The organism is Erythrobacter sp. SCSIO 43205, from assembly GCF_019904235.1.
GTDB lineage: Bacteria > Pseudomonadota > Alphaproteobacteria > Sphingomonadales > Sphingomonadaceae > Erythrobacter.
Genome location: NZ_CP063202.1, coordinates 1,373,039 through 1,429,855 on the forward strand (window position 1 = coordinate 1,373,039; position 56,817 = coordinate 1,429,855).

The window sequence follows — 56,817 nt, forward strand, 5'->3', positions numbered from 1 at the left end:
GGTGCGAGGCGAGGCGTTGAGCGCATCTTTCGCGAAACCGGCGGCGCGTTGATAGACTTGCATGAATTCGCGGCGCTCGGCTTCAGGTACGACATCCTCGATATCATCGAATTCTCCGCCGCAGCGCTCTTCCACCAATTCAAGTAAGCCGAATGGCCCGGACCCTCGGTTGCGCATGGCGAGTTGACCGATAGGCTCACACAGAAGGTCGTCATACGCTTTGAGCGCGCCTTGATTGACGCCATGTTCCAGGAACGGTTTGCCCAGCGTGCGCGCGTCGATGATTGCTTGTGACGCACCGTTCGACCCAGAGGGATACATCGGGTGCGCTGCGTCACCGAGCAATGCCACGCCGCGATCAATCCACGTCGGGTTTGGATCGCGGTCAATCATCGGGTTCTCAGTTTATGGCCTTGCACTTCTTTTGAAGCGACGTTGCGCTTATTGCGGATTTCCAATCTACGGAAACAGTAGGCCGCCTAGTCTTTGCCTAGAAGCTGCCATCGCGCTTTGTTGCGACCGAGCGGTCAAGCTCGATAATACGCACTTGTGCGGCGCGGACCGCGACCGTGTTGTCAGCATCGGCCACGGTGCCGCGAACCTCGTCAGCGGTTGCCGCAACCGGCATAAGAACAGCCGCCAATACAGCGCTCGTGAAAAGTACAGATTTCAATTTCATCGTGGTTGCCCTCCTGTGAAGAGAGTCCACTATGATTGTAATTTCTTTGCTTCACTTCACTTTGAGGACGGTTTTATAGAGCTTTCGTCCGAAAGGTCGCAAATCTGTGTCAACCAGTAAACTTCTTTGCTTGATCAAGATGCCAAGCGCAGATCGACCTTGCTGATCGAGGCGGGAGTGCTGTTCTCGATCTTGAACTCGGCGAACGAAGCGGCGAGTTGGCGTGCCTCGTGACGAAGGTTGGTCGTCGCTGCGCTGGTCTGTTCCACCATGGCTGCGTTTTGCTGGGTCATATCGTCCATCGCGTGAATGCCTTGTCCGACCTTCTTGAGTGCATGAGATTGCTCAGTCGCCCCGTTCGCAATGTTCGTCACAGAATCGGTGACGGCTGCGACGCGGCCAATGATCGTGTCGAGCGCTCCGCCCGTTTCATTGACCAATTCGACCCCAGTGCGAACGTGCTTGGCGACTGTGTCCACCCGCTCCTTGATCGCGCCTGCTGATTCCAGAGAGCGCTGCGCGAGGGCCCGGACTTCGGAGGCGACGACGGAGAAGCCTTTGCCGGTTTCCCCTGCGCGCGCTGCTTCTACCCCTGCATTGAGGGCAAGAAGATTGGTCTGAAACGCGATTGCATCGATCATCTCGTTGATCTTCGAGATTTCCGCACTCGCAGCCTGTGCCTCGTCCATGGCAGCAATCGCCTTTGCCACGACTGCGCCGCCGTTCTCGGCTTCGCCGCGAGCCTCGACCATCGCCGCGCTCACTTGAGCTGCAATCTCGGCATATTCCTCGACCTGTGAACTGAGCCGCTTCATCGCATCGGCGGAAGATTGCAGATGAGACACCTGGATCTCACTGCGGTTCGCGAGGTCATTGGTCGCCTGCTGAATTTCGCCCGAAGCAAGGTCGATTGTCTCCACACTGCTCTGGACCCCGATCATAACCTGGCTGAGACGCTGCATGGCTTCGTTGAAGTCATCGGTCACATCAGTGAAACTGTCAGGCATATCGTGAAGGCGTACGGTAAGGTCCGCATTGGCAACAGCGGCAAGGCTCTGCCCGATTTTTGCCATCGCCTCTTCTCTTTCGCGCACTGATTTATCGCGTTCCTGAGCCGCGTTCCGGAACACCAGCATAGCCGCCGCCATTTCGCCCAGCTCATCCCGGCGATCAGTGCCCTGAATATCGACCGTTGTGTTGCCTTGGGCGAGCACAGTCATGGTCTGCGTCATCTGAGCCACCGGCCTTGCAATCGAACGTGTGAGAGAGCGGCCAAGGAAAAGCGCGATCCCGATAATCGCAGCAGCGCCCAATCCCAGAGCCAGCCAACCCATGGTGACAACGGTTTCCTGACGTTCGCTTTGCTCGGTGATGGTGGCCTGGATTGTGTCTCGCACCTCTCGCAATGGGAGTACAGCAGCGCTCACGAGCACCTTCTTGCCCGCCTCGCGGATTTCTTCCTGCGCCCTTGCGCGTTCGCCGGACCTGACAATCGCAACATATTTGTCGCCCCAATCGCGCCGCCATTTCAGGGTTTCTTCACGCGATTCGCGAACCAGTGATTTAAGAGCGGGGTCTTCGAGGAGGTTCTCCAGCAGCGGCGATACGCGATCATAATCGTCTCGGCCCTCGTAATAGGATTTGAGATACAGCTCATCACCCGTGACGAGAAACCCGCGAAGCTGACTGTTTTGCCGCAAGAGGGAAGTCTCAAGCGTCAGAACATCGGCCAGAATTTCCTGACTTGCATTGTTTCGTGACGTCACGTTTGAGATCATCATCAGGCTGACGGCGCAAAAGATCATCACGACCGCCGCAGCGCCGATGAGGATTGCGAACGACACGCCCAGCCTGCGCGGAATTCGAAGGTTGTCCAACACGCTCTACTGCTCCCGGATAGTGTTTGCGAATAAGCAGCGCTGGCTCCTGACCGATCCGTGGTCAGAAAATTGAGCCAGCGCCGCTAACTTCATCAGAATGAAAAGCCGACAGATGCGGTCACGGTGCGACCGTTCATCACTTGCACATTGGTCAGCCCGTTTGCAGGAATGACCGCTGCCTGAAGGGAGACAATCGCGGTTTCGTCGAACACGTTGAAGACGTTCAGGCCGAGGGTAAGGTTGTCAGCCGGTTCGAAGGTCGCAAACGGGCTGACGAGCACATAGCCGGGCTGGACGAGGATATTGGTGTCCTGCGCAAAGCTTTCTGCCGTAGCGTTGATGACCGCGCCAATGTTGAAGCGATCAAAATTGACTTGCGGACGGGCGAAAAATGCAAAGTCCGGAATATGGCGCGGCGTATTGCCGATCACCGCCGGGTTCAGGAAATCATCCGAAATTTCTGCATCGGTGTAGGATGCGCCGACTGCGATTGAGAACTGGCCTTTTTCGTAAGAACCTTCAAACTCGATCCCCTTGGCTTCGTAGTCGCGCTTGATCTGGACAACTTCTGCCTGACCGGATGCGTTACCAGATATTTGGAAATTGCTTTCCTCGGTCGCCGCCCAAAAGCCAGTGACATACAGGCTGAGCGCATCAGTGCGGTATTTGAATCCGACTTCGGCCTGACGCACTTCGGTGAAGACACCGATTTCTTCATCCGGCGCGCCGGTTGCCAGATTGAGGGTCGTTGGACCAACGGCGCTTGGCCCGTTTGCGCGTCCGCCGCGGCTATAGCGGCCAAACACCGAAAACGGCTCCGACACGCGATAGTTGGCGCTTACCGAGTAGGAGACGTAGTCATATTCGTAATCGACGAAAGACGGCTGGCTGAGCGGATAAATCACCACAGCGCTTTCGGGCAGGGAAAGCTGTCCGTCGCCGTTCAGATCAATCGGAGCGGAAGTGGGGCGACCGCCGCCAAATTGCGGTGATGTCACATTGCCGCTGACCGAACCATTGTCCCAGCGAACGCTGGCACCCAGAGCAAGCTTGCCAATCCTGTAATTCACTGAGCCATAGGGCGCGACAATATCGTACTCCAGATCATAGCTGTTGTGGAATGTGAACGCCGGGATGCCTGCTGCAAAACCGTAAGCAAGAACGCCGGCATCCGTTACCGGAAAGCCGGTGGCCGTTGTGAAATTCAACGGGGTAAGCGGCCCATCGGTGCCCAGATCGTTTACAGTGGTGGTAAAGCGCCAGAACATATCGACGCTCTGATTGGAGTTATACAGGCCAGCGGTGGTGGTAAGCACGCCGTCACCCACATTCCAAACGCGGCTTGCGCGAAGGTCGTTGGTCATGTTGTCCAGACCCTCAAGCTCGCCATTGGAGCGGAAGGTTGTCGCAATAAAGCGGTTATCGGTGACAAGGTTGCCTGCCTGCGGGCCGGTAGCAAAGCTTACCTGCGCGCCGGGACCAGCGATTAGGGTCGAGATGGTTGAAGCTGGTCCAAACAGGAAGGGCAGACTGTCATTGTAAGCGCCGGCTACATCCGAATATCGAAATTTGTTGGTGACCGTCCATCCGGCGACGTCGAATTTGGCCTCAAGGCCGACAGAACGCATTTCACCACGGATGCCTTCGCTTGCGTCAATGCGGCTTGGGTTGTTGTTGCGGTCAATTTCCGGATAAGCGGCGACGAGTTGCGATGACAGGGCCCGGTCAAGAATGTCGAAACCTGCGACCTGATTGATTTCAACGTCTTCATTCGTCCCGCTCAGCGCTACGGGCAGGAGGCTGTAGTTGGGCTGACGATCATCAAGATACTTGCCGTAAAGCCGGATGTAACCGCCATCAAATTCGCGCGTGACGTTTGCTTTCACCTGGCCACCGCGAAACGCATTGTAGCCAACCTCACGCGGGCCTTCGCCTTCGCGGTAAAAACCGCCAACGTGGAAGCGCCAGTTTTCGCTGATCGGGGCACCATAGCTGAAGTCGATGCGTTTGAGGTCATGGTCAAGTCCGCTTGAAAGCTGAACCATGCCGCCTTCGACCTCGCCAGTGCGCGAGATAAAGTTGACAACCCCGCCCGGTGAGTTGGAGGCGAAGGTAGAGGCAGAACCTCCACGGATGGACTGCACCTGAGCCAGACCAAGATCGGCGCGCAAGAACTGGTCAGAAGCGCCAAAACGGATGTCGCCAAATTCCAGAACGGGAAGGCCATCCTCTTGCAATTGCACCCACTTTGATCCGTCAGCGGCAAGAGGTAATCCGCGGATTGTGATGGCGGAAAAGCCGTCAATATCTGCTGTCTCGGACCTGAAACCGGGAATGTTTTGCAAGATGCCCGCGACCGAGCTTACTGACAGATTGCGCAGTTCTTCATCGCTCAAAACGCTCGCGGAAATGGCGGTGTCGAGCATATCGCGGCCCTTGGCGACGCCCGTGGTGAATGCCCGGCGCGGGGCGCTGGCTTTCTCGCCATGCTCATCGCTTGGGGCTGCTGCAGCACTTGAAGAAGAAGTCTCTGCCCCGCTTTCTTCAGCCAGAACGGCCGTGTGTGATGTAGTGGCGAGAAGGGTTGCAAAGAAAATGGTGCGCGTACGCATGAATAAAACACTCCCGTGTGGCGTTAAGCTGTGATGGGAGCAGCGAAATAGTCACGCCGAATTAACCAAGGCGCAGGCCGGATATTCGTAGGATTACGGGGGCGAAGTGTGTCGGTTGTATCCTATGGGAAACCGCGTGGTCATGGGTTTTGGATGCGTTTGGCATACTGACCTAGTGCAGCTTCATGCTAAAAGCTTGCGCATCAATCCAGCACGTCGAACTTCAGTCAGAATGGTCAGCCAGTTACACCGCTGATAGCGACAGGGTGGTGCGCCAATTCCAGCTCGAAGCGGACAAGGCGCAGTTGTTCGATCGGCCTATAACCGCGCAACTGCTTGATGCTGTGTCTACTGCGATCACGCGAGCGCCTTTAATTCATGCGCGGCTTTTGACCTGGCCGGGCGATCTTTCGTCCGATGCGGTTGCCTTTCGCCTTAACGGGGCCCTCCAGTCGCTTTACAATAGCCGCAAGGCCGACTGTCTTGAGATGATTTACGGCAAGAGGGCAGGCGCAACAGATGTGGACCGCATCGCCCTTGTCGAAAGCCTTGCAAACATCCTGCGCAGCGAGGCCGATTATATCAACGCATGGCTCGACCATCCAACGCAGACAAACGAGGTTGGGCGCTGCGTTGGTTTAGCTGCGGTTCTGTCTTCCTTGAGCTTTTCTGGCGGGGGCAGTGCAGGAATGCCATTTGAGGTTCTCGAAATAGGCTCCAGTGCTGGCTTGAACCTGAATTTTTCTCGCTATGGCATCAAGATGGGCGAAGAAGAGATTTTGCACCCTGCAAGCGCGTTAATCCTGTCCCCTAAGTGGATCGGTAAACCTGTCCCAGCTGTGCCAATCGAAGTGATGAGGGCGATTGGTGTGGATATTCATCCGTTGGATGCCTCCAAACCTTCTCATCGGGACAAATTGCAAGCTTATATCTGGCCTGACGATGATCTGCGCCGCGAACGGCTGCGACGCGCTTTGAAGATTGCCAGCGCAGCGCCGCCTATCGTTGAACAGGGGTGTGCCAGTCGATGGATTAACGAACAACTCATTGCCCCGCAGCAATGCGGCACGTGCCGTGTGGTGTTTCATTCCATGGCATTGCAGTACATCGGCGCAGACCAGCGCCATTCAATCGAACGGGCGCTCAACGATGCTGGACGCTGTGCTGAGGCATCAAGACCGCTCGTGCGCATTGGCATCGAATGGGACCGTCCGCGAAGCGTTGTCGAAGTCACATCGACAATCTGGGACGCAGGTCCAAGGTCGGGCGAAAGCAGAGTGGTTGCCCATTGCCACCCTTACGGCGAGTGGTTCCATTGGTTTGGACTGCGAGACGATTAACCGCAAAGAAGGTGGGAAAAGGCAAAATCGCACGTCACAAGAGTTAGTGACGCAGCATTGAGGCTATTCCAGCACGAGGCGTCAGCTGCGCTTTTTCCTTTGTGCGTGTTTTGGCGTTGCTTTGCGTGGCTTGCCCGGCCGTTCGCCTTGCTTGCCTTTGGCCCTGTCAAACTTCTTGAACTTCGGTTTTGCTTTCACCCGTGGCTTGTCAAACTTGCGGTCGGCGCGGCCTTGCTTGCGGTTGCCCTTGGCTGCATCGCGTGGTCCGGTTTGTGACCTTTCAATCACCACAGGGTCTTCATCACTGTCGGTTTGCACCGGGCGAGCGGCAGCGGCGGCAAACTTGTCGGCGATCTGGCTGGGGATCTGGAAGTAAGTCTCATCGGGCCCAATACGGATCGCGCCGACTTCGTTGCGGGTAATATGCCCCCGGCGGCACAGCAGCGGCAAAATCCATCGCGGATCGGCATTCTGACGCCGGCCCAGCTCCATGCGAAACCACACGGTATCCTCAAACCCGGGGCGATGCCGTTCCTTTTGCGCGGCGCGGCGTGCCTCGGGCGTGTTGGCGATCAAGTCTTCTGGTTCGGGGAGGGATGCGCGGTGAGCCTGCACCAGCATAGCAGCGATTTCAGCGGGCGTTCTTTCCGCAAGGAGTTGGTCAGCCAACTCTTTATCGCTCTCATCCACTTCAACAGGGGCGAGCAGCTTTTCCAAAAGCCGTTCCCGGTCTTTGGCCTTGATCGCGTCTCGGTCTGGCGCGTCGGTCCAATTGGCGTTGATTTTCGCATGGCGCAGCATCGATTCCACGCGCCGGCGCCGGGAGAAAGGTACGATCAGGACTGCTGTGCCCTTCTTACCGGCACGGCCAGTCCGGCCCGAACGGTGCTGCAAGGTTTCGGCATCGCGCGGTATCTCAACATGGACGACAAGGCTTAGCGTTGGCAGGTCAATCCCTCGCGCTGCAACATCGGTGGCAACGCACACGCGCGCGCGTCTGTCTCGCAGCGCCTGCAACGCCTGATTGCGTTCCGACTGCGAATGCTCACCCGACAGCGCGACAACGGCAAAGCCGCGCTCCTGCAAGGTCGCGTGCAAATGGCGCACCTTCTCGCGCGTTGCGCAGAACAGGATCGCCGTTTCCGCTTCGTGATAGCGCAGGAGATTGACGACCGCATTCTCCACCTCAGGCGGCGATATGGTCACCGCTTCATAAGAGATGTCATTATGGCCGCGCCCTTCGCTGATCGTGGCTATGCGAAGCGCGTCGCGTTGGTAACGCCGCGCAAGCGCTTCGATTGGGCGGGGCATGGTTGCAGAGAACAGCAAGGTGCGCCGCGTGTCGGGCGTTGCATCAAGGATCTCTTCAAGCTCCTCACGAAAGCCCATGTCCAGCATCTCGTCGGCTTCATCGAGCACGACCGTTTTCAACGCAGACAAGTCCAACGCGCCGCGCTCAAGATGGTCGCGCAGCCTGCCTGGAGTGCCGACCACGATGGTTGCCCCTGACCGCAGGACCTTGCGTTCTGCCTGGGGGTTCATGCCGCCAACACAAGTCGCGATCCGCGCACCGGTTTTGCCATAGAGCCATGTGAGCTCACGGCTGACCTGCAAGGCAAGCTCGCGCGTCGGCGCGATGATAAGGGCAAGCGGCCTTTCCGAAAAAGCGAGGCTGTCTCCATCTTCCAGCAATTGCTCGGCCATAGCGAGGCCAAAAGCGATTGTTTTGCCTGATCCGGTCTGCGCTGAGACGATCAGATCGCGCCCCGACGCTTCTGGCTGCATGACCTCTGCCTGCACCGGAGTGGCTGTCTCGTATCCGCGCTGCGAGAGGGCAGCCTGAAGGCTGGGGGGAAGGGTGGGGAAATTCATTGCTTCGGCCTAAAATAAGAGGGGGCGCGCCGCTTGCGTAAGAGTGCCAAGCGATCTTTGCATATTGAGTGCCGAAGCAGTCGATTGTGCGTGCGAGCCGCCCCTATAGGCCGAGAAATCGGTTATGGCTTGCGAAAAATGGGATGTGCTTGATTTGACTGGCTTTGCCGGGCGCCTATTCATTTGGCGGCTCACTTGCCGCCCCTCAAAAATGCCCGGCGAAGTCCCGGAGTTTAGTCCGAATTGCCCACTTCTTCGCCCACATCCTTGCCCAATGGCACCTTCTCCTTGAAGGTGTGGGTGATGTAGGGGAACGGAATTTCAATACCCGCATCATCAAGGCCGCGTTTGATCGCGCGAACAACCTTATCCTTGCTTTCCCAGCCATCTCGCGGAGTAGCGCCTGCCCACCATCTCACAAGGAAATCCACGCTGGACGAGTTGAATTCCTTGGCAAAAATGTCGAGCGTTTGGTCCTTATCGACCTCTTCAACACTCATCACAGCCTTGCGAATGACTTCGGCGGCCTCGTCAAGGTCGGTGTCGTAGGAAACGCCGACGACAACATCGTGGCGGCGCTGCTCTTTATCCGTGAAAATCTCTACCGGGTTTTTGAAAAGGATCGAATTAGGCACGACTGTAAGCTCGCCTGACAAACGGCGCACATGGGTTTCGCGCAAGGTCACGTGCTCAACCTTGCCTGTGATGCCTTCGCACTCGATCACATCGCCAATGCGCATTTTCTTGCGCAGCATGATGAGAACGCCGGCCATGAAGTTTTCAAAAATATCCTGAAAGGCAAAGCCAATCGCGACCGCGCCAACGCCAAGACCTGCGAGCAGGCTTGCAGGTGTGAGGCTTGGCACGACAACCATCGCTGCGACCATGACCCCGACGAGCCAGATGCCAAGGCGAGTTAGAGTAACCGCAAGATCACGCAGCGATTTGCGCAAATCCGTAGAGCCCGCCAGCTTGCCGACAATCGCGCTGGAAAAGCGTGCGATCAACGCAGTAATCAACAGTATCACGACCGCAATCGCCAGTGCGGGAAGTGTCTCAATCGCGCCTGTGGCCATTGATCGTAATTGTTCTGTGAGAGTTGCTATCATGCGGTAAACCCGGTCCTTTCTTTCCCCACTAACCCAAGCGGCCCCTCGTGGTTCCTTTATCTGCGCAAGAAGGAGCCAGATTTTACGTCTTTGGTGCATGGTGCGATGCGGCCCCGATGAAGGGGAGGACCACGCCTGCCGCGTGAACCCATCCATTGTCGCAGTTGAGCGATTTGCATAATTGCGGCTCATGGCACCCATACAAAAGCACAACGCTCGAACGGATTGGAAAGAAGTTTATCATGCGCCAAGTTGATCATTTTATCGTGGGCGACAGCCCGGCAGCCACTCGCAAGGCTCAAATCTGGAACCCTTCGACGGGGGAGGTTCAGGCTGAGGTTGCGCTGGCTGGCGCTGATTTGCTCGATCGGGTGGTGGAGACTGCCAAGCGCGTGCAGCCTGAATGGGCGGCGACCAATCCGCAAAAACGTGCGCGCGTGATGTTCAAGTTCAAAGAGCTGATTGAGGCCAATATGAAGGACCTCGCTGAGTTGCTCTCAAGCGAGCATGGCAAGACCGTGCCTGACGCCATGGGCGATGTGCAGCGCGGGCTTGAGGTGATCGAATATGCCTGTGGCATCCCGCAAGTTTTGAAGGGTGAGTACACGCAAGGAGCAGGGCCGGGCATTGATGTTTACTCCATGCGCCAACCGCTTGGCATTGGCGCTGGCATTACCCCGTTCAACTTCCCTGCGATGATCCCGATGTGGATGTTCGGCATGGCGTGCGCGGCTGGCAATGCCTTTATCCTGAAGCCTTCAGAGCGCGATCCATCGGTGCCTGTGCGCCTCGCTGAGCTGTTCGTCGAGGCGGGCGCGCCAGAGGGTCTGCTTCAGGTTGTCCACGGCGATAAAGAAATGGTCGATGCGATTATCGATCATGCCGATATCCCCGCGATCAGCTTTGTCGGGTCATCCGATATTGCGCATTACATTTACCACCGCGGCGCTGAGAAGGGTAAGCGGGTTCAGGCCTTTGGCGGGGCGAAGAACCATGGTGTGGTCATGCCTGATGCTGATCTCGATCAGGTGGTGAACGATCTGGCTGGCGCAGCCTTTGGTTCAGCTGGTGAACGCTGCATGGCGCTGCCTGTGGTGGTGCCGGTGGGCGATGACACGGCAGAGCGGCTTAAGGAAAAGCTGATCCCTGCGATCCACGCGCTGCGCGTCGGCGTATCGACCGACGCGGATGCGCATTATGGCCCGGTGGTCACGCCAGAGCACAAGGCTCGCATCGAGCAATGGATCACCACGGCTGAACAAGAGGGCGGCGAGATCGTGATCGACGGGCGCGGCTTTGAGCTTCAGGGGCATGAGAAAGGCTTCTTCGTTGGCCCGACCCTCATTGATCGTGTGACGCCCGATATGAGCTCTTACAAAGAAGAAATCTTCGGCCCTGTGCTGCAGATCGTGCGCGCCAAGGATTTTGAAGAGGCCGTGCGTCTGCCGTCCGAGCACCAATATGGCAACGGCGTTGCGATCTTCACCCGTAACGGCCACGCCGCGCGCGAATTTGCGTCCCGCGTGCAAGTGGGCATGGTCGGCGTGAACGTGCCGATCCCTGTTCCTGTCGCCTACCACTCGTTCGGCGGATGGAAGCGTTCAGGCTTTGGCGACATCGACCAATATGGCACCGAAGGCTTGGCCTTCTGGACCAAGAAGAAAAAGATCACCCAGCGCTGGCCCGACGGCGGGGGCGATGGCAGCAACGCGTTCGTAATCCCGACCATGGGGTAACGTGGATCAGCGTCAGTCCTTTTGCTGGCGCTGTCCTACACGAGGCAGGATATGCGAGTGGTGCGGCGATGATATTGCGCCAGTATCCCTCAAAAAACCGTGAGATTGGCATCGATATTGGACCGAAAGAATTTCTGCCTTTGGACAGTGCCTCAAGTGTCTCAAAACTGGAAGGTTACTAAGCAATGTCAAAAGCTTACGACGTAATTGTGCTGGGCTCTGGTCCTGGAGGCTATGTGGCGGCCATTCGTGCCTCGCAATTGGGATTGAAGACTGCGATTGTTGAGCGTGAGTTGCTTGGAGGCATTTGTCTCAACTGGGGCTGTATTCCGACCAAGGCGATGCTGCGCTCTGCAGAAGTGTTCCATCAGATGAGCCATGCAAGCGATTATGGCCTCAAAGTCGCTGGTGAGATTGAGGCTGATCTGGAAGCCATTGTGAAGCGTTCGCGCGGCGTTGCGAAACAGCTTAATCAGGGTGTCACTCACCTGATGAAGAAGAACAAGATCACCGTCCATATGGGCGAGGGTAAGCTGACGGGCCCAACCTCTCTGACGGTGAAGAGTGAGGACGGCGATGAAGAGCTTTCCGCCAAGCATATCATCGTTGCCACCGGTGCACGGGCGCGCGATCTGCCGTTTGCACCTGCGGATGGCAAGCGCGTGTGGACCTATCGCCATGCGATGACCCCGCCCGAAAAGCCGACCAAGCTTTTGGTGATTGGATCGGGCGCGATCGGGATCGAATTTGCAAGCTTCTACAACGACATTGGCGTTGATGTGACCGTCGTTGAAATGCTCGACCGGATCGTGCCGGTGGAAGATGCGGACGTATCGACCTTCCTCGAAAAGAGCCTCACCAAGCAAGGCATTGCGATTATGACCGGGGCAGGGGTGGAAGACCTGAAAGTCTCCGACAAGGGCGTGAGCGCGACGATCAAGGATAAGGATGGCAACACGGATACGACTGAGTTCAGCCACGTTATCACCGCCATCGGCATTGTGCCCAACACCGAAAATATCGGCCTTGATAACCTTGTCGAGATGGACAAGGGCTTCATCCAGATCGACGAATATGGCCGTACCAAATCCGATGGTCTTTGGGCGATTGGCGATTGCACACCTGGACCATGGCTCGCCCACAAAGCCAGCCATGAAGGCGTGACCGCAGCAGAAGCGATTGCGCAAGAGCTCGGCAACACCGAGGTCCACCCCCACGCGATGGACCGTTCAAACATTCCGGGCTGCACCTACTGCCATCCTCAAGTCGCCAGCGTGGGGCTTACCGAGGCCAAGGCGAAGGAAGAGGGCTACGAGCTTAAAGTCGGCAACTTTCCCTTTATCGGCAATGGCAAAGCGATTGCACTTGGCGAAGCGGAAGGGTTCATCAAAACCGTCTTCGATGCGAAAACCGGCGAGCTTTTAGGCGCGCATATGGTGGGCGCAGAGGTCACCGAACTGATCCAGGGCTACACCGTGGGCAAGACGCTGGAGACGACCGAAGCAGAGCTTATGCAAACGGTCTTTGCACATCCAACACTGTCAGAAATGATGCACGAAAGCGTCCTCGATGCCTACGGCAAGGCGCTGCATATTTGATGGGGGGCCTCAGGCAGCGAAGCGGTAGGCCGCAAAGACTCGTGCCTATGCGTTTGCGTCCCGCCACTCGCGCTTGATCTTCTTCGCGAGGCTCCATTTGTGAACTTCGGTCGGGCCATCGTAAATACGAAAGGCGCGAACCTCGCGGAAGAGCAATTCAACAATGGAATCGCCCGTGACACCAGTGCCGCCCATGCATTGAACGCAGCGATCCGCGATCTGGAACAGGGTTTCCGCAACAAAGGTCTTGGCCATCGAGCTTTCAGTGGTTCCAAGATCGCCCGTGTCGAGCACGCCTGCGCACCAGTCGATCATCAGCTCACACGCTTGAAGGTCGATCTTGTTCTGCGCCAGCATAAAGCCAACGCCTTCATGGTCGACCAAAGGTTTGCCGAAGGCTTGCCGGCGGCAGGCGTAATCAGTCGCGATCTCCTGTGCGCGAATGGCAAGGCCGAGCCAGCGTGAGCAGTGCGTCAAACGGGCAGGGGCAAGGCGAACCTGCGCATACTTAAACCCTTCGCCTGCATCGCCAAGCATTTGATCGGCAGGGATACGAAGGTCGTTGATGGTGATAACAGCATGGCCGCCCGGCATGGAATTATCGATCGTGTCGAGAACGCGATCAATCTGGATCGCGGGATCGGGAAGGTCGACGAGGAACATACACGCGCCGCCTTCTGAGGATGGGTCGATTGAACGGGCCATAACAATGCCAACCTTCGCACCCTCGGCCCCGGTAATGAACGCTTTGCGTCCGTTTACGACCCAGTGATTGCCGTCGAGCCGGCAGGTGGTTTGCATCATGGATGGGTCCGAACCCGCGCCACCTTCGCTGGCCGGTTCGGTCATGAAGAAAGCAGAACGCGCCTCCCCCGATACGAGCGGCGCAAGGAAACGCTCTTTGATCTGCGCATCACCAACTTTGGAAAGCAGGTACATATTGCCTTCATCGGGCGCCATGACGTTGCAGGCGAGCGTCCCAAGCGGCGACAGACCGCTTGCGCGAAGAACCTTCGCGGTTTCAACGTGGGTAAGGTGCGAGCCATCATCCAGAATATGCGGTGTGAGAACGCCTGCTTCGCGCGCAAGGCCGCGAAGCTCCTGCACCAGTTCATCGGCCGGTCCGTGGTCGCCCCAGCGCGGATCGCTTTCAAACGGGATGACCTGTTCGCGAACGAAGGTTTCGACATTGCTTGCGATAGTAGAGGCACGCTCGCTCGACATTAGCCTGCCGCCTTCGCCGCAGCGGCGTCATTGATGGATTTGGGGTCGAAGTAGTACGGCTTGATCATGCAGCACTTGCCATCGCGGAACTTGAACACCTCGCAGATTTCCGAAGGCGGGATCGAAGGGTCGGCATATTGGATTTCAAGGATTGTCACCGCATAGTCGCCGCCAGTGGTGGTAACCGTGCGCGAAAGACCGGCAGCATCAACAAGGCTAAAGACCTTAAGGTACAGCTCTTTAAGCCCGTTCTTACCTTTGAAATCACCTGCCATGGGAAGGCCGGGCGCTTCGGATGCGACGAAATCGTCGGTCAGCATTGAGGCCGCCTTTTCCCAATCGCCCGCAGCGGTTGTGGCGTAGAGTTCATCAACGAAAGCTACTTTTTCATCGTGGGTCATTGTCATATCGCATCTCCCTTTGTCCCCTGTTCTCGACTATAGCGCGTGCAATTGGACCTAGCCGATTTGCTAGCCCGTCGTCATGCGCAGAGATCGTTAGGCTAGGGGAGAGATAAAGGAGAATTACGCGTGAGCGAGAGCTGGCACCAAGTCACAAAAGAAGCCGAGTTTCCTGCAGACGGCAAACTGTCAGTCAAAGCCGGCGAATGGCAGGCGCTGATCGTGCGCGAGGGGGATGAGTATTTCGCCTATAACGATTGCTGCACCCATCAGGCGGCCGCGCTTTCGGGTGGCCGGGTCCGGCGCGGTACGATCATGTGCCCTTTGCACGGCGCGCGTTTTGAGGTGAAGACGGGCCGCTGTGTCGGCGGTGCTTACCCTGCGCTTAAATCCTTTGCAGTCCGGGTCAGTGACGGAATGATCGAGGTTGGCGTGCCAGAAACACCGCCGGGGCAGGGCGAGAAACCAACGCTTACAAGCTGACCTGCCCTTTCCCATAGCTGTCTGCGAGAAAGGCGCGCTCTATACCGTTCACCTTAGACGAGGGAGAGAGACGATGCCATTTACCGGACCTGCCGAGGACCGGCTCGCCATTCGCGAGTTGATCGATGCCTATGCCGATGCCGTAACCATGCGCGATGCAGAGGCGTGGGGGTCAACTTGGGCTGAAGACAGCCGTTGGGAAATGCCCGACTATCCCGAATTTCCGCCGCAAAACGGCCGGGAAAATATCGTTGCCTTATGGCAGGGCGCGATGGAGCAATATCCCGGCATCATGTTTGAAGCATGGCCGGGCTCCATCGAAATCGACGGCGAACGCGCCACCGTCCGCAGCTACACCGCCGAGGTTTATGACCAGGACGGCAACACCGTTCGCGATCGCGGCCAATACGAAGACGAATGCGTCAAGATCGACGGGCGCTGGTATTTTGCCAAGCGTTCTTTCCGCAACATTCACAAACAAATCCAGCCCAAGGGCTGCTGAGGGAGGACCCGAAGTAATGGCAACGCGGCAGTATTGGCGGCTTGATGCGCGCCCAATCGAACATGATTATGCAAACGCGCTTTCACTGCAGACCGAAGAGCTGGCTCCGCCCGCCGACGGTCACGTTCAGGTTGCGGCGCAGTACCTGTCGATGGACCCGGGTGTGCGTGTTTGGATGACCGCGCGCGAGGATGGGTATTCTCCTCCTATCCCCTTGGGCGAAGCAATGCAGGGACAGTTTATTGGCCGTGTGAGTGCATCGGCACATCCGGACTTTAAAGAGGGCGAGCTCGTTCGCGGATTTGGGCACTGGGCTTCACACAGCACTGTTGACCCAGCGCTTGCCGGGCTCACCAAGCTCGATGAAGACGTCGCCGATACGCGCCAACATTTCGGTGTTCTTGGCCTGAACGGCGAGACGGCGATGTGCGGGCTCACAGATGTGTTGGAATTGAAAGAAGGCGAAACCGTGCTTGTCTCTGCCGCAGCGGGCGCAACCGGAAGCGTCGCGTGTCAGATTGCGCGCAACATGGGCTGTAAAGTCATTGGCATTGCGGGCGCTGACGATAAATGCGCCTGGCTGACGCAAGAGCTGGGCGTTGACACGGCCATCAATTACAAGACCCAGAATGTCGCCGAAGAATTGGCGAAAATCGAAGGCGGGATTAACGTCTATTTCGAAAATGTCGGTGGCGATCTGCTTGATGCAGCTCTGCCCAATATGGCGCTTTATGGCCGGATCGGGATTTGCGGATTGATCACTGGTTACACCAGCGATAGCGGCAATCCGGGCCCAGCACGTTTCGATCAGATCTTGATGAAGCGTCTGACCATAAAGGGCATTTTCCTGCCGGATTACCTTGCACAGGGCAAAAACTACTACGCCCCACTTCGCAAATGGTACGATGAGGGGCGCTTGGTCGGTGAATTCGATCAGACAGACGGGCTTGAAAATACGCTCAATGCGTTCACCCGCCTGATGACCGGTAAGAACACCGGGAAGGTGATTGTCGCGCTTTGATAGGAGAAGGCCGCGCTTTATTGCGCGGTCAATCCCCCATCCACGACAAGTTCAGCGCCCGTGACATAGCGGCTTTCGTCGCTCGCAAGGAAGAGGCAGGCGTTGGCGATGTCTTCCGGTGCACCCATGCGTTGCATCGGGACGGCGCCCACCACTGATTCAAAGATGTCAGGGTTTTTCTTCGCCTCATTCTGCATATTGGTGTCGATCATACCGGGGTGAACGGAATTCACGCGAATGTTCTGAGCCGCACATTCGATGGCGACCGTTTTGGTCATAAGGCGAACGCCGCCTTTGGTTGCCGAATAAGCGGTGCACGTCGGCACGCCGACAATGCCGCCGACTGATGAGATATTGATGATTGATCCAGGTTTACCGGCTTCGCGCAAAGCCGCAACCGCGCCGCGCGTGCCGTAGAATACGCTATCGAGATTGACCCGAAGCTGTCTGTCCCAGCCTTCGTCGGTCAGGTCTTCGATTAGGTGAAGGACCGCGATCCCGGCATTGTTGACGAGGATATCGGGCGTGCCGTGATCATTCTTGACCTTGGCAAAGACTTTGTCCCAGTCTTTGGCGTCAGCCACATCATGCTTCAGCGCAACCGCAGTCCCGCCGTTTGCATTGATGCTATCGGCGACATTTTTCGCGCCAGCTTCATCCATGTCAGTGCAATAGACAACAGCGCCTTCCTCCGCGAAGCGGCGCGCGATGGAGCTGCCAAGCCCCGGCTGTGATGCAGCGCCTGTTACGATTGCGATCTTATTGGCCAGTCTCGACATAATTAGCCTTCTCCCTTTTCTTATGAAAGCCACCATCCAAGGTTTGAGGCCTTAGGCGAACTGATGTTTTATACAGGTGTCGCCGCGATACGGCTAAGCGATGGTCGAGAGCAAAGGAGAGGATCATGACTATGAACCGTAGATTTTTGCTAAAGAGGCGGCCCGAAGGCACACCTGTTCCAGAGGATTTCGAGCTGGTTTCAGAGCCCATAGCTGAGCCGGGAGAGGGTGAGATTGTCGTCCGCAATCACTATGCCTCTCTCGACCCGGCGCAGCGTGGCTGGATGGATGATGCGCCCAGCTATATGCCTCCCATCGCTCTTGGCGATCCTGTGCGGGCCACCACGGTTGGCCGCGTTCATACCAGCAATCATCCGGACTTTGCCGTGGGCGATTGGGTCATGGGGTTAAACGCGCTTGAAGACTATTCGCTCGCCGCAGCAGGTGGTTTCACAAGCGCTATCGATGTGTCTCAGGTCGAAAGCCCCACACAGTTTTTAAGCGCGATGGGAGCGGTTGGCCTCACCGCCTATTTTGGCCTTCTCGAAGTGGCCAAGCCTAAGCCGGGCGAAACGCTCATCGTGTCGGGTGCCGCTGGCGCGGTTGGTTCAGTGGTTGGGCAAATCGGAAAGATCAAAGGATGCCGCACCGTTGGTATCGCTGGCGGTTCGGAAAAGTGCCGCAAGCTAACCGAGCGCTACGGTTATGACGTCGCAATCGACTATAAGGGCAAGACGGTCGACCAATTGGCGCAGGAGATTGCGCAAGCCGCTCCCCAAGGTGTCGACATGGTCTTTGAGAATGTCGGGGGCGACGTGCTCGATGCCGAATTGCTGAACCTTGCCAAACACGCGCGTATCGTTCTGTGCGGCCTTATCAGCGAGTATAACTCGCCCGAGAAACATGGCGCGCGCAATTTGTGGCGCGTGTTGACCCAAGAGGCGACGCTTCATGGCTATCTCATTTCGGCTTATGTGGATCGCTTCGCTGAGGGTGGGGCGCAGATGGCGCAATGGATGGCGCAAGGAAAGCTCGTGATGGATGAGGATGTGCAGGAGGGGTTGGAGAATGCTTATGCGGCTTTCATGCGGCTGTTCTCGGGCGCGAACACTGGCAAGCTGATCCTGAAGATCGCCTGATCCCAAACAACAAGATTTGGCCAAACAAAAAGGGCGGCGAGTTGATTAACTCGCCGCCCTTTTTTTGTTCGTTCTACCCAGTGGTTAGAAGCGCTTGGTTACTTCGACCATGACGGTGCGTGGGAGATTGCCGAAGCCCAGCTGATCCGCAGGGATACCAGCAGCCGTCCCGGTGCCGCTACCGGTGCCCGGACCATCGACCACACCAGAGACGTAGAATTCGTTGGTCAGGTTCTTACCGATGACTGCGAGCTGCCAGTTCCGGTCGGCGGCACCAAAGGTGATACCGGCATCCAGTGTGGCGTAGCTGTCTTGCTTGGAAAGCGGGTTGCCAAAGCCCGATGCGAGATAGCTGTCGCTGTAACGGATGTTGCCGTTGAAACTGATGCGGAAGTCGTCAGACACGTCAGTTTCGTAGAACACGCCAAGGTTGCCAGTCCATTCAGGCGCCACTGAAAGCGGTGCGCCGGAGAGGTCTTGGCGAGAGTCGATCGCGGTAACGGTGATGCTGCAGCCAGCTGCTGGAGTTTGACCTGCATAGCAAGGGCCAAGCGGGAAGCTGTCGTACTTGGCATCGTTGTAGTTGATCGAGCCAGTGATGTTGAGGCCCGGCACCGCGTAAGGCGCATATTCGAAATCGAGTTCAATGCCCTGGGTATTCGCATCCGCCGTAAGGGTTTGGAATGCGAAGATTGGCGAGTTAAAGAAGTCGACCTGGAAGTCGTTGTAGTCGTAGGTGAAGATGTTGAGGCCGAGACGCAGTTGATTATCCGCCAAAGTCGCTTTGACGCCGGCTTCGAACCCTTCTGCAGTTTCCGGGTTGAAGGTCAGATCGCTCAGCGGATCAGTCGAAAGGCCTGAGTTGATGCCGCCGTTCGAGAAACCGCCAGACTTATAGGCCGTCTTGTAAGCGCCGTAGATCAGAAGATCCGGGGTTGGCTTATAGGTCAGCGTTACTTCAGGCGTAAAATCGTCGAAGTTCTGATCGGCAGTAATGGTGCCAAGCGGATCGCTGGCCGGACGGAAGATGCCGGTAAGTGCAGGGTTCACATAAGGCTGCGCGAAGAAGCTTTCTTTTGACTCATCCGTGTAACGGCCACCGACCGCAAGCTCCAGATTTTCGAGGAATTCGACACGAAGCTGAGCAAACAGCGCCAGGGTTTCACCTTTCGTGTCGCTCACCTTCTCAGACGCGGCATAGACCAGGCCAGGACGAGGTGCCGCCGTGTTGCGAACGCCGCCGTAGTAGCCGTACTGGAAGAAATCGCGCTGCGTTGTCTGATACAAGCCGCCGATCATGAAGTTGAAGATGCCGTCAAAGTCCGAGGTGAAGCGCAGCTCTTGCGAGAATGCTTCCCAAGTTGCGTCTTCTGTCGCCCAGGTTGGCGTTGCGTCACTGGTCTGGAAATCGCAAGCGCACGCCCAGCTGTTGTTGTTCCACTGATAGTTGGTGACTGAGTTGATGAGAACGTCGCCAGCAACATACTCGATCCCGCCATTGACGGCCCAGCTGCGATAGCTGTTGTAAAGCGAACCATCTTCACGCGCGAAATCGGCATTAGCGGCGATTTCGAGGGGGAAGTTGTTTTGGTGCGTGACGAAATCTTCTTCACAAGGGAAGCCGGTCAGCTGGCTGATGCCGCTTGGCAGGCCACACGCGAAAGCCACATAGTTCCAGCTGTTGTTCAGCGTGTCATTGCGGTTGTGCGTCACCTTGACCGTCATGGTGAGGTCGCTGTTCGGTTCAAACTCCAACGTACCGCGCGCAAGGAACAGTTCCTGTTGCGGCATTGGGCTTTCAACAGGGAACGAAATCAGCGTTTCGGGGTTGCCGAAGCCTGCAGCGGTGTCAACAGTGGTGTAGCTACGATTGACCGACTCGTTGCGATAATAACCGCCGTCCATGTCGGAATAACGGGCCGCCAAACGAATGCCGAGAGTGTCGCTCAGCGGGCCGCCAATGGCACCTTCAAAGACGTATTGCTCGGCTTTGAATTCATAGCCGGCTTTAACGTGGCCTTCCCAAATGTCGGTCGGACCTTTGGTCGTCAGCGAGATCACGCCAGCGGTCGCGTTCTTACCAAAGAAAAGCGCCTGCGGGCCTTTAAGAACTTCGACACGCTCCAGATCGAAGAAGCCTTCTTCGATCACGCGGCCTTGACCGTAATATGCACCGTCGACGACCACAGCCACCGATTGCTCGATGCCGATCGAGGTTGAGGATGAACCCACGCCGCGAAGAGTGATTTGGGCCGACGAACCGTTGGAGGCGCGGCCTACATTGAGGTTAGGCGTCGCAGCGGCGATTTTTTCGATGCTGGTGATGTCGCGGCGTTCGAGAACTTCGGCAGAAAGCGCGGTGACGGCGACCGGCACATCCTGAACGCTTTCTTCACGCTTACGCGCGGTGACGAGGATTTCGCCAAGTCCGCCCTGCTGTTCATTGGCACCAGTCGTATCCGACTGAGCCAGAGCAGGTGTTGCAACTGCCGCAAGTCCCATAGCGACCGTTGACAGCAAAGTGGCACGATAAAACATTTTCATTTCCCTCTCCCAAGAGCCTAACTTTTTTTTGCGACGTAAGGGAAATGGGGCGCATAGTGCACTATCCCATTGGCTAGCTGGCACTGTGCTTAGGTGTTTTCCGGTTGACTGGCGATGCGTATTCGCACCGCCAAATCCCCCGTTTTGGTGCAAAAACTAGAACTGCACCCGCTTGGTATAGCCGCCATCGACGACGATGTTGCCGCCCGTCATCGGAACGCTAGCAGGCGAGGCAACAAAGGTGATGGTCTTCGCCAGTTCTTTGCCAGTCGTCATGCGGCCAGCCGGAATTGCGGCAACAGTTGCATTGTAAAAGTCTGGCATCTGGTCCTTGATCTGAAGCCATGGCCCGTCGTCAGTCATGACAGGGCCAGGGGTGATGCAATTCACTCTGACACCGTCAGCGGCCATGTTCTGTGCGAGCGCAGAGGCATAATTGATCACAGCAGCTTTGAGCGCGTTGTAAGGCTGCGCGCCCATGAATTCTTCAACCGCGCCGGTTGAACTCATGCAGATCACGCTGGCATTGTCCGATTTGTCGAGATGCGGCTTTGCAGCGGCAAGGCCACGGCGAAGCGGAAGAATATCGGCATCCAGCACAGCCTGCCATCCAGCATCGCTGTCTTCGCCAAGGTTGGCAGAGGTAAAGCTGATGAAGATGTCGCAACCGCCAAGCGCCTCTGCCGCCTCATCCACAAATGCTGGAACTGCGTCCGCTTCAGTCACATCAAGCGACTTTGCGTGCACCTTCACACCCGAAGACCCAAGCTCGCCGACCACTTTGTCGACCTTCTCCTGACTGCGGCCACACAATGCGATGTCGCACCCTTCGCCCGCCAGCGCGAGAGCAACCTCGCGGCCGATACCGCCATTTGCGCCCACAAGAATGGCTTTCAAACCTTTAAGTCCCAGATCCATCGCACGTTCCCTTTTTGCAATTTGCCTATTGAAGCACACGGTGAAGCAGGATGGGCGGCGGCGCCACTGTAATTTCCATTAGGCTGTTTTCTCGGCTGCATTTGATAATCGGTGGGGAAGAGGGAGTGAAAAGATGGGACAGCTGGAAGGGAAAACCGCCCTGATTATCGGTGCAAGCAGTGCCGACAATATGGGCCAGCATATTGCGCGAAGGTTCATGAAAGAAGGTGCTCGCGTTCTTGTGTCAGGACGAAAATCCGAGCCGCTCGAAACCTTCGCGGCCGAGACGGGCTGCCTTTTTGCTACTGCCGACATCACCGAAGAGGCCAGCATCAACGCACTGGTCGAAAAGGCCAATCACGACCTTGGCGGGATAGACATCGCGGTCAATGCGACAGGCTGGGGGCTGCTTACGCCGTTCCTCGACAACACGCGCGATGAGCTGGAGGCGATGACGCGTTTGCAATTCATCGGGCCGTTTCAATTCTTTCAAGCATTGATCCGCGCGATGGCGAAAAGCCGGGGCGGGCGGGGTGGCTCAATCATTCAGATCAGCTCAGCGACCTCGATAATCATGCTCAATAATCACGCCGCCTATATGGGCACCAAGGCGGGGATTGATCATGTTATTCGATGTGTCGCCCACGAATTTGGCGAAGAGGGCATTCGCGCCAATACGATTTCGCCCGGCCTTACCGAAACGCCAATGACCGCCGAGGCGCAACAAGTCCCTGGGCTGATGGAGAGCTTCAGGGACAGCTATCCGCTGGGCCGGTGGGGAACGTCGGAAGATATCGCCGCGGCGGCCGTTTGGCTGGCCAAAGACGAGTGTTTCATGACTGGCGAGAATTTACAGGTGAACGGCGGCCTGACCCTGCGCCGCAATCCGACTGCGAAAGAAATGGATGCAGCCGTTGCCGCTGCGATGGAGGGACAATGAGCAATATCGATATTCCAGAGGTTCTAAACTCTGATGAGATTGGTGATTGGGATATGTCATGCGATGTTGCAGTCATCGGCCAAGGTGTCGCTGGATGCTGCGCCGCGTTGGAGGCGCATCGGGCGGGCGCGAATGTTCTGATCATTGAGCGCGCCAGCGGGGGCGGCGGGGCGAGCGCGGTATCATCTGGCATTTACTATCTCGGCGGCGGGACCGAAGTGCAAAAGGCGCTTGGTCACGAGGACAGCCCGGATGAAATGGCCGCTTACATGATGTCGAGCTGTGATCCGCTTGACCCGCTCGCTGTTCGCCAGTTCTGCGATGACAGCGCTAGTCACTTCTCATGGCTTGAGGAGCAGGGTCTGCCGTTCGAACGAACACAGCACCTCGATAAGGCGGTGTTTCTCGATACGACCGAATGTCTGATGTACACCGGCAATGAAAAACTGTGGCCTTATCGCGAAGTCGCCAAACCTGCGCCGCGTGGACACAAGGTTGCCGGTACTGGTGAAAATGCGGGGTCAGTCGGTATGGCCCCATTGCTCGAAAAGTGTGAGAAAGAGGGAATTCCGGCAATCTATGACAGCAACGTCACCAATCTGGTGCGTGATGCAAATGGCCGGGTTTGCGGGATCAGGGTCAAGCAAGCTGACGGCATCATTCACGTGAACGCCCGGCGCGGGGTCATACTTGCGGCAGGCAGCTTCAACATGAACACGCAGATGATCGCGGACAATATCCCGTTGCTCGGTGAGACATCCGAACCGCTCGGAATTCCGTCAAATGACGGGGCGGGAGTGCGCCTTGGATTGTCGGTCGGAACTGCGACAAGCGCGATGGACGGAGTTATCCCAACCGCGTCGATCTATCCGCCAGCGCAGCTGATCAAAGGAATTCTGGTCAACAAACGCGGCGAGAGATTTGTCGCTGAAGACAGCTATCACGGCCGCACTGGCAATTTCGTGATGGAGCAGCCCGATCAAAAAGCGTGGCTGATCGTCGATCAGGACATCTTCGCATATCCCGAAATTCCGACAGCCAATCACAGCTTTGTCGATGGATGGGAAACGGTTGAGGAAATGGAGGCCGGACTTGGCCTTCCTCCGGGGTCGCTTGTGCGCACCATGGAGGAATACAACAAAAACGCATCCGAAGGGCGCGACCCGGTGCTGTTCAAATCGCCTGAATGGCTCAAGCCGCTTGATCAAGGGCCCTATGCAGCTTTCGATATCTCGTTCGATCGTTCAACCTATCTGTTCATCACATTGGGCGGATTGAAAACGGGCGCGGATGGTGAATGCCTTGACGCGCGCTCTGAACCGATCCCTGGCCTTTATGCCGCAGGTGCAACCGCCGCCCATATTGCGCGCAGCGGCAAAAGTTATGCAAGCGGGATGAGCCTTGGACCCGGATCATACTTTGGTCGCCGCGCAGGTCGCCACGCGGCAGGCGCGAATTGGTCGCGAGGATAGGGGGAATAGAAATGCTGACCCAACTTTCTTTGCGAGCGGTGTTGATGGTCTTAGTGGTAGTCGTGACGCAAGTCGCGGGCGCATCGATGCTGGTCAAGACCAATGGTTTCCGTGTGCCCATGTGGACGGTGGCCTGCCTTGCGACATATGCCGTGTCATTTTTCGTTCTTGCCGAAACGATCCGTCAGGGAATGGCGCTATCATTTGTGATGCCGGTGCTAGCCGCGCTGGTTCCGATGGTGACAATCATTGTGGCCATGGTTCTGTTCCGTGAACAGGTGTCATGGCTCCAGTTTGGCATTCTCAGTGTCGCTTGTGTCCTGATCGGTGTCGCTGCAGCGGTTTAATTGCCGCTTTCAATTTTCGCTTTAATATCAGCGCGCAATTGGTCCTTTCGGATCTTGCCGCTGGCGGTGCGGGGGTAATCGTCAACAAACTCCCAGCGTTCCGGGATCTTTTGCTTGGCAAGGCCGCTGGCGATCACATGGTCGATAAGGCTTTGAACTTTTGGGGTTTTGCCAGCAGGGATGATGTAAGCGCACACCCCTTCACCCAGTCGTTCATGCGGCATGGCGACCACGCTGGCGTCGGTTACGTTAGGATGGGTGCGCAGCACATCCTCAATTTCAACCGCGCTGATATTCTCACCGCCGCGAATGATGAGGTCCTTCTTGCGCCCTGTCACGGTCAGCGCGCCATTTGCGTCAAGCGTGCCAAGGTCGCCTGTCTGGAAATAGCCTTCCGCCGTAATCGCATCCCGGCTTTGCGCCTCATCTGCGTAGCCTAGCATCATCGCAGGACCGCGGGCGATGATCTCACCCTCTTGCCCGGCAGCCACATCGCGGCCCTCGTCATCGACGATACGAACGTCATAGTCGATCACTTCGCCATCGGTTGTTGCCGCAAGTGTTTCATCATTGGGCCAGCCATAGGTGACGAGCGGAACTTCTGATGCACCGAACACGCGGAAGGCGCGCAGATCATCAAATGCGGCGTTGGCCGCAGGGATAAGATCAGGCGGCACCGCCGCTCCGCCACAAGCGAAGAAGCGGAAGCCGGGAAGCGTTTTTCCTCGCGCTCGCGCACGGTCGGCAAGCTCGACGAGGAATGGTGTTGCCGCGACGGTTCCGGCAATCTGGTGCTCTTCGATCAGGCCAACCGCTTCGTCAGCATTCCAGCTTTCCATCAGGATCGTTCGCGTCCCGCAGATGAGCGGCATTTCGAGGCCATTGGCATAGCCAGACACATGGGTGACAGGCGATGGCATAAGGATCGCATCGCCGTCGCGAAGACCCCAATGAGCGCCGCTTTTGCGGATCACATGGTCAAGCGTCGCGTGAGCGTGAAGCACGCCTTTGGGTCGTCCTGTTGTGCCTGATGTGAACAGAACCATTTTGACGGCACCCGATGGAACTTGTGCAGGCTCGAACGATAGTTCCCCGCCATGCTCTATCAGAGACTTCAGGTCGTTTTGACCTTCGCCGCGGACGGTGAAAACGTGGGCCAGATCGGGGAGCTCATCTTTTAGCCGCGCTGCCATTTCCGCAAAGTCGAAGCGTCGAAATTCGGTGCACGTGAAAATTGCCTTTGCGCCGCAATCGCCCAACATCTGGCGCACCTCAGCGTCCCTATAGATGGGTACGATTGGGTTGACGACCAAGCCTGCAAGCACCGCTGCCAAATTAATCACCGCTGCTTCGTGCCAATTGGGCAATTGGAACGCGATTACGTCGCCTGGTTCTAGACCTGCATCAACAAGGCTCGCGGCAAGAGCACGCGCCTCATCGAGCCATTCTCGCCATGTAAGAGTGCGAACGCCGTCGACAATCGCAACGAATTCAGGATCTTCGTCTGCGCGCGTTTGCGCGAGGCTGGCGATTGTTTCTTCGCGCCATTCGCTTTTTGCGTGATCAACATGATGAGCGGGCGGCGTTTCAAGCCAGCTCCACGGTGCTTTATTGCCCATTGGTGACATCCCTCCAAGCAGCGACCTAACGTCATGGTCAACGCGCTTCACCTCTCACCTGTAACAGCTTGTAGGATAGGGGCAGGTACGTCACAACTCAGCGCAAATTGGGAGAAATGGGACACCATGACAAAGGTAGAACGCATCGAATCCATCGGTAACGCAGCCGAGGCGATGATCGATTATGTCGAGAATAAACACACGCATCTGACCGACAGCGTGCTGCCAATCGCTGCCGATGCTTATTCCGATCCTGAACAATGGCAACGCGAGATTGATGTCATCTTCAAAAAGCTGCCGCTGATGCTGGCGTTTACTGCCGAATTGAAAGAGCCGGGCAGTTACAAGGCGATGGAAGCGGTGGGGATGCCCATCCTTATCACGCGCGACAAGAAGGGCGAAGTCCACGCGTTTTTGAACGTGTGCTCGCACCGCGGCGCGCCAGTCGCCGAGGATGGTCGGGGCAGCTGTTCGCGCTTTGTGTGCCCGTATCACGCATGGACCTATGGCCTTGATGGCAAGCTGCTTGCGGTGGCTGAAAAAGAGCTGTTCGGCGATGTAGACAAGAGCAAGCGAGCCTTGCGCGAACTGCCTTGTGAAGAACACGCAGGGATGATCTTTGTCTGTCTTGATCCCGATGGTTCAATCGACATCGACGAATATTTCCAAGGCGCGCTGGGCGATTATGAGGACATGGACTTTGCCAATTGGACATTCCTTGGCAGCCATGAAATCCACGGTGCCAATTGGAAGATCGCCTATGACGGCTATCTCGAAGGGTATCACTTCGCCGCGCTGCACCCCGATACGGTCCATCCGCGCACCCCGTCGAACCGGATGCATTTCGACTTCTTTGGGCCGCATATGCGGATCGGTTTCCCGCATCACGCCATCGCCGAAAACTTGAGCAAAGTGCCGCGCGAGGAATGGGGCACTCAAGAGAATAACGGTTTCGACTTCGTGCGCATCTTGTTCCCCAATGTCTCATGTTTTATCGCACCTGAGATCACGCAGATCGCTCAGCTTTTCCCTGGGCCGACGCCTGACAAAAATCGCACCGTTCTCAATTATTTGCGCCGCGAACCGTATAAGGATGACGAAGACCGCGAGACGACCGAAGGCTTCATTACCTTCTTTCGCGATGTGACTTATCAAGAAGATTATCTGATGGGCGACGCGATCCAGAAAGGGGTTGAAACCGGCGCGCATGAAGAGCTGGTGTTTGGCCGGAACGAAGTTGGCAATCAGCACTTCCATAAATGGTTGAACTGGTATCTAGCCGAGGATCCCGATGCGCCAAAGCCAGTCTCTTGAGCGGTATTACCCTCATAACCCTGCTCAAACGCCGCGACGGCATGAGCAAGGCGGACTTCATCGATTATTACGAGGCACAGCATCGCAAGATTGGCGAGCGTGTGCTTAAAGGCTATGCGACGCGCTATATCAGGCGGTTTCTGCATCCGCTTGATGGCGAAGATCAGCCCTGTGATTTCGATGTGGTGCTGGAAATCGACTTTCCCGATCAGGCGCGGATGGAAGCCTTCTTTGAAAGCGCAGGCAAGCCCGATGTAGCCGCAATGATTGCTGAGGATGAAGAAAGGCTCTTCGACCGAACGCGCATCCGCGTCTTCATGGTCGAAGAGCACTCTTCGAAAATCTAGTCACGCTCTTCGTGGATGATGCGATAGGCGCGGTAAGTGAAAAGCCATTGGCCGTCGCGTTTTTCCAGCCGGTCGTCATAGCGGCCAGTGCCGCGTACCAGTTGGCCGTTATTGTGCGGGTCTTCATACACTTCGTGAGTGTAGCCGGTCGATGTGGCTTTATCGCCATCCACTTCAATCGCGCCCGGCTCCATGAAATAGACCATCGGCTTTTGCATCTTGCTTGTGCCGTAAACTTTCATGGATTCGATCCAGTTGTTGACGATCGTCTCCTTGCCTTCGAACACACCGAGGTCAGGATATTCCGGCAACTCCCAGCGCGCATCCTGTGCCCAGATTGAGCCCCAGATTTCCGGGTCTTGGCTCATCACACCGTGAGCATGAGTGTTCATCAATTCGCGGATCGCAATCCGGTCTTCGAGAGGTCCTGTAAAAGCCATCTCTTCCCCTCCTTTTACCAGGCGTGCTTTTCGCCATTCCATTTGAAGAAATCGCCGCTGTCATCAATCGTCAGGCGGTCAGCGAGAGCCATCGTCCCGGCAACGCTTTCTTCGGTGGTGATGTCCGCATCTGGCCCGCCCATGTCGGTTTTGACCCAACCGGGGTGCAGCGTGATGACGATGATGCCGCGATCCTTCACGTCGATTGCAACCGAACGCATCATGCGGTTAAGGCCGTTTTTCATCGTGCCATAGGCATACATACCGCCATAAGGCCACGTGGATGCGGCAAGCTGGCTCGAATAGTTGATGACCTTCGTGCCTTCGTGCATCCGTGGCAGGAAGGCTTTGAACACGGCGAGCGGCCCTTTGACCATAATCGCAAAAGCTTCGTCCCAGCCATCCCAATCGATGTCGGTTTCAAGCTCGTTGTTGGTGGGGCCGGTGACCCCTGCGACGATGTAGAGATAATCGACCATCTCATCGCCCGCTGCGGATGCTGCCGAAGCGACTGATGCGGGGTCGCCAATGTCCATCGCATGAACTGTAATTGCACCTGCGCTGGAACCGGCGGCCTGTGCCAAGTCCGATGCGCTGTCAGGCGAGCGGACGAAGGCAAAAACCCTGTCGCCGCGTCCGGCATGACGTTGTGCCAGCTCCAGTCCGATTCCGCGACTTGCGCCAACAATAAATACGTTTGCCATTAAGGCTTCCTTCCCTCGATCCAGTCGTTGAGCACTTCATGGAAGAAGCGCACTTTTGTTTCTTGCGCAGACAGATAAGCATCTGAATAGCCGCGCGAATGCATTCCGGCCTGCATCCCTTCGGCAAGCTCCATATCCTGATAAACGATCTGGCCAGCCAGTTCAGGGATACCGCGCCCCTGATCAAAATCGCGATGTTCGCAATGCGTCGCTTCTTCCAAGGGCCGAATGCCAGCCATGATCGATTCCACTTCGGTCTGCCCCTCGACCGGAAATGCCATGCACCACAGGTCAAAGTAGCACTTCTCTGGGTCATCGGGGTGAGGCTCACTGCGGAAGAAGACCAGATTGTCAGGCAGGAAGCTGATCGTGACATTGGGGAACATCACCGTATGCGGACTGTCGGTGATCTCTTCTTCGTTGAGATGTTCGTAATGGAGATAGCCTTTTTCTTTCCAGAGCTTGCGCTTGGCAGCCTTGAGGTCTTTCCAGCCCTGGATCGCAAATTCTTCGTATGTTTCGTACTTGTCGGGGTCGATATCCCATTTGCGCAGTTCGCCCTCGAACATAGCGTTGCCGCCGCCTTCCGGTCTGTCCGTAAGCGAAGGGCGCATGGGTTGGACAGTACGGCCAAGGCCATTGGGCCAGATTTCAAGCCGTGCAGAATCGACATCCTGATCAATCCATGGCGGCACCTGAGGGTGGGCGGTGCGGGTGTGATAGCTTTCCGAGAAATTGTCGGTGACAAACTTCCAGTTGGCATTGAGAGCGATCCGATACCACGCAACGCGCACGGCCTTTTCCATGTCGTAGCGTTGATAGACCTCCATCATGGGATAGAGATAATCGTGCAAGCTCGGCGCGTTGTCGTCCATCGTGTACCAGACAAAACCGCCCCAGGTTTCACAACGCAGCTCTTTCAGCTTGGCCTTGCCGCAAGGATTGCCTTTCACGAAATCATCGGCGTCTTGCGCATATTCGACCACTCCGTCGAGGCCATGACGCCAGCCGTGATAAGGGCAGGTGAAAGCATCGACAGAAGAGGAATCCTGAACCAGCCGCATCCCGCGGTGTGCGCAGGAATTGTAGAAAGCTTTCACTGATCCGTCGTGCTGGCGCACGCAAATCACCGATTCTTTCATGAAATTATGGACTACGTAGTCGCCCGCTTCTTCCAATTCGGCAGTGCGGCCCGCGACGTGCCAGATCTTAGTCCAAAGGTGATCCCACTCTTTTTGCGCGAACTCTTTTGAGAAGTAGCGGTCACCGGTGATCGGATCGCCGCGCAAATTGGAGGGATCGCGCCCGTTCATTGGCGGCGGGACTGAGGCCTGCTTATTCATCGTATCGTCTCCCAAACGATTTTTGCGCATATTGCAGTGCGCCCGAGGGAACGCATACTATCACTTTGAGCAGAATTCCGGCAGCATTGTCGGTTTTCTAATCGCTATCGGCATAAATCTGTTTCACCACTTCGATCAGTTTCTGTCGGACTGCGCTGCGGCGTTCCGGATTGCCAAGGAACGGGCGGTTAATGAGCAGGCCCAGATGAAGCGCCGCTGCAAAGTCGCTTGCGAGGTGCAAGGCTTCGTGCCGCCCGTCCCATTGCGGGAAGGCGTCCTCCATCTTATCCATCCACTCTTTGTCGAAAGCTTTTGTCGCTGGCACGAGTACAGCGGCCAAGTCAGCATCGGTCCTCGCCGCCATAGCCAGTTCGAGATAGGCGGAATATTCCGGCGTCAGAACGCTCTGCCAGTGCAGGTCGGTGGCAAGCTGAATCGCTTCTTTTGGTTCTGCATCACGCAATGAGCCGAGATACTCGCTCAAAAAAAACTCAAGTCGCCGATGCTGTACGAAGTCAATTAGCGCAGCGACCAGCTCGGAACGATTGGCGAAGTGGTGGTGCATCGCGCCGCGCGAGATATTCGCTCTTCGCACGACCTCGCTGGTGGTGAGCCCAGCATAACCGCGCTCAACCAGGCAATCGATCCCGGCTTGTAAAATGCTCTCACGCGTCATCGCAGCTTTGCGCTGCTGCCAACGCGGCTCACTATCTGCACGGGACTCAGTCGCGGCGAAAGATTTTAATTGTGTCACATTCACGCCTTTAACCTGCATCGGGTCCGGGCGCAAAAGCAGCCTAGTCAAAAGCTCAGTTTCCCTTTCACACGACATAAGTGCACAAAACCGACAGCCCCGTCGGTTTTTGCGGCGGGTAGCCATAAAATGCGCCAAAAATGGCGCGCGGCTTCTTTCAAGAGGCCGGATATATGGGAGGGAGAGAATTAATGGGTATTACGGTCAAGCTTTTGGCGGGCATTTCACTGGCTGCGTTCGGCGCAGCCCAAGTCGCTGCCCAAGACAATGATGCGGTGCAATCAGGCGATACGGGCGGTGTGAACGAGATCCTCGTAACCGCACAAAAAGAGGCACAGAACATTCAGGATGTGCCGATTTCAATCACTGCGCTTGCCGGTGAAACGCTTGAAGATGCGCAAGTAAACAACGTCCTCGATCTTTCCAACACATTGCCAAATGTGCAGATCAACTCTTTCTCCAACTCGCCCGACTCCGCGGTTTTCACAATCCGGGGTATCGGGGTCAACGATGCAGATCCTTATGTCGGCACCACTGTATCGGTTGTCGTGGATGGGGTCGTGGTCGGTGTGAACACCGCCGCTTTGCTTTCACTATTTGATATCGAGCGCGTAGAGGTTTTGCGCGGGCCTCAAGGGACGCTCTTTGGTGCAAATACGACAGGCGGTGTCGTCAATGTTGTGACGAAACAGCCAACCGGTATTCTGGGCGGCGAGGCGCAGCTTGTTTATGGCAATTACGGTCAGATCGAAGCCAACGCCTCGTTAAACTTCCCACTCGGTGAAGAGTTCGCCGGCAAAATCAGCGTGCTTCACAATTCGCATAATGGCTATTTTCGAAACTATCTCGATGGCGAACGTTTAGGGGCGCAAAACGTCACCTCAGTGCGCGGCTATCTGCAATATGACAACGGCATTTACGATGCGACGGTCATTGGAGAATACACCGCAAGCCGAAACGATTCACAAACGGGCATCTTGATTGCAGGGCCAGGCGAGCTGTTCTTTACGCCCGGTCAGACGGAAGATCCCTTCGATTATATGCGTGGTCAATCGAACGATCAGCCAAATGCCAATGATCGCGACACCTTTTCAGCGACTTTGACGCAGAATCTGGAAACGTCTTTCGGCACGCTGACTTCGATCACGAACTATCGCGAATATGACAATCTGCTGTTTTCCGATGATGATGCCGTCACCCCTGTACTGCTTCAGACACGGCGTGACATCAGTCACCATCAATTCAGTCAGGAATTGCGCAATCTCGTCGACTTGAGCGACACGACACGCCTCATCGCAGGGGTGTTTTACTTCCAGCAGGAATATTTCCTTGATCAGTCGACCAAGCTTGACGGGTTCTTGCCGGGGCTTGGTCAGCCGCAGACGCAGGATCAGGAAAACAAGTCGATCTCGCTCTTCGCACAGCTTTATCAGGAGCTAACTCCTGATCTGACTTTGCAGGCGGGGCTTCGCTATGCTTATGAAAAAACAGAGGCGATTTCGACCAATGCCAATTCGATCAATGCCTCTGGCGGTCCTGCGCAATTTGACGATCCGCTCATCCCCGGCTCAGAGGTTATCGCGACCGGCGAAGAAAGCTGGAACAATGTCGGTTGGAAGTTCGGCATGGACTATCAGGCAAGCGATGATGTGCTCCTTTACGGATATTACGCGCGCGGGTTTAAATCGGGCGGGTTTACCGGACGTATTGTCATCGCCGAGGACATCGGGCCATTTGACCCGGAGGAAGTCGATACGTTTGAAGTCGGCCTGAAGTCGGATTTCGCCGATGGCCGTGTGCGCCTCAATCTCGCCGCGTTCCTCAACAAATATAACGATCAACAGGTGGTGCAAAACCTGACATTCCCATCGGGCGCAAACTCCGCGACGATCACCAATGCGGGTAAATCGGAAAGCAAGGGTTTTGAAATTGAGGCGACCGCGGTTCCGGTTGATGGCCTGACGCTGACCGGATCGCTTGCCTATCTTGATGCCGAATATCTGGAATATGATACGCAGGTGCTTGACGCGACCGGAGCCTTGGTGCCGGTCTCATTTGCGGGCAATCGTTTGCTCAACTCACCTGAATGGAGCGCTGCAGCAGGGTTCAATTGGGAAGGCGAAGTTGGTCCGGGCATTTTGGATCTGGGCGCACAATACAGTTACACCAGTTCAAAATTCACAGGCTTCACCAATCTGCCAGTCGAGTTGGTGCCGTCGATCAATTTGGTCAATGCCTTCGCCAGCTATTCGCCCGACAATTCCGGCATCACCATCGGCGTATGGGCGCGCAATTTGTTTGATGAGGAATACTTCAACCAACGCCTGAATCTTACCGGCATCGGTACGCTCGCCTCGATTGGCGCGCCGCGTACCTATGGCGTCGACGTAAGGGTTGAATTCTGATCGGGTCGGGCAGGTGGGCTTAAAGCGCCCGCCTGCCCAACTATTTCTTGGGGGAGTTTCATGGGAAAGATGGACGGCCGGGTTGCCTTGATTACAGGCGGTGCTTCGGGGCTTGGTGAAGAAGATGCGCGCACGCTCGCACGCGAGGGTGCAAAGGTGGTTATCACCGATGTTCAGGACGAATTGGGCGAGAAGGTTGCTGCCAGCATTGATGGGTGCATCTATCTCAACCACGATGTGCGGGACGAAGCGCGCTGGGGCGAAGTGGTCGCTGAAACCATCAAGCAGTTTGGTCGTCTCGATACGCTGGTCAACAATGCAGGGCTCGTGCGTTTCGCGACGGTTGAAGATTTGAGTTACGACGATTTCCGGCTCCAGACGGAAGTGATGATCAACGGCCCATTCCTCGGTTGTAAGGCGGCAATTCCGCATATGTCGAAAGATGGTTCGGGCTCAATCATCAACATGGCATCCATCGCAGGGCTTAAAGGGATCAGCGCAATCCCAGCTTACACCGCTGCGAAGGCGGGTGTGATCGGCATGACCCGTTCAATTGCCGTGCATTGCCGCGAGCAAGGTTATCGTATTCGTTGCAACGCGATTGCTCCTGGCGGAATTGCGACGCCAATGACGGCTCAGGCGATGGCCGAACTTCCGGAAGGCAACGCCGGGCGCGATCAGGCCGAAACGCACGGCATGGGCCAGCCAAGCGATGTTGCCAACATGGTGCTTTATCTCGCCAGTGATGACGGACGCCACATCACAGGGACTACTATCACAATCGACAATGGCGAAACGATGGAATGAGCGGCAGATTGGCCTTGGGAGAGGACTTAAAATATGGCCAGCACTGCATTTTCTGACACGCCTGAGCACGTGCCGTCTGATCGGCTGGTGGATGTGGATATTTACGCACCGCCCGGCTTTGAAAAGGACTACCATGAAGCGTGGGCGGCCCTTCAAGCGGACAATCCCCCGCTTGTCTGGACGCCGCGCAATGAAGGGCACTGGGTGGCGCTGGGCGGTGAAGTGATGGCTGAAGTGCAGTCCGATTGGGAGCGCTTTTCAAACCGCGTTATCGTTCTACCGAAATCAATCGGTGAATTGCACGGCTTGATTCCGACGACAATAGATCCGCCAGAACATCGCCCGTTCCGCAAGCTCCTCAACGCAAATCTACAACCCGCCGCGATACGGGGGCTGCAGGATGAGATCAGGGCCACCGCTATCGATTTGATAGAGAGCTTCCGCGCCGATGGGCAATGCAACTTCACGCAAAGCTATGCGAGCGTTTTCCCGATCCGCATCTTCTTGGCGCTGGTGGGTCTTCCTGAAAGCGATGCGGCGAAGATCCGTTTGTGGGCAGAATGCATGACGCGGCCTGATGCGGTGATGTCATTTGCGGACGCGCGTCAGGCGTTTTTCGATTACCTTGACCCGATCATAACCGAGCGGCGCGCGAGGCCGGGTGAGGATATGCTTTCTCTCATGCTCGCAGCCGATGTGGACGGGCGCAAGCTTACTCAAGAGGAGGCGTTAGCGCTTTCAACGCAGGTGCTTATTGCCGGCGTTGATACAGTCGTGAATTTCCTCAGCTTCGTGATGCTCGAACTGGCTCGCAAACCTGATGTGCGAGCGGCCCTTCGCGATAATCCCGCTGGCATTCCTGGGGCCACAAATGAGTTATTCCGCCGTTTTGGTTTGGTCACTATCGCTCGCGAGGTCAGAAACGACATTGAGTTTCACGGTGTCCAATTGAAAGCGGGCGACATGGTGGCCATACCGACCGCCGTTCATGGGATTGATCCAGAGGTCAATGCCTGCCCGATGGACCTCGACTTTACTCGCAAACGCCCACGCCATTCTGCATTCGGCAGCGGGCCGCATATGTGTCCGGGTCAGGAACTCGCGCGAAGCGAAGTCGCCATCACCCTTCAGGAATGGTTGGCGCGCATCCCCGATTTCGAGGTCGCGCCCGATAGCGATCTGTCAACACGCCCCGGTATCGTCGGCTGTATCGAACGGCTCTGTCTGGAATGGAGCGCGCAATGACCGATGAAAAGCGCGAAGGCGGCTGTTTGTGCGGAGCGGTGCGGTATAGCGTCCCTTGGCCGCCACTCATGTTGCTGACCTGTGCGTGTCGCAATTGCCAAAAGCAGTCTGGTGCAGCTGTCTCAGTCGTTGGTGCCGCGCCGCGCGATGGGCTGACGATAACGGGCACGCTTAAGACCTATGACGATGAAGGTGCGAGCGGCAGGGCGGTCTATCGCCAGTTTTGTCCCGAATGTGGTTCACCTGTGCTCACCGACACACCCGGTGCATTGGAGCAGGGGATCATATTCTACAAAGCGGGCACGCTCGACGACACGACCGATTTGGCGCCCACCATCCATTGCTGGACCGGGAGCGGTCAGAAATGGCTTCAATACTCCGAAAATGACACGGTAATGATAGAACAAGAGGGACTTAGCTGATGGCAGCATTCGACTTGGAAGCCGAAGTGCGTGATCTTGCGGCACGGCGCGACATCAATGCGGCTGTACAGCGCTATATGCGCGGGCTCGACCGGCTCGATCCTGAGCTACAGCGCAGTGCCTTTCACGACGATGCATTTGTCGATGCCGGACTGTCGGCGGGTGGACCCTACGAATTTGTTCCGTTCTGTCAGCAACTTCTCGGCGATATGGGCGCATCGCACCATATGCTTGGTCAAGTCTCGATAGAGTTCACCGGTACGGATACTGCAAACGGTGAATGTTACTTCCAAGCCTGGCATCACACCACAGGCGAGGATGGTGAGCCGCGCGACCTCTTTATTTCCGGACGCTATATCGATGAATACGCCTGTAAGAATGGCGAGTGGCGGATCGCCAAGCGGCGGCTTATCACCGATTGGGTAACCGACCACCCTGCCGACCATTCCTTCTTCGCACAGCCCGGCATTCACCGCGGCTCGCGGCGCGGAGAAGATTTCAGCGACCAGCGCGATTGGCCCGTCGGACAATAAACAAGATTCAGGAGAAACACGATGAATGTGCAAACCGGCGCAGCGCGCTATGCCCAAGGGCAAGACCAAGAAGTTCGCGGCGATCAGATCACCGCCGAACGCTATACTTCGCGCGAATGGATGGAGAAGGAATTTCAAAACCTTTGGCCAAAGGTTTGGCACTTGGGCGCAGTGCTCGCCGAGTTTGAAGAAGAGGGCGACATTGTTCGCCACAACTTCGCCAATGAATCGGTCATCATGGTGCGTCAGGCGGATGGTTCAATCCGCGCATTCTTCAATGTGTGTCCGCACCGCGGCAACCGCCTTGTCCTTGGCGATCAGGGCATGGGGGAGCGGATCACTTGCGCGTATCACGGATGGCAATTCGATTCCTCTGGCACTCTCGTCAATGTGCAAGATCCGGACGACTTTCCCGGTGGCAATCCATGCGGCAAGGTCCACCTGACAGAGCTGCGGTGCGAAACATGGGGGCCGTTCGTCTTCTGGTGCATGGACGATGACGTTCCGCCGCTTCTCGAATGGCTTTCACCATACCCAGAAAAACTCGCTGGTTACGGGCTGGAGAACTGGGTCCGGGTGATGAACCTGTCGTGCGATGCAGACTTCAACTGGAAGATCGTGCGCGACAATTTCAACGAAAGTTATCACCTGCCAACGATCCACCCGGAATTGGCAACTTTCATCAATGACGGGCTGCCTGACACCGAGTTCGCGATGTACGACAGCGGACACAACTCGATGTGGATGAAGGGGCATCAGGCAACCACACGTCAGCATTTCGAAGCAGTGCCAACCCCGCTTGATGACATTGCGCGGGCTTGGGATGTTGATCCTGACGATTACAATGGCAGGCCTGAAGATATTCGCGAAGCGATCATTGAGGCCAAACGTCGCCTTGGACCGGAGCGTGGTTACACCAACTACAATGACATGACCGATCAACAGTTGGTTGACTATTTCCACTGCACCATGTTCCCCAATCTGACGCTGACGATGTCGCCTGAGCAGTGCCAGATTTTGCGCACTGAGCCACACCCAACTGACCCCGCAAAATGCGTGTTCCAGCACTGGTGCCTGTATCCGCCGGTTGAGGGGATGGAGACGGTGGTAACCCCCATTGGCGACCTGCCTTTGGAACACGATGCCGAAGTGCGGCACTCGGTTTATGGTGATGGGGTCAGCCTTGGCTTTGTCGCTGATCAGGATTTGTCCATCGGAACCAGCCAGCAGCAGGGCCTCAATTCGCGTGGCTTCAAGGGTTGCATCCTGACTTATCAGGAAAAGCGCATTCAGCGTTTCCACGAACTGCTCAACGATATGGTGCTGGGCCATCCGACCGACCCGCAGCCGCCTATCGGTGGCGAAAGCTAGGGATGGTTACGATGGCACAGATGCCAGAAAGCGTTCGCCGCGCGATCAAGGATTTGATGGCCGATTATTCGCACAGCCTTGATGCGATGGAGGATCCGGAAAAAGTCGTATCGATCTTTACGCCCGATGCGGTGATCGATTTTTCGGCCGTGAATTTCCCGGCAATGAATGGCGAAGAAGAAATTCGCGGGTTCTTTTCCGGCCTATTCCCGGCGATGGCAGGCCAGTTCCACGACATGGCGAATTTCCGCCCCGTCTCATGGGATGGGGAGGTCGCTGTCGTCGACACTTACGTGATCGGCATGGGGCAACCCAAAGAGGGTGAACTGATCCATGTGCAGGTCAAATACACTTGGGAATGTGTCGAAACGCCCCAAGGATGGAAATGCCGCAAATTTTCACTCGTCCCGCTCATGCCGGCCTGATCGCAGATGCAAGACTGACAAGGCCAAGAATAACAAGGAACGCCAAATGACTCAGATGCCCGAAAACGTCCGCACCGCATTGGAGCGGTTGATGATCGATTATTGCTATGCAGTCGATGGCCTTGAGGATGTGCAACCGCTGCTCGACATATTCACTGACGATGCGAAGGCGGATCTTACCGCTATCGGCCTGCCGATGATGAACGACAAGGGTGATATCAAAGCGTTCTTCGATGGCGTCTTCGAAGGGATGACACACCACTTTCACTTCATCTCCAATTTCCGGCCTGAAAGCTGGGATGGTCAAGTGGGAACCATGACGGCCTATGTGATCGGCATGGGCCGCGCGAAGGATGGCAACACGGTCGAGGTTCAGGTGAAATACCGGATGGAATGCGTGGAGACACAGGCGGGTTGGAAATGCCGCCATTACACCATTACCCCCATGATGCCGCTGCCCGGTTCGCTCGACGAAATTCACGGCGATCATTGAAACTCAACACGGAAGACTGACCATGGCAACGCAGCTTAAGCCCCAAGGTGAGCGCCCGCTCTATCCAACCCATCCCGATGCGCAGGAACCCAAAGCGCGCGGGGACAAGATCACGGGCGAGCGATACTATTCCAAAGAATTCGCCGACCGCGAATGGGAGCATATGTGGAAGAAGGTCTGGCACGTTGGCGGACGGGTCAGCCAGCTTGAGGAACCGGGCGATTTCATCACGCATGAATTCATGCATGAATCGATCATGATGGTGAAGCAGCAGGACGGTTCGATCAAAGCCTTCTTCAACGTCTGTATGCACCGTGGCAATCGCTTGGTGAACGTTGAAGAAGGCGGGGTTATGGACGCCTTCACCTGCCCTTACCACGGTTGGAAATGGGGCCTTGATGGTGAGTTGAACTGGGTTCAGGACGAAGAGGATTTCCCGCAAGGCAGCCCGTGTGGAAAGCTGCGCCTGAAAGAGCTGAAGTGCGAAACCTGGGGCGGGTTTATCTTCTGGAGCTTCAATCCAGATGCCGTCCCGCTTCTCGAATATCTGCACCCAATTCCCGACCTTTTGGCCAATCGTGATTTGGAAAATCACAAGCGGGTTGTGTGGATGACCTTGCGGGTCAACACCAATTGGAAATTCGCCTCGGACAATTTCAATGAGGCCTATCATATTCCGGCGGTCCATCCGCAGTTCATGCCGATGATCGACGACCATTATTCGACCACCATCTTCGAAATGTACCCAACCGGGCACAACCGCATGATCGAAAAGCTACAACCTTCTTCACGCGAAGGCGGCGGGCACTCGGTTGAGCCTTTGTGGGCAGACGTTCTAAGCGCGTGGGATATTAATCCAGAAGACTATCAAGGGCGCGCGCAAGAAGGGCGCGACGCGCTGCAAAAGGCGCGGCGTGAAAAGGGGCCGGAGCGTGGTTACAAATATGCGGACAAATTGACTGATCACGAACTGACCGATCAATTCCACCATACGCTGTTCCCAAACCTCACGTTGACCGGCACGTTTGAGGGGCTTCACGTTTTCCGCACGGAGCCCGATCCCGAAGACCCCAATTGGTCGACGTTCGACTATTGGTATCTCGCGCCGGAAGTTGAGGGCGAAAGCGAGGTTGCAACACTATCGGGTATGCGTCCGTTCGAAGAGGCTGAGCACGAAACAGGTAGCTATAAGGATTACCATGCCGAGATTGCGCAGGGTGATTTCCTCACGCAGGATCTCTCTCTCGCTGAAACACAGCAAAAGGGCCTTCGTTCAATGGCGTTCACCGACGCTTATCTCGCAGGCCAAGAAACCCGCGTTCGGCGCTTCCACGAAGTGTTGAATGACTACCTTGAAGGACGACGTTAGGCTGTATGGGCGATAAGGAAACTTCGCTTAGCAGGCGCGGTCTGCTTGCCGGGGCTGGCGCGGTCGCTGCCGGCAGCGTTGTTGCCTCCTGTTCGCAATCATCCGAAAGTGATGATGAACATTGGGACGAGACTTGCGACGTTTTATGCGTCGGCAGCGGCGCTGCTGGCGCTACCGCTGCGATCACAGCGACCGCGCAAGGCGCAGAGGTGCTAATCCTTGAAAAGATGCCTTATCCCGGTGGAACAACTGCGAAATCGGGCGGAGTTGCGTGGATATTCAATAACTTTCTCTTGAAAGAGAAAGGGATTGATGACCGGAAGGAGGACGCCCTCAAATATGCCGTGCGATATGGTTATTCGCGCGAATACGATCCTGATAGCCCCACGCTTGGCCTTGATGAAACGCGCTTTGGCGTGATTGAAAGTTTCTATGATCATGGCAGCGAGGCGGTGGATTTTCTGCGCGAAACAGGCGCGGTCCAGTTCAAAGAGTTTCGTCTTTATCAACTCGATAAGCCCGCACCTGATTACGCCGATCACCTGCCGGAAAACAAAGTGCCGAGTGGACGCTGTTTGGAGCCGGCGGAAGGTTCAGGCGCGACCGGAGGTGGGGGTAGCCTGTTCGGGCAACTGTCCGACTATCTCGAAGCGCAAGGCGTTCCGGTGATGCTTGACACGCAAGTTACACGGATTGTGAAAGATACAGATGGGCGGGTCACAGGTGTCGAGGCGCTGCGCGACGGCGAGCCTTTGCGCATACGCGCCAAGCGCGGCGTTGTGTTCGCAACAGGCGGATATTCGCACAATGTTGAGCTGTGTAATCTGCATCAACCCTCGGTTTATGGCAGTTGCGCAATGCCGGGCTCGACCGGTGACTTCATCCCGCTTGCTCAGGAAGCAGGAGCGAAGATGGGCAATCTTGGGTACGCATGGCGCAGTCAGGTTGTGATGGATGAGGCAGTTAATAGTCGCGCAGTTGGCCTTGGCGCATTTGTCTTACCCGGGGATTCGATGATCCTGGTCAACAAGTATGGCAAGCGCGTGGTCAATGAAAAACGCGATTACAACGACCGCACGCAGGCCCATTTCCCGTATGACCCTGCACATGAGGAATATCCAAACCACCTGCTTTTCATGGTTTTTGATGCGCGGTCGCTAGACGCGTTTGGCGGCGCTTTCCCTCTGCCAACGCCCTACATCGGACAATCGCACGTCCTCAAAGGCGCAAATGTTGATGAGCTAGCGCGCAAGATTGATGCGCAGCTTGCCCAATGGTCAGGGAAAACCGGCGGTGTGAAGTTGGCTGAGGATTTTACGGCCAATTTGGGTGATACGATTTCGCGCTACAATGCTTTTGCCGAAGCCGGAGTGGACGCGGATTTCGGGCGCGGCAAATATCGCTATGACCGTGAATGGCATAAGCTTTTCTCAGCCCGCCGCGAGGGCACTGAGCAGCCTGAGAACCCTTATCCGAACATCACGATGCACCCGTTTGCGAGCGAAGGTCCCTATTTCGCGATTGTTCTGGCGCCGGGCACTTTGGACACCGCGGGTGGGCCGCAAATCAATGCTGATGCGCAAATTCTTGGTCCCGATAACGAGCCGATTCCCGGTTTATATGGTGCTGGCAATTGCATCGCTTCGCCAACTGGCCAAGCATATTTGGGGGCAGGGGGCACCATCGGGCCAGCGCTCGCTTTTGGCTATGTTGCCGGGAAACACGCTGCGGAAAGCTGATGCGCTAGGATTCGAAGCGCTTTGCGTTAGAGGCTATTCGCCTGACCGGCAGGAGATGATGGTGTGCCACTGATCGTAGACAAGGCTGAACGCCGCGCCATGGTTGCGCGGGTTGCTTTCGATCTTGTGGCTGATACGGGGCTCGGCTCTCTGACCTTCCGGCAGGTCGCCGACGCAACTGGCTATTCAACAGCGATCGTCACCAATTACTTTGCGGACAAGAACGATCTGCTCTTCGAGGTTTATCGCATCGCAAATCATCGAGCGATGGACCTGTTAGAAACAGCCTTCGACTCAGGTGAAGAGTTGATTGACGTGGTCACGCGCGTTTTGCCGATCACCGAAGAGATGCAGCGAAATTGGCGCGTGTGGATGGCTTTCTGGGCATTATCCCACAGCGATCCGACTTTTCGTGAAGAGACGGCGGAGAATGCGCGAGCTAGCGTGGGGCTCTATGCTCGTATGTTGCGCAATCATTTTCGAGCGCTACCTCAACTCGACGAGACATCTGTTGATGATCTGGCGCGCCGACTTATCGCGACAGTGGGCGGCGCGGGGATGCAAGCGTGTCTCGCTCCCGACGACTGGCCTCTGGAACGGCTCCGCGCGATTATCGCGGCAGAAATTGCAGTGCTCGATAGCGAGGCTGGATTGGCCTGAGCTTTTCGACCTGTTTAATATGACAGTCGTCATTTTTCCCAAACGTGCGCAAACTGCCGCAAAATTGGGAGAGATGAAGTGAGCTTTGAAGCGGTAAGCCTGGAAGGGCGCGTCGCAATCGTGACGGGTGCTGGCGTCGGTATGGGAGCGGCGACCGCGCGCCTGCTCGCGGCGCGCGGGGCCAAGGTTGTTGTATCAGATATTAATCCCGAAACCGGCGAAGCGACGACCGAGCAGATCCTCTCTGACGGAGGCGAGGCCTGCTTTATCAAATGCGATGTTGCCGACGAAGGCCAAGTCGAGGCGCTTGTCGCGCGCACGGTTGAAACGTTTGGAAAGCTCGATTGCGCGGTCAACAATGCGGCCATTACTCCCGATACATTGCCGATTGCTGAGGCAGATATGGAGGTTTGGGATAGGGTCATTGCGGTCGATCTACGCGGCGTAATGCTCTGTATGAAATATGAAATTCGCCAAATGCTTGCCCAAGGGAACGGCGGATCGGTCGTCAATATCAGCTCTGTCAGCGGTGTTCGCCCACAACCCAATAATTCCGCCTATGTTGCTGCCAAGCATGGCGTGATCGGGCTCACCAAAGCAGGTAGTCTTGAAAATGCGCCGCATAATATCCGGGTCAATGCAGTTCTTCCCGGCGCGATTGATACGCCGATGCTTCGCGCAGCGCTGGAGGCGAATAACTTTACCGAGGCCGAATTTGCCCCGCAACTCAGCCTGTTTAGTCGTTTCGGCAAACCAGAAGAGGTCGCCGAGGCAAGCGCATGGCTGTGTTCTGATGCCTCCAGCTACGTGACGGGCCACTCAATGGCGCTCGAAGCTGGTTATCTCACGCGCTAGAAGGGGTACAGAAAGTGACACAAACGCACCAATGGGACGCTGAAGCGGACGTAGTGGTCCTTGGTTCAGGCGGAGCGGCACTGACCGCAGCTATCTCAGCCAAAGCGCATGGCGCAGACGAAGTTATCATCCTCGAAAAGACAGGTATGGTCGGTGGCACCACCGCAATGTCTGGCGGGATGCTTTGGATACCCGGCAATCACCATCAGCTCGCTGAAGGCATTGAGGAGGACGATGAGGACATCGTCGCTTATCTGGATGCGGCTGCCCCTGGACAGCTTGACCCTGATACGTTGATGGCTTTCATGGAAGGCGGTCCCGAAATGGTCCGCTGGTTGGAAGACAATACGCCGGTGCGTTTCGTGTCGTTCTCTGACTTCCCAGACTACCAGCCCTATCTGCCCGGCGCGAAACCTGATGGCGGGCGCTCGCTTGATAATTGTGCGTTTTCTTTTGACGAGTTGGGCAAATGGAAGAGCCGCGTCAATCCGAGCAAAATGGCCTATCCCATTCGCGGCAGTCTAGTGGAGGCAACGCGCGGGCTGTTGGATGAAGAAACGCTTGCCGAACGTGAGGCAAAGGATTTTCGCGGGCTTGGTCAAGCCTTGGTTGGGGCGCTTTATAAGGGCGTTATCGACCGCGATATTCCCGTCGAATTTGAAAAGCGCGCGCGTCAGCTGGTAAAGGATGGCGACCGGATTGTAGGCGTAATTGCCGAAGATGCAGACGGCAAAGATTTCCATGTGCGCGCTCGGCGCGGTGTGGTGATTGCTACCGGCGGATTTGAGTGGAATGAGAAGCTCGTGAAGACCTTCCTGCGAGGACCACTCACGGGGCCGGTAAGCGTGCCCGAAAACGAAGGCGATGGCTTGATGATGGCGATCGATGCCGGGGCACAGCTGGGCAATATGCAAAATGCGTTTTGGATGCAGAGCGTATTGGAGTTTGAACCGCAACACCGCGACGCCAAACCCAACTATATGCTTGGCTCGGATGAGCGCGCACGGCCCGGCGCGATCCTCGTCAACCGCAAAGGCAAACGCTTCGTCAACGAGGCCGCAAACTACAATGCTCTTGGCAAAGCGCTCCATGCGTTTGAGGCAGGGACACACAGCTATGCCAATTTGCCTTACTGGTTGATCATCGATCAGCGGTACAAGGACAAATATCCCGCATTTACCTCCATGCCTGGTTCGACCGATGTGCCGTCCTATATGATGAAGGCCGACACCCTTGAAGAGCTGGCCGAGCAGGCCGGGATTGATCCGGAAGGTCTGGCGAGCACAGTTGAGCGTTTCAACGCCATGGTAGCAAAAGGCCATGATGATGATTTCCAGCGCGGCAATACCACTTACGATAATTTCTATATGTGGGGCGATCCCGATTTCGAAGCGCCGTACCGCACGCTTGGTCCGGTTGATCAGGGGCCGTACTACGCAGTCAAAATGGAAGCAGGTGCACTTGGCACAGCAGGCGGGCCGCGCATCAATGAAAACGGGCAGGTTCTCGATTGGAACGATGAGCCGATTTCAGGGCTCTACGCGGCCGGCAATGCATCAGCAGCAGTGCTGGGCGAGGCCTATGGCGGTGCAGGCGGGACGCTCGGCCCCGCGCTGACGTTTGGATATCTTGCAGGCAGGCATTTGGGGAGCCTGCCGAACCGCTGATATTCGGGGCGGGGGCAGGTCAGACCTGGCTGAAGCCCCCGTCGATCACCAACTCGTCACAAGTCATAAAGCTTGCGGCTTGTGAGCATAGGAACACCGCTCCGCCAGCAATTTCTTCGGGCTTGCCCATGCGGCCGATAGGGTGATTGGCTTTGGTTCCTTCAATCGCTGTTTCGACATTGGGAACAGCGCCAAGTTCGACATAGCGTTGGAAAATGGAATCGAGCATCCCTGTGTCGACACCGCCTGGATGCAGGGAGTTGACGCGGATGTTGTAGCCAAGAGCTGCAAATTCGGCGCCCATGCATTTGCTCAACATTTTGATCGCTGCTTTGCTGGTGCAATAGGCCGCATTGAAAGGCGCACCGCGAAGGCCGCCGACGCTCGATACGTTGACGATAGAAGCACCGCCAGAGCGCGCTTTGCCACCCTGCTGAAGCAAGGGCAGCAAAATTTGCGTACCAATAATCGCGCTGTCGACATTGACTGCATTGACGCGGTGAAAGTCAGAGAGCGGCGTGTCTTCGAATTTGGTCACGATGGAAATACCGGCGTTGTTCACCAGTGCGTCCAGCCGGCCATATTTTTCATCAATGAATGCACCGATTTCGTCCCAGTCGTCGGAGCTGGTCACATCATGGCGGAAATAGTGATCCGCCCCGCTTTCATCGCTGTCTGCAAGGTCGGTTGCGATCACGGTCGCGCCTGCGGCCTTCATCGCTTTGACCGTCTCGCGGCCAATTCCACCATTCGCGCCTGTTACAAGGGCGATCACATTTTCAAGAGCAATGGTCATACTGCCGTGTACCCCCCGTCAACAACGATTTCTGTGCCCGTGACATAGCTGGCGTCCTGCGAAGCAAGGAAGAAGATCGCGCTTGCGATTTCCTCTGGTTGGGCGAGGCGGCCAACAGGTGTGTTGCCCGAAACCATTGCGACCAGATCTTCTGCTTTCTCAGCCACGCCGCTATCGACCCAGCGTTGGAAGCCCGCATTCAAAAGCGGGGTGTGCACGAAGCCGGGGTGGAGTGAATTCGCGCGGATCGGCATTTGCTTGGTCGCAAATTCTGCGGCGATACCCTTGGTGAAAAGGCGCACCGCACCTTTGCTGGCGTTGTAGGCTGAAACTTCGCTCATCCCGACAAGGCCCATGATTGAGCTGACATTGATGATCGAGGAGCCGCCTTTCACATCCTTACCGCTTTGGGCCATCAGCGGGACAAGGTACTTGGTGCCAAGGAACACGCCATCAACATTGATAGCCATGATCCGGCGCCAGCCTTCCATGGTAATATCTTCAACCGCGCCGGTCAGATCGGTTCCGGCGTTGTTGACAAGGATATGCAGCTTTCCATGCGTTTCTTCGATATGTTTCAAAACACGCTGCCAATCGTCCTCGCTCGTAACGTTGGCTTTTAGGTAGCTTGCGCTGTTGCCAAGCCGCTCAAGGACGGCCTTCGCTTCGGCACTGTCCTCTGCATCAAGGTCGGTTAGAATAACCTGCGCCCCTTCGGCGACGAAGCGTTCAACTGTTGCAAGTCCTATACCACGAAGGCCGCCGGACACCATAGCAACCCGGCCTTCGAGCCTGCGTGCTCCCAAATCAGTCCCTTGCTCGCTCATAGTCCCATCATCCCTGCTGTGGTTGCGCCGTCGATCACGAGGTCCGCTCCTGAGATAAAGGAGGCTTCGTCAGAGCCGAGATAGGCGACGAATGCGGCCACTTCCTCGACATTGGCCATGCGTTTAAGGGGCGACATACCTTCATATCCGGCGCGCATAGCAGCGGGGTCTTCGCTTCCCTCAATCAGGTTTGAGATCATGGCCGTTTCGACCACGCCGGGAAGGATCGCATTGACGCGGATTTTGTATCCCTGATTACCACAGTGGATGGCCGCCGATTTTGCCAGCGCGACGACGGCTGCCTTGGAAACGGAATAGGCAAGGAAATTGCCCATGGCGCGGTGAGCGTTCATGGACGAATTGATGATGATCGAGCCCGTGGGGCCATCGGGATTATCTCTCATCGCCCGGATCGCGTTCTGAACGGTCAGCATGACGCCGGTTTGGTTGACGCCGATGACGCCGTTCCAGCCTTCAATGCTGATGTCTTCGACATTCGAATCGCCTTTTTCGCTGCCCGCATTGGCAAAAGCGATGTCGAGCCGTCCGTGATCCTTCGCAATGCGAGCCATCAGTTCGGGCCAATCGGACGGGTCATCGACCGTGTGCTGTACGAATGTCGCGCCGCAGCGATCGGCTACTTCCTTACCGGCATCCGCATTGCGTCCGGTAAAGACAACTTTTGCACCTTCGCGCGCCAGCCGTTCCACCGTTCCAGCACCAATTCCGCTTGTTCCGCCGGTTACCAGCGCAACTTTTCCTTGCAAACGATCGCTCAAAATCGCTCTCCCACTCTTGTTTTGCCGTGTTCTGCACTGGCGGGCGAGGCTTGTAACCTATGATTTGCGCAAGGTGACGTGAGGGCGCAGATTTCGCAGATTGCATAGTATGGATTGAGATGCGCATTTACCAATGCACGTGACAGGAGAGGAATTGGACAATGGCCGACCGGGATCCGGAGATCAAATTCGGTGAAGACCGCAGCGAAGGGATCAGCTGGAATGAATTGATGGACAGGGATTCCAAACCTGCGCCTGATTTTCTGAAAGAAGAAGCTTACGAATATCGCGGCTCTGACCCGATCCCGGCTGAGCGTTACACCAGCGAAGAATTCGCCAAGGCCGAGCGCGAGAAGATGTGGCCCTTTGTCTGGCAGTTTGCTGCGCGCGAAGAAGACCTGCCCGATCCCGGCGATTTCGTAGTCTATGAAATGGCCGGACGCTCGTATCTTATCGTGCGTCAGGATGATGGCTCTGTGCGGGCTATGCACAATGTCTGTCTCCACCGTGGACGCAAGCTGCGGCTTGAGGATGGATGTGCTGACAAATTCGTCTGCCCGTTCCACGCATTCACCTGGAACAAGGATGGCAGCTTTGACCATGCTCCGTGTGAGTGGGATTTTCCGCATCTGAAAGACAAAAACATGGACTTGCCTGACCTCGAGGTTGGGCATTGGCAGGGATATATCTTCATTCGTGAAGAACGCGGCGGGCCGACCCTTGAGGAATATCTCGCGCCGCTTCCCGAACACTTCAAGGGTTGGAACCATGACGAATGTGTCACCGTGATGCGCGTCGCCAAGGAAGTGCCCGCCAATTGGAAGGTGACCATGGAAGCCTTCATGGAAGCCTGGCACACCATCGTCACTCACCCTCAGCTTTTGCCGTTCACCGGCGATTGCAATTCCGCCTACCGCATCTGGGGCGATCATGTGAACGTCAACCTTGTGCCGTTTGGGGTGATGAGCCCGCACGTGCAGGAAGGGCAGGGCGAGCAATGGATCGTTGATGAATTCATCAAGTACAACGGGCGTTCGTCCGACAATTACGACCCTGACGGCGATCCGATGGCGATTCAGGTCCCCGAAGGCAAAACCGCACGCGAAGCCTTGGGCGACAAGATGCGCGAAGTTTATTCCGAGCAGGCCGGCTACAGCCTCATGCACGCAAGCGATGCCGAGGTGCTTGATGCGCTCGTCTACAATGTCTTCCCCAACTTTGCCCCTTGGGGCGGCTATATGCCGAACATTGTGTACCGCTGGTTCCCCGGCAAGACCCCTGACACCAGCGTGATGGAAGTCCGTATTCTTGCGCGCATCAAGAAAGGTGAGCCTAAGCCACGCGGTGCTGAGCTTATCTCGCTGACCCTCGATCAAAAATGGACTGAGGCAGGTGTGCTTGGTGGGTTGGGTGATGTGTTCGAACAGGACATGGAAAATCTCCCCTATGTTCAGGAAGGCTTGCACGCGCACAAAACCGGCGAAGTGCAGCTTGGCAATTATCAGGAAATTCGCATCCGGCAGTTTCAGGATACGCTGATGAAGTATCTTGAGGGAACGCTTGGTGGAGGTAACTCCTGATGGCAACAGTCGATCACGGGCCGGATCCCTTGGCGCAAGCAACTGAGGACAACCATCCAAAGCGCATCGACTGTGTTTTGATCGCGGGCGGTCTGTACCACGACATCGACTTTGCGCGGCTAGAGCTGCTCAAACTGCTGGGTGAGCACCCCGAAGTTCGCACGCGTGTTTTCGAGGATTTCGAAAACCTGGATGCGCTGCGCGGTGCCGATATTCTGATCACCTATACGTGCGATGTGGTGCCATCACTTGCAGCGCAGGAAGTGCTGCGCGATTGGCTTTCAGAAGGCGGGCGCTGGTATGCGCTTCACGGGACAAATTCGATCCTGCGCCTGATGGATGACGGCGTGTGGGAAGCGCCGCGCTGGGCGCCGTTGATGATGGATTTGCTGGGTAGCCAGTTCATCACTCACCCACCAATTGCGCCTTACACAGTAACGGTCGCTGATCCGACGCACCCGCTGGTCGAAGGGGTCGAACCTTTCGAAACAACCGATGAGCTTTATCACCTCGAAACGCATGGCGATTTGCACGTCCTTCTGGAAACCGAATGCACCGAGGAAGGAACCGGCTTTCGCGAAGCGGCGGATGCGCCGGGCAAACACCCTGTGTTTTATCTGAAACCCCGGGGCAAGGGCGGTGTGCTTTACAACACGCTTGGCCATTGCCGTGGGCATTATGACTTGCAACCAATGGCGGAATGGTGGCCGACGCTTGATCGGTGCGCGTGGGATTTGCCGGTCTTTTACGACCTGCTGCGGCGCGGCATCAATTGGTTGAAAGAGCGCCCGGAGAGTTGAATTTACGCTGAAATCCGCGCGTAGGCATCCATCGCTGCGCGCGGATCGTCAGGCCAGCGCGTCAACATCAGCAGGCGTTTATGCCCGTGACCGATGGCGAGTTCATCAGTCACACCCATGCCGCCGTGCATCTGGATCGCTTCGTGACCCAAATCCAACGCCGCTTTGGCGATGAACGCCCGTGCGCCCTTAACGGCAACCTCGAAGTCGTCTTCCGATACAATCGCCAATTCCAAAAGAGCGCGCGATTGGGCAAGCTTTGCATATTGTGCGGTCATGCGATGTTGAAGCGCCTGGAAGCCACCCAAAGGCTGACCAAATTGCTCGCGCGTGCGCAGATATTCGAGCGTGTCGGCAAACAGCCGTTCCATAATCCCAAGCATCTGCGCCGAACGGGCGAGTGAAGACAGGGTTTCCAGCCGATCAAGAACCACCGGCCCGTCAGGGATTTCGTTTTCCGATGGAACAGTCACGCCGTCGAGCGTCAGTTCCGCTGCCACCACGCCATCGGTTTGGCGCCAGCTTGATGATGTAAGCCCGGCAGCGTCGGCGGGTACGAAATAAAGCGAAAAGTCTCCTGCCGCAGCATCGCCCTCGGAGCGCGCACTGACAATGTATCCATCGCAGCCATAGCCAGCGATTACGAATGGCTTGTGGCCGTTCAGGGTGACGCTGTCTGAGCTTGATTGGGCGGTCGTCTCAACCGCAACGATATCCCCCCGCGATCCGCGTTCGGCATGAGCCAGCGCGACTCGCTTCGAACCTTCGGCAAGCGGCTCTGCCCAATCGGAAAAACCCGGATGGCTCAGCAACAAGCCAGCACCCAGAATAGAGTTTTCAATGACAGGCTCGGTCACCAAGCCATGCCCCAATGCCTCGTGAATGACGGCAATCGCACTGTTATCAAGTTCGAGGCCGCCCAACTCCTCTGGCAGTGATGATGCCAGAATGCCAAGTTCTGCAAGCGTGTGCCAATTTTCGATTGCAAATCCGCTTGCGCTGCTGGCTTCGCAATCGCCATCCGCGCTCGCAGCCCGGTCGGCGACGAAACGCTCAACCGCTGCTTTCAACATTTGCTCGTCTTCGTTCAGATCGAAGTTCACGTTTAAACCCATTCTCTCCCAGATGTGCCCATTCTAGCACCGGGATTTGGTTCGTCATTCTGCCCAAATGACTAGGGCGCGGTTGTCGATGGAGGGCTCTACCGATATAGATGTGTTGGGAGAGAAACGAATGGGATCGATCAGTATCGACAACCTTGGGATTGTTCGCATGAAGACCCCCGCCGATATTCGCGGGGCAGCTCAGGCGCTGCATGAAATCGCGATGGAGCGCGGATTTCGCGCGGCTCCGGCGCACGACATCGCGGACAAGCGGACCCCCGTTGATGAGGATGGGAAAGTCCTTGCCGACGATGTTTTCGGCTGGGGCGATGACGAAGGCGTGTGGTGGCGCAATTCGCGAATCGCGCTAGACAGTCCGATCACGTCAGCTTGCCGATTTGAGAGCGAGCCATTCTGGGTGAATGAGAACGGCTTCCATACCTTTGTGCCGAACCGGTATCTTGACGAAATTAACCTCGATAACTTCGAAAAACGGGCCATGACGCCAGCCGCGATTGTCGTTCCGGTGCACATGGCATTCGGTCTGATTGGCGCGGTCAGCTTCAACCCGCTGGATCAGTCCAAGACCGATCTGGAAGAAGATTTTCGCAAGCACGGCGACATATTTGGCGTGTTCGCCCGCACATTTGTTGCAAGCTATGTCCATATCATGGGGGCTCAGCAGGCTCTCCCTCCGGGCTCGCGCCTGTCGAAGCGCGAGGTCGAATGCTTGCGATGGGCAGCGATCGGCAAAACCGATATGGAAATCGGCATGATTATGTCGCGTAGCCGCGCGACGGTGCGTTTTCACATTCACAATGCCTGCACCAAACTTGATGCCGTCAATCGCAGTCAGACGCTCTTCAAAGCGGCGCAGCTGGGCTACATCTCGCTAAACAACTAGTTGCGTGAGGTCGGATGTCAGCGATGGTGTGGCTTCGGCAATTGGGTGAACGGCCCTTGCCGCTCAGAGGCTCAGCATTCATAAAAGCCCCCTTCGCGAAAGGTGTATCTGATGACTACGCAAGACAATCCCCTTGAGACTGTTTGTGCAGGGGAGCGAACGATCAGCTTACGCGAAATCACCGACGGTGACCGCAAGTCTCTTCTGGATTTTGCCAATCGGGTGCCGGCCCATGATCTTTTGTTTCTTAATCGCGATATTCGCAACTCCAAGGTCGTAGATGCCTGGGTGGACCAATCGCTAGGCAATCAGATCTACAGCCTCGTCGCTGAAGAAGGCGGACAAATTGTCGGCTGCGTCGCTTTGGTTGGCGATGAATTGGGTTGGTCTGCGCACGTCACAAACTTGCGCCTTCTGGTTGCGCCCGAATCCCGAGGCGTCGGGGTGGGCCGCGCTATGACACAGCGTTGTCTTAGCCATGCGCGAGAGCAGGGCGTGCTCAAGGTTTCGGCACGGATGAGCCCGGATCAAGGTGGCGCGTTGCATCTGTTTGAAGAACTTGGATTTAGGCCCGAGGCGCTGCTGCGCAATGAAGTCAAAGACCTGGATGGAAATTTCCATGACATCGCAGTGATGGCGCTTGGACTGAACTAGTTTTTGTATTCGCGTGTTTGACGGCACGCGCCTGCCGTGTGAGCGGCGCGTGGCGCTTTGATTTGACCTTTTTGCAGGCCAATAATCTTACATACCCTATCACTTTGTCGGATGGGCAAACCGGCGGTTTCGTCGTCTTATACCTTTCGAAAGGAGGGAGTGATGCGACCGATTGCAGACAATCTGTTCACCAGCGATGATCCACCGCGCCTGATTGGTGGCCGTGAGCGTGAAACCGGGCGTGTGGTGTTCCCTCTGCCCGACAACGATCGATACGAGGCGTATCCGTTATCGCGTGAAGGAACTCTATGGTCCTACACGATCCAACGGTTTCGCCCCAAAAGCCCGCCTTACGCCGGACCTGAAGCTTTTGAGCCGTGGGCGCTTGGCTATGTTGAGCTGCCCGGCGAAACCATCGTTGAGGCGCGGATCGCCAATGTTGACTTCGACGATATCGAGATTGGTATGCCCTTGCAGCTGACGGTTGCCGCCTTGGATCGTCCCGACGCAGATACGGTCGCGATACCTGCATTCGAACCAGTGGAGAGCGCGGCATGAGCGACGTTTGCATAATCGGGGCTGGCATTCACCAGTTCGGCCGCACCGATGGAGTTTCTGGCGTCGATCAAGGCGTGGCTGCGGTGCGATCTGCATTGTCTAATGCCGGAGTTGAATGGGAGGACATTCAGTTCGCCTATGGCGCGTCCGATGCGGCTGGTAATCCCGATACTATGGTCGACCGGCTCGGGCTGACCGGGGTGCAATTCATCAATGTTCGTAATGGCTGTGCGGCGGGCGGCTCGGCGCTGTTTAGTGCACAAATGGCCATCCGCTCTGGCGAATATGATCTTGGCATTGCGGTTGGTTTCGACAAGCATCCGCGCGGCGCATTCGATGCCAAGCCTGCCGAATACGGCCTTCCAGAATGGTATGGCGAAGCGGGTTATATGGTCACGACGCAGTTTTTTGCGGCCAAGATCATGCGTTATATGCACCTTCACGGTTTAAGCCGCGAGGCGCTTGGCCGGGTTGCGGAAAAAGCGTTCCTCAACGGTGCGATTACCCCGCACGCTTGGCGGCGCGAGCCGATTGATCTCGAAACGATCATGCAGGCGCCGATGATTAGCGACCCGTACTGCAAATTCATGTTCTGCTCTCCGGGTGAAGGCGGGGTGGCTCTTGTCCTTGCGAGTGAGAAGAAGGCGCGCGAACTTGGCTGCACGCCGATCCGTTTGAAGGCTGCGACTATGCGAACGCGCCCTCCGGGCAGTTTTGAAGTGTTTGCGCCAAGCGTCGATATTGAGCGCGGGGGAACTGCCACCGGGCTTGCGAGCAAGGCGGCGTTCGAAACCGCCGGAATCGGTCCAGAGGATATCGACCTTGCACAGTTGCAAGACACCGAATGTGGCGCAGAAATCATGCACATGGCCGAGAACGGCTTTTGCGCTGATGGCGAGCAGGAAAAGTGGCTGATTGAGGGGCGTACGCGCATCGACGGATCGCTTCCAGTGAACACCGACGGTGGTTGCCTTGCCTGCGGTGAGCCGATCGGCGCATCGGGCCTGCGGCAAGTTTACGAAAATGTCATTCAACTGCGTGGCGAGGCTGGCGAACGTCAGGTCCCAGGCAATCCAAAAACCGCCTATAGCCACGTTTACGGCGCGCCGGGCGTTTCAGCAGTTACAATTCTCGAGAGGTAAGATGGATATCCAGCTCTCCAAAGCCGATGAAGAGTTTCGCGATACAGTTCGCGAGTTTTTGGCCACTGAACTATCGCCAACGGTGCGCGAGGCAACGGCGCAAACGCCGACCGTTTTTGTTGAGCCTGACATTCACAACGCCTGGGCCGCAGCTCTAAACCGCCGCGGATGGCTCGCTTATCAATGGCCAGCTGAGCACGGCGGCACGGGATGGACGCCGGTTCAGCGCTATCTGTTTGAAAAAGAATGCGCTCTTGCAGGTGCGCCCAATCTAACCGTGTTGGGATTGAAGCTGCTTGCACCGGTGATTTTCACTTATGGCAGCGAGGAGCAGAAGGCTTATTATCTGCCGCGCATTTTGTCGGGTGAGGATTATTGGTGCCAAGGTTTCTCTGAACCGGGTGCTGGTTCTGATCTTGCATCACTTAAAACCCGCGCGGTTCGGGATGGCGATGAGTATGTCATCAATGGTTCGAAGATTTGGACCACACACGCGCACCACGCCAACCGGATGTTTGCGCTCGTGCGCACTGACAATTCCGGGCGCAAGCAACAGGGCATCAGCTTTATCCTGATCGATATGGACACACCCGGCGTTGCGGTTCGTCCGATCTACACGCTCGCCGGTGATCATGAGGTCAATCAGGTTTTCCTTGAGGACGTGCGCGTTCCCGCCAGCAATCTCGTCGGTGAAGAAGGGCAGGGGTGGGAGATTGCCAAGTTCCTGCTCGAAAATGAGCGGGGCGGTTCGTGCCATGCGCCCAAACTCCTCTATGATTTGAGCATGGTCGAAAAGGCCGCGGCAGATGAGCCGGATGCTCGCGGAGGGGTGCTGGCGGACGATCCTGAATGGCGCCGCCGGGTCGCAGAGCTGCGGTTGGAAGTGCAATCACTCGACATGATTGAGCTAAAGATTTTGGCCGACATCGCAAATGGTCGAAAGCCCGGTCCGCAAACATCGCTCACCAAATTGCTCGCCTCCCAGCTTCGGCAGAAAATCGACCTGTTGGCGGTTGATCTGTATGGACCAGCTGGCCTGCAATTGCCTGCGCAGCGGCCGCTTTATGGCGACAATTCTTCGGACCCCTTCATTTCGGGAGGGGCGCAGGTTGCTTCGGCCCGCTATCTCAACAGCCGCGCCTGGACAATTTTCGGCGGGACAGACGAGGTCCAGTCAACAATCATCGCGAAGACGGTGCTTGGTCTTTGACCGCACCAGTGGAGAGAGGAAGCTTCGTAAATGCAACTCAGCCGTGACGAGCTAATACAAGCCTATCGCAAGATGGCGACCATCCGTGCCTTTGAGGAACGGTTGCACGACATCATTGCAACGGGCGAAATTGCAGGGTTCACGCACCTTTACTGCGGGCAGGAAGCCGTTGCAGTTGGAGTGTGCGAGCACCTTGCCATCGAGGACAAGATTGTCTCGACCCACCGTGGCCACGGCCACTGCCTTGCCAAAGGCTGCGATGTCACCGGCATGATGAAAGAAATCTGGGGCAGCCGCGAGGGTCTTTGCAAAGGCAAGGGCGGTTCGATGCACATCGCCGATATCGATAAGGGGATGCTTGGCGCGAACGGCATCGTTGGCGCAGGTGCCCCCATCGCAGTTGGTGCGGCAATGTCATGCAAGCTCGATGGTGAGGGCAGGGTGGCAATCACCTTTTCCGGCGACGGTGCGTGTAACCAAGGGACGACTTTCGAAGCGATGAATATGGCAGTGGTGACCAAAGCGCCCTGCATCTTCGTTTTTGAAAACAACCACTATTCCGAGCACACCGGCTTTGAATATGCGGTTGGCACGCAAAAAGACATTGCGAGCCGCGCGGAAGCTTTCGGCATGAAAGTATGGCGCGCTGATGGCTGCGATTTCTTCGCGGTGCATGACACGATGCGCGAAATTCTGGAGTATGTCCGCGCGGGTAATGGTCCGGCTGCGGTCGAATTCGACACTGAACGTTTTTATGGCCACTTTGAGGGTGACCCCCAAAACTATCGCGGCGAGGGCGAGCTCGACCGTATTCGCGAAACTCGCGATTGCCTTAAGATTTTCCGTCAGAAGGTGACCGAGGCCGGCCTTCTTGATGAGGCCGTGATCGACGAACTTAATGAGGCTGCGGAAGCCGACGTCGACGCCGCTGTCGAAGCATCGCGTGCGGCTGACCGACCCACTGCCGAAGACGTCCTCACCGACGTTTACGTAGAATATTGAGGAGAGCCGAGCGATGGCAAAAATGATGTATCGTGACGCTGTCCGATTGACGATCGCCGAGGAAATGGAGCGCGACGAAAGCGTTGTTGTTCTGGGTGAAGATGTTGTGGGCGGTATGGGCACTGATGGTGGGCCTGAGGCAATCGGCGGGATTTGGTCTACATCGACCGGCCTGTTCGATAAATTTGGCGCAAACCGGGTGATCGACACGCCGATTTCCGAAAGCGCTATCGTTGGTGCAGCTGCTGGCCTTGCTCTTTCAGGCAAACGTCCCGTAGCAGAGCTAATGTTTGCCGATTTCATCGGGGTCAGTCTTGACCAGATCTGGAATCAGATCGGCAAGTTCCGCTATAT

General features: G+C 56.4%; 55 protein-coding genes (3 of these 55 cut by a window edge). 34 read left to right on the forward strand and 21 right to left on the reverse strand.

Annotation, left to right across the window (positions count from 1 at the left end):
* Nucleotides 1-26 carry the beginning of a DUF3237 family protein gene (locus INR77_RS06355; protein WP_255573968.1) on the reverse strand. Its footprint begins 337 nt before the window's first position, so 26 of the gene's 363 nt are visible here — the first part of the coding sequence; it begins with the start codon at nt 24-26; its stop codon lies off the left edge, out of view.
* Nucleotides 1-393, reverse strand: the 5' portion of a protein-coding gene (locus INR77_RS15980) for a hypothetical protein (protein ID WP_305040812.1). Its footprint begins 66 nt before the window's first position; 393 of the gene's 459 nt are visible here — the first part of the coding sequence; it begins with the start codon at nt 391-393; its stop codon lies off the left edge, out of view. Before INR77_RS15980 ends, INR77_RS06355 begins: the two co-directional genes overlap by 92 nt.
* 97 nt (nt 394-490) lie before the next feature.
* Nucleotides 491-679 (reverse strand): hypothetical protein, encoded by a 189-nt coding sequence (locus tag INR77_RS06360; RefSeq protein WP_223073054.1) that lies wholly within the window; start codon nt 677-679, stop codon nt 491-493.
* A gap of 134 nt (nt 680-813) precedes the next feature.
* Nucleotides 814-2,556, reverse strand: coding sequence for a methyl-accepting chemotaxis protein (locus INR77_RS06365; RefSeq protein WP_223073055.1), 1,743 nt, complete (start codon nt 2,554-2,556; stop codon nt 814-816).
* A 95-nt stretch (nt 2,557-2,651) separates the two neighbouring features.
* A complete protein-coding gene (locus INR77_RS06370) occupies nt 2,652-5,171 on the reverse strand; it encodes a TonB-dependent receptor domain-containing protein (protein WP_223073056.1) in 2,520 nt (839 codons plus the stop codon).
* Nucleotides 5,172-5,356: 185 nt separating this feature from the next.
* Between INR77_RS06370 and INR77_RS06375 the strand changes: the two genes are divergently transcribed.
* A complete protein-coding gene (locus INR77_RS06375; protein WP_223073057.1) occupies nt 5,357-6,511 on the forward strand; it encodes a DUF2332 family protein in 1,155 nt (384 codons plus the stop codon).
* An 81-nt stretch (nt 6,512-6,592) separates the two neighbouring features.
* On the opposite strand, the gene INR77_RS06380 is transcribed toward INR77_RS06375, so the two are convergent.
* On the reverse strand, nt 6,593-8,383 hold the full coding sequence (locus tag INR77_RS06380; RefSeq protein ID WP_223073058.1) for a DEAD/DEAH box helicase: 1,791 nt from the start codon (nt 8,381-8,383) through the stop codon (nt 6,593-6,595).
* A 233-nt stretch (nt 8,384-8,616) separates the two neighbouring features.
* Nucleotides 8,617-9,492 (reverse strand): mechanosensitive ion channel family protein, encoded by an 876-nt coding sequence (locus INR77_RS06385; RefSeq protein ID WP_223073059.1) that lies wholly within the window; start codon nt 9,490-9,492, stop codon nt 8,617-8,619.
* Between the two features lie 242 nt (nt 9,493-9,734).
* Here INR77_RS06385 and INR77_RS06390 point away from each other — a divergent pair, with 242 nt between their 5' ends.
* Entirely contained in the window at nt 9,735-11,228 is a 1,494-nt protein-coding gene (locus INR77_RS06390; RefSeq protein WP_223073060.1) for a CoA-acylating methylmalonate-semialdehyde dehydrogenase, read from the forward strand.
* 185 nt (nt 11,229-11,413) lie between these two features.
* Nucleotides 11,414-12,826 (forward strand): dihydrolipoyl dehydrogenase, encoded by a 1,413-nt coding sequence (gene lpdA, locus INR77_RS06395; RefSeq protein ID WP_223073061.1) that lies wholly within the window; start codon nt 11,414-11,416, stop codon nt 12,824-12,826.
* 45 nt (nt 12,827-12,871) lie between these two features.
* On the opposite strand, the gene INR77_RS06400 is transcribed toward lpdA, so the two are convergent.
* Both INR77_RS06400 and INR77_RS06405 read right to left on the reverse strand, forming a co-directional pair.
* Nucleotides 12,872-14,050, reverse strand: coding sequence for an acyl-CoA dehydrogenase family protein (locus tag INR77_RS06400; RefSeq protein WP_223073062.1), 1,179 nt, complete (start codon nt 14,048-14,050; stop codon nt 12,872-12,874).
* Nucleotides 14,050-14,457 carry a nuclear transport factor 2 family protein gene (locus INR77_RS06405; protein ID WP_370632301.1) on the reverse strand — a complete coding sequence of 136 codons (408 nt, stop codon included), beginning with the start codon at nt 14,455-14,457 and terminating at the stop codon, nt 14,050-14,052. Before INR77_RS06405 ends, INR77_RS06400 begins: the two co-directional genes overlap by 1 nt.
* Nucleotides 14,458-14,580: 123 nt before the next feature.
* On the opposite strand from INR77_RS06405, the gene INR77_RS06410 reads away from it, so the two are divergent.
* From INR77_RS06410 to INR77_RS06420, 3 genes are all read left to right on the forward strand, one after another.
* A complete protein-coding gene (locus INR77_RS06410) occupies nt 14,581-14,934 on the forward strand; it encodes a Rieske (2Fe-2S) protein (RefSeq protein ID WP_223073063.1) in 354 nt (117 codons plus the stop codon).
* A gap of 73 nt (nt 14,935-15,007) precedes the next feature.
* Entirely contained in the window at nt 15,008-15,436 is a 429-nt protein-coding gene (locus tag INR77_RS06415; protein ID WP_223073064.1) for a nuclear transport factor 2 family protein, read from the forward strand.
* A 16-nt stretch (nt 15,437-15,452) separates the two neighbouring features.
* Complete coding sequence (locus tag INR77_RS06420) at nt 15,453-16,457, forward strand: NADP-dependent oxidoreductase (RefSeq protein WP_223073065.1); 1,005 nt, start codon at nt 15,453-15,455, stop codon at nt 16,455-16,457.
* A 17-nt stretch (nt 16,458-16,474) separates the two neighbouring features.
* Here INR77_RS06420 and INR77_RS06425 read toward each other — a convergent pair whose 3' ends face one another.
* Nucleotides 16,475-17,236 carry an SDR family NAD(P)-dependent oxidoreductase gene (locus INR77_RS06425; RefSeq protein WP_223073066.1) on the reverse strand — a complete coding sequence of 254 codons (762 nt, stop codon included), beginning with the start codon at nt 17,234-17,236 and terminating at the stop codon, nt 16,475-16,477.
* A gap of 125 nt (nt 17,237-17,361) precedes the next feature.
* Here INR77_RS06425 and INR77_RS06430 point away from each other — a divergent pair, with 125 nt between their 5' ends.
* A complete protein-coding gene (locus tag INR77_RS06430) occupies nt 17,362-18,375 on the forward strand; it encodes an NADP-dependent oxidoreductase (protein ID WP_223073067.1) in 1,014 nt (337 codons plus the stop codon).
* A gap of 84 nt (nt 18,376-18,459) precedes the next feature.
* On the opposite strand, the gene INR77_RS06435 is transcribed toward INR77_RS06430, so the two are convergent.
* Nucleotides 18,460-20,913, reverse strand: coding sequence for a TonB-dependent receptor (locus INR77_RS06435; RefSeq protein WP_255573969.1), 2,454 nt, complete (start codon nt 20,911-20,913; stop codon nt 18,460-18,462).
* Between the two features lie 162 nt (nt 20,914-21,075).
* A complete protein-coding gene (locus tag INR77_RS06440; RefSeq protein ID WP_223073069.1) occupies nt 21,076-21,837 on the reverse strand; it encodes an SDR family NAD(P)-dependent oxidoreductase in 762 nt (253 codons plus the stop codon).
* A gap of 133 nt (nt 21,838-21,970) precedes the next feature.
* On the opposite strand from INR77_RS06440, the gene INR77_RS06445 reads away from it, so the two are divergent.
* Genes INR77_RS06445 through INR77_RS06455 form a run of 3 tightly spaced genes read left to right on the forward strand, consistent with a single transcriptional unit; the run spans nt 21,971 to nt 24,596 of the window.
* Nucleotides 21,971-22,777 carry an SDR family NAD(P)-dependent oxidoreductase gene (locus tag INR77_RS06445; RefSeq protein WP_223073070.1) on the forward strand — a complete coding sequence of 269 codons (807 nt, stop codon included), beginning with the start codon at nt 21,971-21,973 and terminating at the stop codon, nt 22,775-22,777.
* Complete coding sequence (locus INR77_RS06450; protein WP_223073071.1) at nt 22,774-24,249, forward strand: FAD-binding protein; 1,476 nt, start codon at nt 22,774-22,776, stop codon at nt 24,247-24,249. The genes INR77_RS06445 and INR77_RS06450 overlap by 4 nt, the downstream gene beginning before the upstream one ends.
* An 11-nt stretch (nt 24,250-24,260) precedes the next feature.
* Nucleotides 24,261-24,596, forward strand: coding sequence for an SMR family transporter (locus tag INR77_RS06455; protein WP_223073072.1), 336 nt, complete (start codon nt 24,261-24,263; stop codon nt 24,594-24,596).
* Here INR77_RS06455 and INR77_RS06460 read toward each other — a convergent pair.
* Nucleotides 24,593-26,215: an AMP-binding protein gene (locus INR77_RS06460; protein ID WP_223073073.1), complete on the reverse strand. Its 1,623-nt coding sequence runs from the start codon at nt 26,213-26,215 to the stop codon at nt 24,593-24,595. The genes INR77_RS06455 and INR77_RS06460 overlap by 4 nt on opposite strands.
* A gap of 126 nt (nt 26,216-26,341) precedes the next feature.
* Between INR77_RS06460 and INR77_RS06465 the strand changes: the two genes are divergently transcribed.
* Complete coding sequence (locus tag INR77_RS06465; RefSeq protein WP_223073074.1) at nt 26,342-27,529, forward strand: aromatic ring-hydroxylating dioxygenase subunit alpha; 1,188 nt, start codon at nt 26,342-26,344, stop codon at nt 27,527-27,529.
* The gene (locus INR77_RS06470; RefSeq protein WP_255573970.1) at nt 27,526-27,876 is read left to right on the forward strand and encodes an EthD domain-containing protein; all 351 of its coding nucleotides are present in this window, start codon (nt 27,526-27,528) and stop codon (nt 27,874-27,876) included. The genes INR77_RS06465 and INR77_RS06470 overlap by 4 nt, the downstream gene beginning before the upstream one ends.
* On the opposite strand, the gene INR77_RS06475 is transcribed toward INR77_RS06470, so the two are convergent.
* The 4 genes from INR77_RS06475 to INR77_RS06490 form a co-directional block, all read right to left on the reverse strand.
* Nucleotides 27,873-28,316, reverse strand: coding sequence for a nuclear transport factor 2 family protein (locus INR77_RS06475; RefSeq protein ID WP_223073076.1), 444 nt, complete (start codon nt 28,314-28,316; stop codon nt 27,873-27,875). The two genes, INR77_RS06470 and INR77_RS06475, sit on opposite strands and share 4 nt — an antisense overlap.
* Nucleotides 28,317-28,330: 14 nt before the next feature.
* Nucleotides 28,331-29,020 (reverse strand): SDR family NAD(P)-dependent oxidoreductase, encoded by a 690-nt coding sequence (locus INR77_RS06480; protein ID WP_223073077.1) that lies wholly within the window; start codon nt 29,018-29,020, stop codon nt 28,331-28,333.
* Nucleotides 29,020-30,363 (reverse strand): SRPBCC family protein, encoded by a 1,344-nt coding sequence (locus INR77_RS06485; protein ID WP_223073078.1) that lies wholly within the window; start codon nt 30,361-30,363, stop codon nt 29,020-29,022. Before INR77_RS06485 ends, INR77_RS06480 begins: the two co-directional genes overlap by 1 nt.
* Nucleotides 30,364-30,460: 97 nt before the next feature.
* Entirely contained in the window at nt 30,461-31,117 is a 657-nt protein-coding gene (locus tag INR77_RS06490) for a TetR/AcrR family transcriptional regulator (protein WP_223073079.1), read from the reverse strand.
* Between the two features lie 191 nt (nt 31,118-31,308).
* Here INR77_RS06490 and INR77_RS06495 point away from each other — a divergent pair, with 191 nt between their 5' ends.
* The 13 genes from INR77_RS06495 to INR77_RS06555 all read left to right on the forward strand — a co-directional run bounded on the left by INR77_RS06495 (nt 31,309) and on the right by INR77_RS06555 (nt 45,108).
* Nucleotides 31,309-33,522 carry a TonB-dependent receptor gene (locus INR77_RS06495; protein ID WP_223073080.1) on the forward strand — a complete coding sequence of 738 codons (2,214 nt, stop codon included), beginning with the start codon at nt 31,309-31,311 and terminating at the stop codon, nt 33,520-33,522.
* 60 nt (nt 33,523-33,582) lie between these two features.
* Complete coding sequence (locus INR77_RS06500) at nt 33,583-34,329, forward strand: SDR family oxidoreductase (protein ID WP_223073081.1); 747 nt, start codon at nt 33,583-33,585, stop codon at nt 34,327-34,329.
* Between the two features lie 33 nt (nt 34,330-34,362).
* On the forward strand, nt 34,363-35,574 hold the full coding sequence (locus INR77_RS06505; protein ID WP_223073082.1) for a cytochrome P450: 1,212 nt from the start codon (nt 34,363-34,365) through the stop codon (nt 35,572-35,574).
* Nucleotides 35,571-35,996 (forward strand): GFA family protein, encoded by a 426-nt coding sequence (locus tag INR77_RS06510; protein ID WP_223073083.1) that lies wholly within the window; start codon nt 35,571-35,573, stop codon nt 35,994-35,996. Before INR77_RS06505 ends, INR77_RS06510 begins: the two co-directional genes overlap by 4 nt.
* Nucleotides 35,996-36,529, forward strand: coding sequence for a nuclear transport factor 2 family protein (locus INR77_RS06515; protein ID WP_223073084.1), 534 nt, complete (start codon nt 35,996-35,998; stop codon nt 36,527-36,529). The genes INR77_RS06510 and INR77_RS06515 overlap by 1 nt, the downstream gene beginning before the upstream one ends.
* Nucleotides 36,530-36,550: 21 nt before the next feature.
* Nucleotides 36,551-37,900, forward strand: coding sequence for an SRPBCC family protein (locus INR77_RS06520; protein WP_223073085.1), 1,350 nt, complete (start codon nt 36,551-36,553; stop codon nt 37,898-37,900).
* Nucleotides 37,901-37,911: 11 nt separating this feature from the next.
* Nucleotides 37,912-38,325: a nuclear transport factor 2 family protein gene (locus tag INR77_RS06525; protein WP_223073086.1), complete on the forward strand. Its 414-nt coding sequence runs from the start codon at nt 37,912-37,914 to the stop codon at nt 38,323-38,325.
* Nucleotides 38,326-38,371: 46 nt separating this feature from the next.
* A complete protein-coding gene (locus INR77_RS06530; protein ID WP_223073087.1) occupies nt 38,372-38,818 on the forward strand; it encodes a nuclear transport factor 2 family protein in 447 nt (148 codons plus the stop codon).
* Nucleotides 38,819-38,840: 22 nt separating this feature from the next.
* Nucleotides 38,841-40,187: an SRPBCC family protein gene (locus tag INR77_RS06535; RefSeq protein ID WP_223073088.1), complete on the forward strand. Its 1,347-nt coding sequence runs from the start codon at nt 38,841-38,843 to the stop codon at nt 40,185-40,187.
* 5 nt (nt 40,188-40,192) lie between these two features.
* Nucleotides 40,193-41,926, forward strand: coding sequence for an FAD-dependent oxidoreductase (locus INR77_RS06540; RefSeq protein ID WP_223073089.1), 1,734 nt, complete (start codon nt 40,193-40,195; stop codon nt 41,924-41,926).
* 63 nt (nt 41,927-41,989) lie between these two features.
* Nucleotides 41,990-42,586: a TetR/AcrR family transcriptional regulator gene (locus tag INR77_RS06545; RefSeq protein WP_223073090.1), complete on the forward strand. Its 597-nt coding sequence runs from the start codon at nt 41,990-41,992 to the stop codon at nt 42,584-42,586.
* Between the two features lie 78 nt (nt 42,587-42,664).
* The gene (locus INR77_RS06550) at nt 42,665-43,441 is read left to right on the forward strand and encodes a glucose 1-dehydrogenase (RefSeq protein ID WP_255573971.1); all 777 of its coding nucleotides are present in this window, start codon (nt 42,665-42,667) and stop codon (nt 43,439-43,441) included.
* Nucleotides 43,442-43,455: 14 nt separating this feature from the next.
* Complete coding sequence (locus tag INR77_RS06555) at nt 43,456-45,108, forward strand: FAD-binding protein (protein ID WP_223073091.1); 1,653 nt, start codon at nt 43,456-43,458, stop codon at nt 45,106-45,108.
* Nucleotides 45,109-45,127: 19 nt separating this feature from the next.
* On the opposite strand, the gene INR77_RS06560 is transcribed toward INR77_RS06555, so the two are convergent.
* Genes INR77_RS06560 through INR77_RS06570 form a run of 3 tightly spaced genes read right to left on the reverse strand, consistent with a single transcriptional unit; the run spans nt 45,128 to nt 47,510 of the window.
* Complete coding sequence (locus tag INR77_RS06560; RefSeq protein ID WP_223073092.1) at nt 45,128-45,904, reverse strand: SDR family NAD(P)-dependent oxidoreductase; 777 nt, start codon at nt 45,902-45,904, stop codon at nt 45,128-45,130.
* Nucleotides 45,901-46,731 (reverse strand): SDR family NAD(P)-dependent oxidoreductase, encoded by an 831-nt coding sequence (locus INR77_RS06565; protein WP_223073093.1) that lies wholly within the window; start codon nt 46,729-46,731, stop codon nt 45,901-45,903. The genes INR77_RS06560 and INR77_RS06565 overlap by 4 nt, the downstream gene beginning before the upstream one ends.
* Entirely contained in the window at nt 46,728-47,510 is a 783-nt protein-coding gene (locus tag INR77_RS06570) for an SDR family NAD(P)-dependent oxidoreductase (RefSeq protein ID WP_223073094.1), read from the reverse strand. Before INR77_RS06570 ends, INR77_RS06565 begins: the two co-directional genes overlap by 4 nt.
* A gap of 161 nt (nt 47,511-47,671) precedes the next feature.
* Here INR77_RS06570 and INR77_RS06575 point away from each other — a divergent pair, with 161 nt between their 5' ends.
* Nucleotides 47,672-49,090, forward strand: a complete 1,419-nt coding sequence (locus INR77_RS06575; protein ID WP_223073095.1) for an SRPBCC family protein — start codon at nt 47,672-47,674, stop codon at nt 49,088-49,090.
* A complete protein-coding gene (locus INR77_RS06580; protein ID WP_223073096.1) occupies nt 49,090-49,890 on the forward strand; it encodes a ThuA domain-containing protein in 801 nt (266 codons plus the stop codon). The genes INR77_RS06575 and INR77_RS06580 overlap by 1 nt, the downstream gene beginning before the upstream one ends.
* A gap of 2 nt (nt 49,891-49,892) precedes the next feature.
* Here INR77_RS06580 and INR77_RS06585 read toward each other — a convergent pair whose 3' ends face one another.
* A complete protein-coding gene (locus tag INR77_RS06585; RefSeq protein ID WP_223073097.1) occupies nt 49,893-50,993 on the reverse strand; it encodes an acyl-CoA dehydrogenase family protein in 1,101 nt (366 codons plus the stop codon).
* 130 nt (nt 50,994-51,123) lie between these two features.
* Between INR77_RS06585 and INR77_RS06590 the strand changes: the two genes are divergently transcribed.
* The 7 genes from INR77_RS06590 to INR77_RS06620 form a co-directional block, all read left to right on the forward strand.
* On the forward strand, nt 51,124-51,897 hold the full coding sequence (locus tag INR77_RS06590; protein ID WP_223073098.1) for a helix-turn-helix transcriptional regulator: 774 nt from the start codon (nt 51,124-51,126) through the stop codon (nt 51,895-51,897).
* A 111-nt stretch (nt 51,898-52,008) separates the two neighbouring features.
* Complete coding sequence (locus INR77_RS06595; protein WP_223073099.1) at nt 52,009-52,551, forward strand: GNAT family N-acetyltransferase; 543 nt, start codon at nt 52,009-52,011, stop codon at nt 52,549-52,551.
* A 162-nt stretch (nt 52,552-52,713) separates the two neighbouring features.
* Nucleotides 52,714-53,109: a Zn-ribbon domain-containing OB-fold protein gene (locus INR77_RS06600; RefSeq protein ID WP_223073100.1), complete on the forward strand. Its 396-nt coding sequence runs from the start codon at nt 52,714-52,716 to the stop codon at nt 53,107-53,109.
* On the forward strand, nt 53,106-54,251 hold the full coding sequence (locus INR77_RS06605; RefSeq protein ID WP_223073101.1) for a thiolase family protein: 1,146 nt from the start codon (nt 53,106-53,108) through the stop codon (nt 54,249-54,251). Before INR77_RS06600 ends, INR77_RS06605 begins: the two co-directional genes overlap by 4 nt.
* Before the next feature lies 1 nt (nt 54,252).
* Nucleotides 54,253-55,461, forward strand: coding sequence for an acyl-CoA dehydrogenase family protein (locus INR77_RS06610; RefSeq protein WP_223073102.1), 1,209 nt, complete (start codon nt 54,253-54,255; stop codon nt 55,459-55,461).
* Nucleotides 55,462-55,491: 30 nt separating this feature from the next.
* A complete protein-coding gene (locus INR77_RS06615; RefSeq protein ID WP_223073103.1) occupies nt 55,492-56,463 on the forward strand; it encodes a thiamine pyrophosphate-dependent dehydrogenase E1 component subunit alpha in 972 nt (323 codons plus the stop codon).
* 13 nt (nt 56,464-56,476) lie between these two features.
* Nucleotides 56,477-56,817, forward strand: partial view of an alpha-ketoacid dehydrogenase subunit beta gene (locus INR77_RS06620; protein WP_223073104.1) — the 5' end (the start) only. It continues 670 nt past the right edge of the window; 341 of the gene's 1,011 nt are visible here — the first part of the coding sequence; its start codon is at nt 56,477-56,479; its stop codon lies off the right edge, out of view.

What these genes read in the sequence shown, in the direction of transcription:
- INR77_RS06510 (WP_223073083.1), top strand. Translation starts at nt 35,571, where the DNA reads ATGACCGATGAAAAGCGCGAAGGCGGCTGTTTGTGCGGAGCGGTGCGG.
- INR77_RS06580 (WP_223073096.1), top strand. Translation starts at nt 49,090, where the DNA reads ATGGCAACAGTCGATCACGGGCCGGATCCCTTGGCGCAAGCAACTGAG.
- INR77_RS06500 (WP_223073081.1), top strand. Translation starts at nt 33,583, where the DNA reads ATGGGAAAGATGGACGGCCGGGTTGCCTTGATTACAGGCGGTGCTTCG.
- INR77_RS06370 (WP_223073056.1), bottom strand. Translation starts at nt 5,171, where the DNA reads ATGCGTACGCGCACCATTTTCTTTGCAACCCTTCTCGCCACTACATCA.
- INR77_RS06405 (WP_370632301.1), bottom strand. Translation starts at nt 14,457, where the DNA reads ATGACAATGACCCACGATGAAAAAGTAGCTTTCGTTGATGAACTCTAC.
- INR77_RS06450 (WP_223073071.1), top strand. Translation starts at nt 22,774, where the DNA reads ATGAGCAATATCGATATTCCAGAGGTTCTAAACTCTGATGAGATTGGT.
- INR77_RS06560 (WP_223073092.1), bottom strand. Translation starts at nt 45,904, where the DNA reads ATGACCATTGCTCTTGAAAATGTGATCGCCCTTGTAACAGGCGCGAAT.
- INR77_RS06485 (WP_223073078.1), bottom strand. Translation starts at nt 30,363, where the DNA reads ATGAATAAGCAGGCCTCAGTCCCGCCGCCAATGAACGGGCGCGATCCC.
- INR77_RS06615 (WP_223073103.1), top strand. Translation starts at nt 55,492, where the DNA reads ATGCAACTCAGCCGTGACGAGCTAATACAAGCCTATCGCAAGATGGCG.
- INR77_RS06575 (WP_223073095.1), top strand. Translation starts at nt 47,672, where the DNA reads ATGGCCGACCGGGATCCGGAGATCAAATTCGGTGAAGACCGCAGCGAA.
- INR77_RS06520 (WP_223073085.1), top strand. Translation starts at nt 36,551, where the DNA reads ATGAATGTGCAAACCGGCGCAGCGCGCTATGCCCAAGGGCAAGACCAA.
- INR77_RS06390 (WP_223073060.1), top strand. Translation starts at nt 9,735, where the DNA reads ATGCGCCAAGTTGATCATTTTATCGTGGGCGACAGCCCGGCAGCCACT.
- INR77_RS06420 (WP_223073065.1), top strand. Translation starts at nt 15,453, where the DNA reads ATGGCAACGCGGCAGTATTGGCGGCTTGATGCGCGCCCAATCGAACAT.
- INR77_RS06525 (WP_223073086.1), top strand. Translation starts at nt 37,912, where the DNA reads ATGGCACAGATGCCAGAAAGCGTTCGCCGCGCGATCAAGGATTTGATG.
- INR77_RS06515 (WP_223073084.1), top strand. Translation starts at nt 35,996, where the DNA reads ATGGCAGCATTCGACTTGGAAGCCGAAGTGCGTGATCTTGCGGCACGG.
- lpdA (WP_223073061.1), top strand. Translation starts at nt 11,414, where the DNA reads ATGTCAAAAGCTTACGACGTAATTGTGCTGGGCTCTGGTCCTGGAGGC.
- INR77_RS06375 (WP_223073057.1), top strand. Translation starts at nt 5,357, where the DNA reads ATGCTAAAAGCTTGCGCATCAATCCAGCACGTCGAACTTCAGTCAGAA.
- INR77_RS06590 (WP_223073098.1), top strand. Translation starts at nt 51,124, where the DNA reads ATGGGATCGATCAGTATCGACAACCTTGGGATTGTTCGCATGAAGACC.
- INR77_RS06475 (WP_223073076.1), bottom strand. Translation starts at nt 28,316, where the DNA reads ATGGCTTTTACAGGACCTCTCGAAGACCGGATTGCGATCCGCGAATTG.
- INR77_RS06460 (WP_223073073.1), bottom strand. Translation starts at nt 26,215, where the DNA reads ATGGGCAATAAAGCACCGTGGAGCTGGCTTGAAACGCCGCCCGCTCAT.
- INR77_RS06385 (WP_223073059.1), bottom strand. Translation starts at nt 9,492, where the DNA reads ATGATAGCAACTCTCACAGAACAATTACGATCAATGGCCACAGGCGCG.
- INR77_RS06415 (WP_223073064.1), top strand. Translation starts at nt 15,008, where the DNA reads ATGCCATTTACCGGACCTGCCGAGGACCGGCTCGCCATTCGCGAGTTG.
- INR77_RS06440 (WP_223073069.1), bottom strand. Translation starts at nt 21,837, where the DNA reads ATGGATCTGGGACTTAAAGGTTTGAAAGCCATTCTTGTGGGCGCAAAT.
- INR77_RS06480 (WP_223073077.1), bottom strand. Translation starts at nt 29,020, where the DNA reads ATGGCAAACGTATTTATTGTTGGCGCAAGTCGCGGAATCGGACTGGAG.
- INR77_RS06605 (WP_223073101.1), top strand. Translation starts at nt 53,106, where the DNA reads ATGAGCGACGTTTGCATAATCGGGGCTGGCATTCACCAGTTCGGCCGC.
- INR77_RS06435 (WP_255573969.1), bottom strand. Translation starts at nt 20,913, where the DNA reads ATGTTTTATCGTGCCACTTTGCTGTCAACGGTCGCTATGGGACTTGCG.
- INR77_RS06600 (WP_223073100.1), top strand. Translation starts at nt 52,714, where the DNA reads ATGCGACCGATTGCAGACAATCTGTTCACCAGCGATGATCCACCGCGC.
- INR77_RS06380 (WP_223073058.1), bottom strand. Translation starts at nt 8,383, where the DNA reads ATGAATTTCCCCACCCTTCCCCCCAGCCTTCAGGCTGCCCTCTCGCAG.
- INR77_RS06565 (WP_223073093.1), bottom strand. Translation starts at nt 46,731, where the DNA reads ATGAGCGAGCAAGGGACTGATTTGGGAGCACGCAGGCTCGAAGGCCGG.
- INR77_RS06465 (WP_223073074.1), top strand. Translation starts at nt 26,342, where the DNA reads ATGACAAAGGTAGAACGCATCGAATCCATCGGTAACGCAGCCGAGGCG.
- INR77_RS06535 (WP_223073088.1), top strand. Translation starts at nt 38,841, where the DNA reads ATGGCAACGCAGCTTAAGCCCCAAGGTGAGCGCCCGCTCTATCCAACC.
- INR77_RS06495 (WP_223073080.1), top strand. Translation starts at nt 31,309, where the DNA reads ATGGGTATTACGGTCAAGCTTTTGGCGGGCATTTCACTGGCTGCGTTC.
- INR77_RS06610 (WP_223073102.1), top strand. Translation starts at nt 54,253, where the DNA reads ATGGATATCCAGCTCTCCAAAGCCGATGAAGAGTTTCGCGATACAGTT.
- INR77_RS06425 (WP_223073066.1), bottom strand. Translation starts at nt 17,236, where the DNA reads ATGTCGAGACTGGCCAATAAGATCGCAATCGTAACAGGCGCTGCATCA.
- INR77_RS06360 (WP_223073054.1), bottom strand. Translation starts at nt 679, where the DNA reads ATGAAATTGAAATCTGTACTTTTCACGAGCGCTGTATTGGCGGCTGTT.
- INR77_RS06595 (WP_223073099.1), top strand. Translation starts at nt 52,009, where the DNA reads ATGACTACGCAAGACAATCCCCTTGAGACTGTTTGTGCAGGGGAGCGA.
- INR77_RS06400 (WP_223073062.1), bottom strand. Translation starts at nt 14,050, where the DNA reads ATGTCGAGCGAGCGTGCCTCTACTATCGCAAGCAATGTCGAAACCTTC.
- INR77_RS06530 (WP_223073087.1), top strand. Translation starts at nt 38,372, where the DNA reads ATGACTCAGATGCCCGAAAACGTCCGCACCGCATTGGAGCGGTTGATG.
- INR77_RS06430 (WP_223073067.1), top strand. Translation starts at nt 17,362, where the DNA reads ATGACTATGAACCGTAGATTTTTGCTAAAGAGGCGGCCCGAAGGCACA.
- INR77_RS06445 (WP_223073070.1), top strand. Translation starts at nt 21,971, where the DNA reads ATGGGACAGCTGGAAGGGAAAACCGCCCTGATTATCGGTGCAAGCAGT.
- INR77_RS06455 (WP_223073072.1), top strand. Translation starts at nt 24,261, where the DNA reads ATGCTGACCCAACTTTCTTTGCGAGCGGTGTTGATGGTCTTAGTGGTA.
- INR77_RS06505 (WP_223073082.1), top strand. Translation starts at nt 34,363, where the DNA reads ATGGCCAGCACTGCATTTTCTGACACGCCTGAGCACGTGCCGTCTGAT.
- INR77_RS06540 (WP_223073089.1), top strand. Translation starts at nt 40,193, where the DNA reads ATGGGCGATAAGGAAACTTCGCTTAGCAGGCGCGGTCTGCTTGCCGGG.